Genomic DNA, 57,671 nt, shown 5'->3' with positions numbered 1-57,671 from the left:
GAACCACCGCAAGATGCTCATGGCCATGTCAGAGGATATCCGCGTTATCTTGGTAAAACTCTCTGACCGCCTGCACAATATGCGCACTCTCAAGCATCTTCGTAAGGACAAGCAAGAGCGTATTTCTAGAGAAACAATGGAAATCTATGCACCACTTGCTCATCGTTTGGGGATTTCAAGTGTGAAGTGGGAACTGGAAGATCTCTCCTTCCGCTATCTCAATCCAACTGAATTTTACAAGATTAGTCACATGATGAAGGAAAAACGTCAAGAACGTGAAGCCTTGGTCGATGAAGTTGTGACAAAACTTGAGGAATATTCGTCTGAGCGCCACCTTACAGGAAAAATCTATGGCCGTCCAAAGCATATCTACTCTATCTATCGCAAGATGCAGGACAAGAAAAAACGATTTGAAGAAATCTATGACCTGATTGCCATTCGTTGTATCTTAGATACTCAGAGTGATGTTTACGCCATGTTGGGTTACGTTCATGAACTATGGAAACCAATGCCAGGCCGTTTCAAGGATTATATTGCCAATCGTAAGGCCAATGGTTACCAGTCTATCCATACGACTGTTTATGGACCAAAAGGGCCGATTGAGTTCCAGATTCGTACCAAGGAAATGCACGAGGTTGCTGAGTACGGGGTTGCGGCTCACTGGGCCTACAAAAAAGGAATCAAGGGTCAAGTTAATAGCAAGGAATCTGCTATTGGAATGAACTGGATCAAGGAGATGATGGAACTCCAAGACCAGGCGGATGATGCCAAGGAATTTGTAGATACTGTCAAAGAAAACTATCTGGCTGAGGAGATTTACGTCTTTACTCCAGATGGAGCGGTTCGTTCTCTGCCAAAGGATTCTGGACCGATTGACTTTGCCTATGAGATTCATACCAAGATCGGGGAAAAAGCAACTGGTGCCAAGGTTAATGGACGTATGGTTCCTTTGACTACCAAGCTGAAAACGGGTGACCAGGTTGAAATCATCACCAATCCAAATTCATTTGGACCAAGTCGTGACTGGCTCAATATGGTTAAGACCAGCAAGGCCCGTAACAAAATTCGTCAGTTCTTTAAAAACCAAGATAAAGAATTGTCCATCAATAAAGGCCGTGAAATGCTGATTAGTCAGCTTCAAGAAAACGGCTATGTGGCCAATAAATTTATGGACAAGCGTCACATGGATGAAGTCCTTCAAAAAACCAGCTACAAGACTGAGGAAGCTCTCTTTGCTGCGATTGGTTTTGGAGAAATCGGAGCCATTACCGTCTTTAACCGTTTGACGGAGAAGGAACGTCGTGAAGAAGAACGTGCCAAAGCCAAGGCAGAAGCAGAAGAACTGGTCAAGGGTGGCGAAGTCAAGGTTGAAAACAAGGAAACTCTAAAGGTTAAGCATGAAGGTGGCGTTGTCATCGAGGGTGCCTCTGGTCTCTTGGTACGGATTGCCAAATGTTGTAATCCTGTTCCAGGTGATGATATCGTTGGCTATATTACCAAAGGTCGTGGTGTTGCCATCCATCGTGTGGACTGTATGAACCTTCGTTCACAGGAAAACTACGAGCAACGTCTACTCGATGTTGAGTGGGAAGACCAATTCTCAACCAAGGAATATATGGCTCATATCGACATCTATGGACTCAACCGTTCTGGTCTTTTGAATGATATCTTGCAAGTCCTATCCAATACAACTAAGAATATCTCAACAGTTAACGCCCAGCCAACCAAGGATATGAAATTTGCTAATATCCATGTATCCTTTGGAATTTCAAATCTTTCAACGTTAACTACTGTAGTTGATAAGATCAAGAGTGTACCAGAAGTCTATTCAGTCAAACGGACCAATGGTTAAGTTGGCTCGATAGATCTAGAAAGGATTTCTATGAGAATCATCGTTCAGCGAGTCAAGCAAGCTCAGGTTTCTATTGAAGGGCAGATTTATGGTCAAATCAAACAAGGACTCTTGCTCTTAGTGGGTGTTGGACCTGAGGATCAGAAAGAGGATTTGGAGTATGCAGTCAGAAAACTGGTCAATATGCGGATCTTTTCAGATGACGAAGGCAAGATGAACCTATCTGTTAAGGATATCCAAGGAGAAATCCTCTCCATCTCTCAATTCACTCTGTTTGCCGATACCAAAAAAGGCAATCGTCCAGCCTTTACAGGCGCCGCTAAACCAGATATGGCTGAGGCATTCTATCAAGATTTTAACCAGGAACTGGCCAAAGAGGTTCCCGTTGAAACAGGTGTCTTCGGAGCAGATATGCAGGTAGAACTGGTCAATGATGGGCCGGTAACCATTATCCTTGATACAAAAAATAGATAAGAAAAACCAAGCTTGTTAGCTTGGTTTTTTTGTGACGGATTTAGTTCATCTTTTCAACATAGAGCTGTTTGGCGATTTCTAGACTTACTAAGAGTTCTTCATTGTTGTGAATTAAAGTAAAGGTATTAGAGAAATCATCAAACTGTTGAACTTGGAGTTTGTCTCCGATATTGATAGCATGTTTTTCCAGATATTTTAGGAGATCAAAACTATCGTGAACACGAGTCAGGAGATAGGTTCCAGCTTCTTTGGTTTCTGATAATGGTAGGTTGTTGATTTCAACCAAAAGCTCTCCTTTAGCAGGAATGGTACCACCGTGAGGGCAAGTTTTTGGGAAACCTAGCATACTTTCTAATCTCTCTACAAAAAAGTCTGAAACGGTATGCTCTAATACTTCAGCTTCCTCATGAATTTGGTCACTGGTATAGTCTAGATGGTGAACCAGAAAGACCTCAATCAGACGATGTTTACGATAAAGTTCTGATACAAGTGTTAGACCAATATTGGTTAGCAAGTATCCTTTTTTCTTATCTTTTAAGATGAGATTTTCAGACTGCATGCGCTTAATCATTTCAGTTACAGCTGGAGGAGATACCTGCATCCGAGCAGCAATTTCCTTATTTGTAATCTTAGGAACATCCATGCCAATCTCATAAATACATTTTAAGTAGTCTTCTTTATTTGGTGTCATTCGCATTTCCTTGTTTATTATCTCCATCTAGTATACCAAAAAAGAGGCTGGGACAAAAGTCCTAGCCTCTCAATTGTCTTTGGATTGTCGAGCAAGACGCAGTGGTTGAGTGGACTCTACTACGCTGATTTCATCAGCTTTTATAGCCCTACTCAACTGTGCGGAGGTGGGACGACGAAATCGAATTCTAACGAATTACCGATTTCTGTCCCACTCTCTATTGCTACAAGAGCTGGACTTAGTTGAGTTCTTTTGCAGCAGCAATAGCAGCTTCAAAGTCTGGCTCGCTGTTGATATTGTCTACGTATTCGACGTAGCGGATGGTATTATCAGCATCGAGAACAAAAACGGCTCGAGCAAGCAGATGCCATTCATTGATTAAGAGGGCATAATCGCGTCCAAAGGAGTGGTCGAAGTAGTCTGAAAGCATGATGGCATTCTCAATTCCCTCTGCGCCACACCAGCGTTTTTGTGCAAATGGAAGGTCCATAGATACCGTTAGGACAACAGTGTTGTCTAAGCTAGCCAATTCTTGGTTAAAGCGACGAGTCTGAAGCGAGCAGATGCCTGTATCGATAGAAGGGATGACACTCAAGATCTTTTTCTTGCCTTCAAAGTCAGCCAGTTTTTTTTTAGAGAGGTCAGTCGTTGTGAGAGAGAAATCAAGTGCTTCGTCTCCGACTTGTAGTTGTTTTCCTGTAAACGTAACAGGGTTTCCAAGGAATGTAGTCATAAGCTACTCCAATCTTTTTTCTTTCATTTTACATTAAATGTTCAGACTCTTCCAATAATTTGACCGAAATTTAAATAGACAAAAAACGCCAATTCATGGTGACTGACGTTTTTTAAAATGATTATTTAGACAAACCTTCAGAAATCTTGTCAAGGTTGTATTTCATCATGTTGTAGTAGCTGTCACCTTCTTTACCTTCTTCAGCAATTGAGTCAGTAAAGATTTGTGCGTAAATTGGAATATTTGTGTCTTGTGAAACAGTCTTCATTGGACGATCATCGACACTGGATTCAACAAATAGTGATGGAACTTTCATTTGGCGAAGTTTTTCAACCAAAGTCTTGATTTGGTCAGGTGTTCCTTCTTCTTCAGTATTGATTTCCCAGATGTAAGCACTTGGGACACCGTAAGCTTTAGAGAAGTATTTGAAGCATCCTTCGCTGGTTACGATGAGTTTCTTGTCCGCATCAATAGCGTTAAATTTCTCTTTGGCTTCCTTGTCAAGCTTGTCTAGTTTTTCAGTGTATTCTTTGAGATTCTTTTCGTAGAATTCCTTGTTGCTAGGGTCTTTGGCGATGAGTTGCTTAGCAATATTTTGAGCATAGATGATCCCATTTTCAAGATTGAGCCAAGCGTGTGGGTCTTCTTTCCCTTTTTCATTTTCCCCTTCTAGGTAGATGACATCAACGCCTTCACTAACTGCAAAGTAGTCTTTGTTTTCAGTTTTCTTAGCATTCTCAACTAATTTTGTAAACCAGGCATTTCCACCTGTTTCAAGGTTGATACCATTGTAGAAAATTAAGTCGGCTTGCGAAGTTTTCTTGACGTCTTCTGGTAGTGGCTCGTACTCGTGTGGATCTTGTCCTACAGGCACGATACTATGAAGATCAATCTTGTCTCCTGCGATATTTTTAGTAATATCAGCGATGATAGAGTTAGTTGCTACAACCTTTAGTTTTTGGTTTGTAGATGCTGTGTCTTTTTTTCCGCTAGCACAGGCAGCTAATCCAATGATAGCAAGAAAAAGAACAAGCAATGTACCTAATTTTTTCATTATATTCCTCCAGAGGGGCTCCCTCATTATTGTTTGATTTTTTTATTTTTCAGCTTCAGATAACGTTGTTTTGGTGCGATAAAGAAACTGATGAGAAAGAAACTTGCAGATGTCAGCACGATACTTGAACCTGCAGCCAGGTTAAAGCTATAACCGATAAAAAGTCCCAAGACAGAAGCTAGAGCTCCCAAGCCTGATGAAAGAAAAATCATGGTCTTTAGACTATTGGCGTAAAGATAAGCTGTCGCGGCTGGAGTAATCAGCATGGCTACGATAAGGATGGTTCCGACACTTTGCATAGCAGTCACTGACACCAAAGTCAAGAGTATCATGAGTAGATAGTGGTAGAAATTAACTGGCATGCCCATAGCTTTGGCTAGGAGTTCATCAAAGGATGTAATCAAGAGTTGCTTGAAGAAAATCCCGATAATCAATAGAATGAGAGCTCCCATACCGATGGTAATATACATGTCTATGTCTTGCACAGCTAAGATATTCCCAAAGAGAATATGGAAGAGGTCAGTCGAGCTTTTAGCCACACTAATCAAGATAATGCCCAGAGCCAATAAAGATGAAAAGGTAATCCCAATGGCAGTGTCACTCTTGATAATAGAGTTCCCCTTGATGTAGGTGATGATGACAGAGGCAAGCAGTCCAAAGATGATAGCACCAATAAAGAAGTCAATTCCTAAAATAAAAGAAAGAGCTACACCAGGTAAGACAGCGTGCGAGATAGCATCTCCCATAAGGGACATACCACGGAGAATGATAAAGCATCCGACCGCTCCAGCAACAATACCAATCACAACAGCTGTAATCAAGGCATTTTGGAGAAAGTGGAAGTTCTGCAATCCATCTATAAATTCTGCAATCATAGGTCACCTCCATTGAAAAAGAGTCGGTCACCATAAGCTTGTTTGAGATTGGCTTGGGTGAAGGTCTCCTTTGTTGGACCAAAGGCAATTAGCTCCTTGTTGAGAAGGAGTACCTGGTCAAAATAATGGGCAACCTTGCCGAGGTCATGGTGAACGATAAGGACAGTCTTGCCAGCTTTTTTAAGTTCTCTCAGCGTGTTCATGATGATCTCTTCACTGACAGAGTCAATCCCCACAAAGGGCTCGTCTAAGAGAATATAATCAGCATCTTGAACTAGACAACGGGCAATCAAGACACGCTGGAATTGGCCACCAGAGAGTTGACTAATCTGACGATCTGCGTAGTCAGAAAGTCCAACAATTTCTAGTGCTTCAGCCACCTTTTGCCAGTGGTTTGCTTTTAAAGTGTGAAAGAGTGGAATGGATGGATAGAGTCCCAGAGAGACACATTCTTTTACCTTGATAGGGAAGTTGTAGTCGATATGAATTTTTTGCTCGACATAGGCAACTTTCTTAAGAGATTTTTTCATTTCTTTATCTTCGATAAAAGCATGTCCTTCATGTGGGATAATGCCCAGCATACCTTTTAATAATGTTGATTTCCCGGCGCCGTTTGGACCAATAATTCCGGTAATCGTTGGTCCTTGGAGCACTAGTGAAATATCCTTAAGTGCCAACGTTTCTTTGTAGGAGACACTGAGGTTTTCGATACGTATCATACAGTTGTATTCCTCCTGGATTTTAATATACCTTAATTTTATTTTTAAGTCAAGTTAATTTTGGTAAAAATTTAAAATATTAATGATGAAATCGATCAGTAAGAGACGGCATTTTTAATTGCATTCCCCAGGGATTTTTGCTAAGCTAAGAATAAGTGAAAAATGAAAGCGAGAACAAGATGACACGATATCAAGATGATTTTTATGATGCTATAAATGGTGAGTGGGAAAAGACTGCGGTCATTCCAGCTGACAAATCGCGAACAGGTGGTTTTATCGACCTTGATGAAGAAATCGAAGACTTGATGCTAACAACAACTGACAAGTGGTTGGCTGGAGAAGATGTTCCTGAAGATCCCATCCTAGCAAACTTTGTCAAATACCATCGTATGGTCAGAGATTTCGACAAGCGAGAAGCTGATGGCATCAAGCCAGTCCTTCCTATGCTTAAGGAATACCAAGATTTGGAGAGCTTCGCGGACTTTACAAGAAAGCTAGCAGAGTTTGAATTAGCTGGTAAACCAAACTTCCTTCCATTTGGTGTATCACCAGACTTTATGGATGCTAGAACCAATGTTCTTTGGGCTAGTGCTCCAGGAACAATCTTGCCAGATACGACCTACTATGCGGAAGACCATCCACAGCGTGAGGAATTATTGAATCTTTGGAAAGAAAGTACTGCTAATCTCCTCAAAGCCTATAACTTCTCAGATGAAGAAATCGAAGATTTGCTAGAGAAACGATTGGAATTGGACAGTCGCATCGCAGCTGTGGTGCTTTCTAACGAAGAAAGTTCAGAATATGCCAAACTCTATCATCCATATGCTTATGAAGATTTCAAAAAGTTTGCGCCTGCCTTACCTCTAGATGACTTCTTCCAAGCAGTGATTGGTCAAACTCCAGATAAGGTTATCGTAGATGAGGAACGTTTCTGGCAAGCGGCAGAGCAATTCTATAGTGAGGAAGCTTGGCCTTTGCTCAAGGCAAGCTTGATCTTAGGTGTAGTCAATCTTTCAACTAGTTATCTGACAGATGAGATTCGTATCTTGTCAGGTGCTTATGGCCGTGCTCTTTCAGGAGTCCCTGAGGCTCAAGACAAGCGCAAGGCAGCTTACCACTTAGCTCAAGGACCTTTTAAACAAGCGCTCGGTCTTTGGTATGCCCACGAAAAATTCTCTCCAGAAGCTAAGGCGGACGTAGAGAAAAAAGTGGCGACCATGATTGACGTTTATAAGGAACGTTTGGCTAAAAATGACTGGCTGACTCCTGAAACTCGAGAAAAAGCCATCGTCAAACTCAATGTCATCAAGCCTTATATCGGTTATCCAGAAGAACTGCCGGCCCGCTATAAGGACAAGATTGTGGATGAATCTGCTAGCCTCTTTGAGAATGCCCTAGCATTTGCGCGTGTGGAAATCAAGCACAGTTGGAGCAAGTGGAATCAGCCGGTTGACTACAAGGAGTGGGGAATGCCAGCTCACATGGTTAATGCCTACTACAATCCACAAAAGAACTTGATTGTCTTCCCAGCTGCTATCTTACAGGCACCATTCTATGACTTGCATCAGTCATCTTCTGCCAACTATGGTGGTATTGGTGCAGTTATCGCCCATGAAATTTCTCACGCCTTTGATACTAATGGAGCTTCCTTTGATGAAAATGGAAGTCTCAAGGATTGGTGGACTGAGAGCGACTACGCAGCCTTTAAAGAAAAAACACAGAAGGTTATCGACCAGTTTGATGGTCAAGAATCTTACGGTGCAAAAATCAATGGGAAACTAACCGTGTCCGAAAACGTTGCCGACCTTGGAGGAATCGCTGCAGCGCTAGAAGCTGCTAAGAGAGAGCCAGATTTCTCAGCTGAAGAGTTCTTCCATAACTTTGCACGTATCTGGCGTATGAAAGGTCGCCCAGAGTTGATGAAACTCATGGCTAGCGTCGACGTACACGCTCCAGCTAAACTCCGTGTTAACGTCCAAGTGCCAAACTTTGATGACTTCTTTACGACCTATGATGTCAAAGAAGGCGACGGAATGTGGCGTTCACCAGAAGACCGTGTGATTATTTGGTAATCAAAAAGGCGGTGGGACAGAAATCGATAGACAAAGTCTCGATTTCGTAGTCCCAGCCCCGCGAGGATGATTAGGAGATTTTTGGAGTCTAAAAGACGAACAAAAAGTTCAATCAGCTACCGCGTCAAAGTTTGATTACTAATAAAAAGTGAGGTCGGGATCTTTTGTCCCAACCTCTTTTTATGTTTTAGAAAAATGGATTGAAAGTTTTTTCGTGAGCGATGGTCGTAGCCGGACCATGTCCTGGATAGACATCGTAGTTTGGAAGGGTGAAGAGCTGGGTTTGGACACTATGAAGGAGTTGTTCCATACTACCAGTTGGCAAATCTGTCCGACCAATGGTTTCTCGGAAAAGGGCATCTCCCGTTAAGACCAAGTGAGCATCTGGGAAAACCAATGAAACTCCACCGATAGAGTGGCCTGGGGTTGGTAAGACTGTGAAGCGGAATTCTTCAATCTGGTATTCTTCATGAAAGACAAATGTGTGTTCAGCTGGTTTGCAGATGACATCCGCCATATCATCGTGTCGAGGGAGTCCTGAAAGGTTGTCAACAGGAGTATAGAGCCAAGAAGCTTCACTTTCTGCCACATAGACTGGAGGATTTCCATAAGTATCTCTGACCAAGTCAAGACTCATAATATGGTCGTAGTGAGTGTGGGTCAGAAGAATGGCACAGACCGGTTTGTTGATGGTTTCGATAGTCTTGCGAATGGCTTCCCAATGGCTACCAGGGTCAACCATAATCAGGTGTTGCTCCCCTTCAAGATAATAAGTATTTTCATAGGCGACAGGATTCACAGTTTTATGGATTTTCATAGGATTTCCTCTTTCATAGATTTACAGTTTCTAGTATAACACAGAAGAATAAAATAAGGAATCAACAAGAAAGTCCCTCCATAAAAGAAGGGACTTTTAACTTTTTAAAAATGATTTTTCCAGGCTTGGAAGCGTGCATCCAGTAGGAGTTGTGTCAGGTTTTTTAAGATTTCGACTTGCTCGGGATCCAGTGTCTGGGCTTGAGAAACAAGTTGTCGAACATGGTCGATAGCATTTCTAGAAGATAAATCATTGATGGAAGTGATTCCAGATTCTAGGATGGTTCCAAAGAAGAGATCAAAGTAGAGCTCTAGTTCTTCATCAGGCACACTGTCCACCCATTCTTTAAGAGCGTCTTTAATTTGCAGACTTTCGCTACTAATTTCCTCTAGTTGGACAAAGTGCTGTCCTTCAGTTAGCCAGCTAAAGGTATTGTGTTGAGCGATTCCACCGAGAGCCGTAGATTTGACGACGGTAGGAGTATCAGGAACTTCTAGCATCATGCCGATGACAGAACCTTGTGGGACATAACGGTGAAATTTAGGGATAACATCTTGATAACCAGTCGTTTCTGTCAGATGAGCCTGTAAACCAGGAGCATCGTAGGTATAAACTGCTGAGATTTTTTCCTGCAATTCAGGCTGGATTTGACTTGCAGCAAAGACGGCTAGATTCCCACCTTTAGAATGCCCAGCAAGAAGTACTTTTTGTTTTGGATATTGTTTAAAGAAATCTTCCAAGTATTCAAGAGCATGCTTTTGGGCAGGGATTTTCTTCATATAGGTCATATGGAAATCTTCCTTCCAGCCAATAATACTGTCGTCTGTGCCACGAAAGACAATCAGATAAGTATCTAGGTTCAGACGATAGGTCATAGCAGCGAACTGTTTCTGTTGCTCAGTGTCAATCTCGTTAATAAAGTTTGATAGCTTGCAATTTTTAAAACGTTTGTGTTGGGCAAGCTGGTCTAAAAGTTGCAGACGTTCTTTATTGGTCAACATGGTACTTTCTCGCGGAACACGTGTTGCAACATCGCTTAAACGATTGACAGACTGGTCCAATAAGTCATCAAAAGGAAGATAAGTCAGCTCTGTCAAAGCAAGTATATCCAGTTCATTTAAGGGAAGATCATAAAAAGAATCGTATTGAACATCAGTTAGATAGTCAAAAATATTGGCCATGAGAATTCCTTTCTTAACTTTTATCATATCAGATTTGCATCAATTTCGCTAGTAGTCAGAAGAATTTTGCTATAATATAAAAAAAGGAGGAGCAGATGCACAAGATTTTACTAGTAGAAGATGATCCAGTAATCCGTCAGCAAGTTGGGAAAATGCTCTCTGAATGGGGTTTTGAAGTAGTCATGGTAGAAGACTTTATGGAAGTTCTGACGTTATTTGTTCAGTCTGAGCCTCATCTGGTCCTGATGGATATTGGATTGCCTCTCTTTAATGGTTATCATTGGTGTCAGGAAATTCGCAAGATTTCCAAGGTTCCTATTATGTTTCTGTCTTCAAGAGACCAGGCTATGGACATCGTGATGGCTATTAATATGGGAGCAGACGATTTTGTGACCAAGCCTTTTGACCAGCAGGTCCTTTTAGCTAAGGTACAGGGTTTGTTGCGTCGTTCCTATGAGTTTGGAAGGGATGAGAGTCTCCTAGAGTATGCTGGAGTTATTCTCAATACCAAGTCTATGGATGTGCATGTCAATGGCAAAGCTATCAGCCTAACCAAGAATGAATTTCAGATTTTACGAGTTTTATTTGAGCATGCAGGAAATATCGTAGCGCGTGATGATTTGATGCGGGAACTCTGGAACAGTGACTTTTTTATCGACGACAATACATTGTCTGTTAATGTCGCTCGCTTGCGCAAGAAACTGGAGGAAGAAGGTTTGATTGGTTTTATCGAAACCAAGAAAGGGATAGGGTATGGATTGAAACATGCTTGATATTAAAAGTTTTTTTCTAGCTTATATCCGTTCGCGTAGCCGTTTTTTTGCTTTTATTCTATCGCTTACAGGTTTGCTTTTTCTCTTTGAAATCTTGTTTGATAAGCAAGTGCCCTACTTTAACTATTTCTTCTTTTTATCTACATTTTTGACATTTTTGTTTTTGGTATTTGATTTCTTGATAGAATTGCAACGTTATCGTAAGGAATTACTCTATGGCGAAAGAAAAGCTAAGTCACCAATGGAAGTCCTTTTAACTGAAAAATTAGAGAAAAGCGAATCTGAACTCTATCAAAAGAAATCAGATGCTGAAAACCGCTATAATGATTTGGTGGACTACTATACACTCTGGGTTCATCAGATAAAAACACCCATTGCAGCCAGTAAACTCCTAGTGAGTGAGGTGGCAGATCGCCAACTGAAGCAACAGTTGGAGCAGGAAATTTTTAAGATTGATTCCTATACCAATTTCGTACTCCAATATCTACGCTTAGAAAGCTTCCATGATGATTTGGTGTTGAAGAAAGAGAATTTAGAAGATCTGGTCAAGGAAGTCATTCGCAAATATGCCATTTTCTTTATCCAGAAAGATTTAAGTATTAATCTGCATGACTTAGACAGAAGGATTGTGACGGATAAAAAATGGCTGTTGGTAGTCATTGAACAAGTCCTTTCAAATAGCCTCAAGTACACAAATGAAGGCGGGGTTGAAATCTACATGGAAGGTTCAGACCTTTGCATCAAAGATACTGGTATTGGTATCAAAAACAGTGATCGGTTGCGAGTCTTTGAACGTGGATTTTCAGGTTACAATGGTCGTATGACCCAGCAGTCATCTGGACTTGGTCTCTATTTAACCCAGAAAATTAGCCAAGAATTAGGTCATCAAATCCGTATCGAATCTGAACTTGGTCGAGGAACAACCGTGCGAATTAAGTTTGCGGAAGTGAACCTACTTATTGAGTAAAAAGAAATGCTAAGAGCTTGGAAGAAATCTTTCAAGCTCTTCTTTAGATTTCTATATAGTGAGAAAATAGGATAGAACAAAGAAAAAGGTAACTGGAGTTTTTTCCGTTCGCTATCTTTTAAATTGAATGAGTTCTTCAGAGAAAGGTTGTAAAATTTTTGATATAATATCAAGGATGGACTGATGGATATCTAAAGGATTATTTTCAAAAGAATAACAGGTGAGAATTGAAAATATGTAAGATTGGACAGAAGTCTCTCTACCATCGTCTATGCAGAAACAAGATTATATGAAATAAAAGGAGTAACCAATGACCGGAAACTATTCAACACGTGAATACCGTGAAAAATTATATGATGATCTTCATGTTCGAATAAGAGATACAGCAATTTTAATGTGTGCGATTTTTATTGCCTCTATAGGTCTAAATATGAATTCAACAGCTGTCATTATTGGAGCCATGCTGATTTCCCCTCTTATGACACCGATTGTTGGACTGGGATTCGGTTTAGCTATTTTTGATACGCGTTTAATCAAGCAATCTCTAGAGGTTTTATTTACTCAAGTATTGGTCAGTTTGCTTGTCTCGACTCTGTATTTCTGGATTACTCCCTTATCTTATGCAAGTAGCGAGTTGATTGCACGAACTTCTCCAACTATTTGGGATGTTCTCATTGCTATTGCTGGTGGGATAGCAGGTGTCATTGGTTCAAGGAAAAAAGAAGCAAACAATATCGTGCCTGGCGTAGCCATTGCAACAGCTCTGATGCCACCTATCTGTACTGCAGGCTATGGTTTAGCTAATGGAAATGTACGATTTTTTTGGGGGGCTCTCTATCTTTTCTTGATCAACTGTGTCTTTATCATGCTAACCAATATTGTTGGAACTAGAATTTTAATGAGAAAATCTCCTTTAAGTTCATTTAAAGAGCTAAATATTAAAATGAGAATTGGGTTGATATCCTTGATTGTATTATTGGTTCTTCCAGCCAGCTATTCAGCAGTCACTCTGACGATGGATCAAGCGCGAAAAGAAGGGATCAAACAGTTTGTAGGAAAAGAGTTTTCTAATCATACGATCATTAATCAAGTCTACAAGTCAAGTAACAATGAATTAGTCTTGACAGTTGTTGGAGATCCGATTTCAGAAGAAGAATTAGAAACAATCCGCCAAAAACAAGCCTCTTACGGTATTCAAACTGTTCAATTGAAAGTCAATCAAGTCCATAATTCGACAAAATTAGATAGTGAGATGACCAAGGAATTTTATGAAACCATTAACAAGTATATCGATCAAAAACTCTCTGAAAAAGATTCACAAAAAGATCTCGTAAAAGAAAATGAAGCAGACAAGGATTGAGGATATTGAACTTATCTAACTCGAGGAAGTAAATCTTGGGAGGATATCTTATATCCAAAAGTTAGTGGATAGAAAGGATCGTTGATGAGGCTACCATTTGTGGTGGTTTGACCAATCACTACTAGCTCAGCTTAATCAAAATATAAAAAAGCAACAACTGAAATAGTTGTTGCTTTTTAGGTGGCTGAGATTTTGTTCCAGGTTAAATGGTTTATTTTTCAACACGAGATTTATTTGCAATGTCTGCAAGAATCAATTCTACAAATGCATCTACTGGCATGGTTTCTGTTTCTTTTTGACCATAACGGCGAACGTTGACAGTTCCGTCTTCCATTTCCTTGTCACCAACGATCAATTGGTAAGGAATTTTTTGAGTTTGAGAAGCACGGATCTTGAACTGCATTTTTTCATTGCGTTCATCCACATCAGCACGGACACCACGGTCACGGAGCTTCTTAGCTACTTCCCAAGCGTAGTCTACGTGTTTTTCGTTAGAAACTGGGATAAGAGTCACTTGGTGAGGTGCAAGCCAAGTTGGGAAAGCACCTTTGTAGTTTTCAATCAAGATAGCTGTAAAGCGTTCCATGGTTGAGATAACACCACGGTGAATCATAACTGGGCGATGTTCTTCACCATCAGCTCCGATGTATTTAAGGTCGAAGCGTTCTGGAAGCAAGAAGTCAAGCTGGATGGTAGAAAGGGTTTCTTCTTTTCCAAGAGCTGTCTTGACCTGGATGTCCAATTTTGGTCCGTAGAAGGCTGCTTCACCTTCAGCTTCAAAGTAGTCAAGTCCCATGTCATCCATAGCTGATTTCAACATACGTTGAGCATTTTCCCACATTTCATCATTGTCAAAATATTTGTGAGTATCTTGAGGGTCACGATATGATAAACGGAAACGATAGTCAGTCAAGTTGAAATCTTCGTAAACATCGATAATCAATTGAAGCGTACGTTGGAACTCATCTTTGATTTGTTCAGGTGTTACGAAAGTGTGACCGTCATTAAGTGACATTTCACGTACACGTTGGAGACCTGTGAGAGCACCAGATTTTTCATAGCGGTGCATCATACCGATTTCAGCGATACGGATTGGCAATTCACGGTAAGAGTGAACGTGGTGTTTAAAGACTTCGATATGGTGAGGACAGTTCATTGGACGAAGAACGAATTCTTCACCATCACCCATATCCATAGTTGGGAACATATCTTCACGGTAGTGATCCCAGTGACCAGAAGTCTTGTAAAGTTCTACTGAGGCAATTGGTGGAGTGTAGACGTGTTGGTAACCAGCAGAGATTTCTTTGTCCACGATGTAGCGTTCCAATTCACGACGGATAGTCGCTCCATTTGGCAACCAGAATGGAAGACCTTGACCAACCTCTTGAGAAATCATGAAGAGGTCAAGCTCTTTCCCAAGTTTACGGTGGTCACGTTCTTTGGCTTCTTCACGCATTTGAAGGTAGTTCTTCAAATCTTTCTTGTCAAACCAAGCAGTACCGTAGATACGTTGCATCATAGCATTATCGCTATTTCCACGCCAGTAAGCACCTGCTACATTGAGAAGGTGGAAGATTTGGATACGACCAGTTGATGGGACGTGTGGGCCACGGCAAAGGTCTACATATTCACCTTGACGGTAGATGGTCAAGCCACCCTCGTCTTCTGAGTGCTCTTCGATCAATTCCAATTTGTATGGATCGTTTTTGAAGATTTTACGCGCTTCATCTTTAGTCACTTCTTCACGGATAGACGGGAAGTTTTCCTTAACGATTTTCTTCATTTCTTCTTCGATACGAGGAAGATCTTCGTTAGAGATTTGACCCGCTTGGTTGTCTGTATCGTAGTAGAAACCATCTTCGATTGCTGGACCGACACCCAAGTGGATATCTGGGAAAAGGCGACGAGCTGCTTGGGCAAACAAGTGAGCTGCTGAGTGACGCAAGATTGGAAGGGCATCTTCGTGATCAGGTGTCACGATTTCGATGCTTCCGTCTTCTGTGATAGCACGAGTAGTGTCAATCAATTTGCCGTTAAATTTACCAGCAAGAGCCTTTTTAGCTAGGGAATTGCTGATAGATTGGGCAATTTCAAAAGTTGTAACGCCAGATTCGAATTCACGAACAGCGCCATCTGGGAAAGTAATTTTAATCATGGTTTTCTCCTTATATTAGTTATCCATTATTTTTAGAACAGAAGTGTTTTTCGATTTTGCAATCTTAAATCAAGAAAAACAAAAAGCGACCTCCTCGAAAGGACGTCGCAACGTGGTTCCACCTTCATTTATGTTCCTCAAAAAAGAGGGACACCTCTGATTAGCTCTAACGTGGCCACCGTTTTATGTTTGCATAAAAGTCAGTAGAGTAGTATCAGTATAGTCTTCCTATGCGTTCTCAGCAACCACGCACTCTCTAAAAGAAAGATTCTAAGTGACTTGTCTCTATGCATTATTATAGCATGATTGCGAGATTTTTCAAGGATTTTGTGAAAGTTTTTTGTTTTTCAGTTTTTGAACCAGATACTTGATAGTGGTACCAATAACTGTACCTAGTAGAATAAGAATTTCATAGGCTAGGAAATAAACAATGATAAATTCTCTGAAAGGAATGATAGTAAATCCATAGAGCAAGCAACTACCTAAAAGCCAATGTAGTGAAAAACCAAATCGGTAGCTATAAAGAAGCGAAACTATAAAAACTACAACAGGCGAAATGATGAATATATTTAAAAGATAGAGCTCCGTTAGTTTTGGATTCTGTAATAGTAGTATAAATAATCCATAAAGTGGCCAATAAAAGAAAAATATGACCAGATAGTAGGGGAGATATTGCGAGAATTTACGCATGGTAATCACCTCACTTTTCAAGCTGTCACCTTAGATATCCTTCCTATAACTATTATAGCACTTTTGCGGTAAGAATAGTAAATCAGTTGACAAAGAAGTTAGTTATTGGTAGAATAAGAACTGTCGTAAAGACAAATAACTTCTTCTTGGTTACAGGCATGCCAACCTGTCACTCGGATGAAGCCAAATAAAAAGGAGAAACATCATGGCAATCTCAAAAGAGAAAAAAAATGAAATTATTGCACAATATGCACGTCACGAAGGTGATACAGGTTCAGTAGAGGTTCAAGTTGCTGTTCTTACTTGGGAAATCAACCACCTTAACGAACACATCAAACAACACAAAAAAGACCACGCTACATACCGTGGATTGATGAAAAAAATCGGTCGCCGTCGTAACTTGCTTGCATACTTGCGTAAAAACGACGTTAACCGTTACCGTGAGTTAATCAACTCTCTTGGACTTCGTCGCTAATCTTGCGTCTAAAACGTTTCTATACTTCGTTGGCTTCGCCTCGATGTACCATCAGTACAATCTTCGGCTTTCCGCCTAGTCTATAAACGTTTTATCCAGCAAGAATCAAGCTCTCTGACTTCAGAGGGCTTTTTTTATTTTTGTCACCTTACCTCGATATACTCAAGTATAATCTTCGGTTACGGTTCCTAGCACTGTAAGGTAAAATAAACCAGATTTTCTCCCTTCGGGGAGATTTTTTTGTTTCACTAAAAAATTTTGTACAATCTTCGGCTTGCCGCCTAGTCTATAAATGTTTTATCCAGCAAGAATCATGATGCTAAGGGCGCCAAAAATCCGTATGAAAATAGGGAAAGGACACAGTGTTCGATAAACACAAGGAGTTTCATCTTTTTCCCTAGGATTTTAGCCCAAGCTCAAATTAGCTCTCTGACTTCAGAGGCCTTCTTTCTATATTTTTCTAGTCTTGTCCCTGCTTTAGAAATGTGGTATACTAATTTATGAAAATTGTCTAAATTTTTAATCTTTGATAAAGGGAGGGTTTCATGCTTTCCAAATTTTCTGGAAGCCATCAAAACCTACGATATTTTTTTCTCCTTGCTTTTTTGCTAGGAGCATTGGGAATCTCACTGTTTCTAGCTGTTTCTATGGGTTCAGTTCAAATTAGTTTGAGTGATACTTATCGGATAATTTTGAGTAAGATGGGAGCTCCGCTGGAGATAGAAGACTTTTCGAAGTCGACACTTGCGATTGTCTGGAATATGAGATTGCCACGGGTTTTTCTTGCTTTAATAGTTGGTGCAGGCCTATCTATGTGTGGTAGTGTCATGCAGTCAACAGTCAATAATCCAATCGCAGAGCCCTATGTGTTAGGAATTTCTGCTGGGGCAACCTTTGGTGCGACTTTGAGTATCATTCTTGGCTTTAAGGTCATGATTGGTCTTGGTTCATTCCTTGGAGCGCTTGTGGCAACAGTTGCAGTCTTACTCATTGCTTCCATGCAAGGCAGGATGACAACTTCTAGCCTCATTTTATCAGGGACTGTGGTCAATGCACTCTTTTTGGCTTTTTCAAACTTTATTATCTCAATTGGCGCTAATGCAGATAGTGTCATGACCATCAAGTTTTGGACCATGGGTTCTCTAGCAGGGATCTCCTGGGCTCACTTAACCCTGCCAGCAGTAGTCGTGGGAATAGCTTTTTTGTTTTTCTCTACTCAATATCGTGTTTTTAATGCCATGATGATGGGAGATGAGGCAGCCTTGACCTTGGGGATTCCCCTACGTTTTTATTGGTATCTCTATGTGACGATTGTGGCTGTGCTGACAGCTATCTTGGTATCAACCTGTGGGATTATCGGTTTTGTCGGTCTTATTACCCCACATTTGGCGAGAAGTTTGGTGGGTACAAACTACAGAAGGCTTTTTCCGATAGCAACCTTGCTCGGAGCCCTCTTTGTTATCTGGGCAGATGTTCTTGCTCGTGTTTTAATCCAAAATGCTGAGCTGCCGATTGGGATATTCACAGCCCTAGTAGGTGCACCTTTCTTTATCTACATGGTTGCAAGTAGACGAAGGGAGGTGAGAGTCTGATATGGACTTAATGTGTCAGGATATTCATTTTGGAATCGGAGAAAAAAAGATTCTCAAAGGAGTCTCACTCAAACTGGAGGGCAACCAATTTCATACTATTTTAGGACCCAATGGCAGTGGGAAGACTAGCTTGTTGAAACTTCTCTATCGACAGGAAAAGTCTGATCAGGGCTTGATTTCTCTAGATGGGAAACCACTGGAACAAATGAGCCTGAAGGAAACGGCAAAACAGATGGCCGTCATCACGCAGTTTAATCAACTCCAGTTTGATTGTACGGTTGAAGAAATTGTTATGCTGGGTAGAACGCCTCATCTCTCTTTCTTACAAAAGGAAAAAGAAAAAGACTTTGCCTTGGTTGAGGATGCTCTAGTCAAGGTAGATATGCTCGAAAAGAGAAGTCGTCTCTACTCTTCTCTATCAGGAGGAGAGAAACAACGGGTTTTATTGGCACGCGCCTTGGCCCAAGAGCCAACACTCTTGCTCTTAGATGAACCGACCAATCATTTGGATATCAAGTACCAGCTAGACTTGTTAACCATTGTCAAACATCTCCATATCAATGTGTTAGCCGTCTTGCATGATATTCAGCTAGCTTGTCGCTATTCAGACTATCTCTATCTGATGAAAGAAGGGGAGATTGTTTACCAAGGTACTCCAAAAGAGACCATCACACCCGAGTCTTTGCAGGCTGTCTATGGTGTTCAAAGTAAGATTACTTGGACAGAGGATCAGCAAGCCATGATTCACTATTTATAAACATTAAAAAGGAAAAGAAAAACATGAAAAAATCACTCAGTATTTTGCTCCTAACAGTAGCTACCTTATCTTTGGCGGCTTGTAGCAACACATCTAAAGAAACAGCAACTGCACCAGCTACAACAGAAGCTAGTCAAAAAACTACTACAGAAACAAGCTATCCTGTAACCATCAAAACATACGATGCCAAAGGAAACGAAGTCGAGCAAGTCTTTGAAAAGGCTCCTGAAAAGGTCATCACCAACAACCTTTCAACAACTGAAATTCTACTTGAACTTGGTTTGAAAGATAAAATTGCCGGCATGCTCAATCCTGATAATGCCGTAACTGGTAAATACAAGGATGCCATTGAAGCTATCCCTCATATTGGGGATAAGAAATCAGTCTCACAAGAAACGGTTCTTTCTTATGAACCTGATGCCTTGATGGGGCGCAACATGATGTTCTCTGAAAAGTCAATGGGAACCATTAGTGCTTGGAATGAAAACAAAATCCCTGTTTATACGCAAAAAGCTTCACTTTCAACTATCCAACAAGATTTGGGAAATATCGTAGAAGATGTGAAGAATCTAGGTACCATTTTCAATGTTCAAGACAAGGCCAACCAATACGCAGAGCAATTGCAAGCTAAAATCGATGCGGTTAAAAAAGCCAACCCAGAAACACAGGGTGAAAAGAAAAAAGCTTTAATTATGGTTGCCTACAATGACGAAACCTTTGGTGCCTACAAGTCAGCCCTTCAAGAAAGTTTGCTTAACCAACTTGGTTATACCAATGTCGCAACAGGAACATCTGGCTTGACCTTGGAAAATCTAGTATCAATGGATCCGGAGTTGATTATTTATGTAACTAGCGATCGCAATCAAAAGTTGGATGAAAAAGCAGTGGATTTGATGAAGGCAAATACTGTTTTGGAAAATGTCCCAGCAATCAAGAATCAAAAAATCATGACCATCTCTTACGATGAGTTGATGGACTACGGTCCTGCAGTGATTGATTCCCTTGAAAAAATCAATGACTTTATCAAGAAATAAGGAGTTTAACTGGGAAGGGATTCGAGTTAAGGTCAGTCTTCCTTCAAACTATGACTCTAAACAATCCTACCCAGTTGTGCTCTTAAACGATGGAGAACTGGACTACTTATCAGACCTATCTCAATCTGTGATTTTGGTGGGTTTAATTCCAGAAAATCGTTTGAATGACTTCACACCCTGGCAGGCTAGAGCTTTAAAAGAAGGGGCTCCGGATTTTGGTGGGAAGGTAGAAGCCTATCATGAGAAGATCTTTCAAGGAATTTTAAAAATTCTAAAGAAAGACTACTTGATTGATGAAAGTCGAATTGCTTATGGTGGCTATTCACTGGGTGGTCTTGCTGCTGTCTATAGTCTCTATAGTAGTTATCTTCCTACGACCTGTATCTTTTCTATCTGTGCTTCCTTCTGGTATCCAGACTTTATAGACTTTTGTAGGGAACATGACTTGATACAGAACCAAAGCCTGATTTATCTGCAAAATGGTCAGACAGAAGGTGCCAATCATTCCAATCGTCTGTCTAAGGCTCCTATTTATGCCAGAGATATACATGATCTGATTTCAGAGAAAGTCCCTTCGACTTATTGCACATTTGATGCTTATGGGCATCATGAAGCTCTTAAGGAACGTTATCACTATTTTTGTGATTGGCTGAGAGACGAATGGAAGCTCAATTAATCCTATAACACTCCTTGTTCATCGTAACTAGGAGTGTTTCTTATGTATGCTTGGTTGTTAAAATGTTCATGGTATTATTCTTGACGGAAATCCATCCCCTGTAATAGACTAAATTATGGTATAATGAGTAGATAGATAGAATCGAGGAAATTATGTCATTTACACAATTTAAATTTAAAAAATATATAGAAAAAGCCTTGGAAGAGTTGAAGTTTACGGCGCCTACCGAGGTTCAGGAAAAGTTGATTCCTATTGTCCTGGCAGGTCGTGACTTGGTTGGTGAATCAAAAACAGGTTCAGGAAAGACCCATACCTTCTTGTTACCGATTTTCCAACAGTTGGATGAAGAGAGCGATAGTGTGCAAGCAGTTATCACAGCACCAAGTCGTGAATTAGCGACTCAGATTTACCAAGCAGCTCGCCAGATCGCATCACATTCAGATGTTGAGATTCGTGTTGCCAACTATGTTGGTGGTACAGACAAGGCCCGTCAGATTGAGAAATTGGCAAGCAATCAACCACATATCGTTATTGGAACTCCTGGGCGTATTTATGACTTGGTAAAATCTGGTGATTTGGCTATTCATAAGGCTAAGACCTTTGTAGTCGATGAAGCAGATATGACCTTGGATATGGGATTCTTGGAAACAGTTGATAAGATTGCAGGAAGTCTTCCCAAGGACTTGCAGTTCATGGTCTTTTCAGCGACTATCCCACAAAAACTCCAACCATTCTTGAAAAAATACTTGTCAAATCCTGTCATGGAAAAAATCAAGACAAAAACAGTCATCTCTGATACCATTGATAACTGGTTGATTTCTACTAAGGGACGTGACAAGAATGCCCAGATTTATGAATTGACTCAAGTCATGCAGCCTTATCTAGCCATGATTTTTGTCAATACCAAGACTCGGGCGGATGAATTACATGCATACCTAACAGCTCAAGGCTTGAAGGTAGCGAAGATTCATGGAGATATTGCTCCTCGTGAGCGCAAACGGATCATGAATCAGGTGAAAAATCTTGATTTTGAGTACATCGTTGCGACTGACTTGGCTGCACGTGGGATTGACATTGAAGGTGTCAGCCACGTTATCAATGATGCTATTCCACAGGACTTGTCCTTCTTTGTCCACCGTGTTGGACGAACTGGACGTAATGGTCTACCAGGTACAGCCATTACCCTTTACCAGCCTAGTGATGACTCTGATATTCGTGAGTTGGAGAAATTAGGAATTAAGTTTGTACCTAAGGTGGTTAAAGACGGAGAATTCCAAGATACCTATGACCGTGATCGTCGTGCCAATCGTGAGAAAAAACAAGAAAAACTGGATATCGAAATGATTGGCTTGGTCAAAAAGAAAAAGAAAAAAGTTAAACCAGGCTATAAGAAGAAAATTCAGTGGGCAGTCGATGAAAAACGCCGTAAAACCAAGCGTGCTGAAAGTCGTGCCCGTGGACGTGCAGAACGTAAAGCCAAGCGTCAAACATTTTAGAATTGAGACAGTAGAACCAAGTGGTTTTACTGTTTTTTTGACTCTTAAAGCCTAAGATAGTATAAGTAAGAATCGCTAATTAATTTGAATAGCAAAAAAATGTCATAGAGACTGATGCTATAGGATTTTTAATCAAAATTTTGATTCCAGAAAATATTTGAAAACATTCTTAATTTATGTTATTCTAAAAAAAAACAGATTTTTAAAAAATATTAAATCTGTTAAAGAAAAGAGGTCATTATGGCAAAAGGAATGTTTAAGCAAGAACGTTTTTCGTTTCGTAAAATGAAAGTTGGATTGGCATCTGTGGCTATCCTCTTTGCTTTTGCACAACTTGGACAAGTTTCTGCTGATGAAACTAGTAAAGTTTCGTCAAGTGAAATTACTAAGGTAACTGAGGCACCAAAAGTAGTTGAAGAAGTCAAATCGCCTATTGAGGAGGCTAAAGCAGAAATTGCAACTGAAAAATCAAGACCTATTGTCAAAGAAACTGAAGCAAAAGCTGGGGATTTGATTGATGTCTCAAAGAAAGAATCTGCTGTCGAAGTAAAAGAAAGTCAAGAAGGCAATCAGAAAGTCCATATTGAAACCTCTGTAGCTGAGGTAACCAAAACTGAAATTGCTCCAGAAAAAGTGGAAAAACTTCCAGATCCTGTAACTACGACAAAAGAGAATACTGTAGCAGCTAAGGATAAAGATGGAAATTCTTATACTCAGTATGAACGAGTAGACAAGACAACAACTGTGGAAATAACTAAAACACCACCAACTGTTAAAAAAGCAGGAGAAGCAGATATTGTTTTTGTTGTTGACCGTTCAGGATCTATGTCTTCAACGATTAATACTGTTCGTAAAAATGTCAATGAGTTTGCAAGAAATCTTGCCAAAGATGGAGTAGCGGCACGTTTTGGATTAGCTACATATAGTGATGAAGTATACGGACGTCGATTAGGAAAAACTGACGAAGATACAATTCTAACGAAATTTGGTGAGAATTATTTTACAACAGATCCAGTTGAACTTGAAAAAGCTTTAGAAAAAATTAAGATTGCACATGGGGGAGATTCTCCTGAAACAGCAACTCCTGCTCTTACAAAGATTGTTTCTACTTACGACTGGTCTAAGTCACCAAAAAATAAAAAGTTTGTGGTGTTGTTAACAGATGCTAGGATGAAAGAAGATCCGTCAATTCCATCTATCGCTGAGACATTAACAACTCTGAAAAAAGCTGGTATTGATAGAATCGTAGCGACAACCTTGTATAATCAACGAAACTATAAAGATTTTGTGTCTGAGGGACGTTTAATGGATATTGATCGTAACTTGGCTGACTCTTTAACTAAGGATGCAGCTTCATGGATTGTGGAAACAGTCAGTGAGGGACGTCAGTACAAGGTAACAAAAGACAGCTACCAATTCTACTTGGAACGTCGTACAACTGTGCCAGTTTTGGAGCAGAAAGTAACTCCTAAACCAGAACCTACTGCTTACAAACCAGCACCAGCTAAACTTCCTGAAACAGGAAGCAATGATTCTAGTAACCAAACTCTTTTGGGTCTAGGTATTATGCTCGCAGGTTTTGGATTGGCTACAAGCACTAGAAAATCTAAAGAACAATAAGATACTTTAATACACACAAAACACCTGAAGTAGAGCTATATAGGCTATTATCAGGTGTTTTTTTGTGCTAATTTTGTCTTTAAAATAGTTAAGTAGATTATTTGATAAAGGCATTTTTTTAGATGATTGGTTTGCCATCAATGTAACAGATGGAATATTTCATTCGGCTAAAACGAAAGAGCAAACGCACCATTTTTGGTGCGTTTTTATTTTTTGTGCTATAATAGAAATAAATAAAAGGAGGAGTTACATGATTGGAGAAAATATAAAAACGTTACGTAAAACACATAAATTAACCCAGCCTGAGTTTGCAAAGATTGTTGGTATCTCTAGAAATAGTCTGAGTCGTTATGAAAATGGGACAAGTCGAGTTTCGACAGAATTAATAGATTGTATCTGCAAAAAATTTAATGTTTCCTATATCGATATTATAGGAGAGGAAAAAATGCTCACACCAGTAGAAGATTATCAGTTAACTCTGAAAATTGAAGTGATTAAAGAACGAGGGGCGAATATCTTAGCGCAACTTTATCGTTTACAAGATAAATTAGAAATTGCATTTGATGATGCTAATAATCCTTGGGTTCTAATGAGTGATGATTTGTCTGATTTGATTAACACGAAAATTTATCTTGTTGCAACTTTTGAGGATGTGGAGCGATATAATGGCTATTTGGATGGCATTGAACGTATGCTAGAACAAGCTCGTCATCTGGTGGTGGCTTAATGAAACTAGAAGAATTTAGTCAAGATGATTTTGAACGAGCATCCAAACGACTCCTTCGTTCTTTAACTCGTGGTAAAACAACTTCGTCTCAGCCCAAGGCTATCTTGCTCGGTGGACAGAGTGGTGCTGGTAAGACAACGATTCATCGTGTGAAACAAAGGGAATTTCAAGGCAATATCATTATCATTGATGGAGATAGTTATCGCTCTTTTCATCCGAACTACCTTGGCCTACAGGAAAAGTATGGCAAAGATAGTGTGGATTATACCAAAGTATTTGCGGGCCAAATGGTTGAATATCTCGTAGATGAATTGAGTAAACAAGGTTATCATTTGTTAATCGAGGGCACCTTGAGAACAACACAAGTTCCTAGAAAAACGGCACAATTATTGATAACCAGAGGATATCAAGTCTCACTTGCACTGATTGCGACCAAGCCAGAATTGTCCTATCTCAGTACTTTGATACGTTATGAGGAGCTCTACGCCATAGATCCTAGTCAAGCTAGAGCGACTCCCAAAGCACACCATGATGGAATTGTAGAACATTTAGTTGATAACTTACGAGAGTTAGAAAATGACAATATTTTTAATCAAATTCAAATTTATCAAAGAGACCAATCGTGTGTTTATGATTCGGAAGTAGATCAAATCTCAGCAGCAGAAGTTCTACACGAATGCCTCTTCGGAAAATGGAGTAAGGTGGAGGAAGAGATGTTGAAGTTTGGACAGGAACGGTTGAGAGAACTGGGGAAAATTGATAAGTGACGAATTAAAAGGTATATAAAAACAGGCCTAAGCCTGCTCTGTTTTTTGACCTGTTTTCTACCAAAGTTCATTTTATAAAAAAGTAGAGAAAACATAAAGGGTAACTAAAAGGTTAATTAAAGTGATGTGTTTAATAAACAAGTAAATAGCATCTGTTATAGGTTCTTTTTATTTTAATAATACTGTACTTCAATTCCATCCATAATATTTATTAAAGAATTATCGCCAATTTTTAAAGAAATCAGTTCATTTAATGATGATACCTGGTATTCTTTATCTCCAATAACCACTACAATATCATGAACAGAATTTGGTAAGATAGCACAATCTTGACCTTTGTAAACAAAAGAGGCGTCCCAACCATTGTCATATAACGCTTGTAAATCATCTAATATTGCCATATAAATCTAAATCCTTTTCCGTAGTGTTTTCTTTCAAGCAAGGCAAGCAAAAGCGCCTAGTTCAAACTAAGCACTGATAATTTTGATTTCCTTGATAATGTTCTCAGGGTATGAGTGGTCACCTATAACGATTTCGTCAGCACCATCTAAATCATAGCCGTCATACCAATCTATAACCTTGCCAGTGATGGAGGTACCATCTTCTAAAACAAGGCGCACTTTTTTGTCTACATATTCCCATAGTCTCAATGTGTTCCTCCCGCCCTTGATTCAAGCGCTTTGTTTTATAGTTACTGTTCTCCTTAATTATACCATAACTTGCATTTACTTTACTCCACAATATTCTTGTACTTAAATGTTTTTTAGGTTATAATTAATTTAACAAATAGAGGTTTTCCATCTCCCCTTGAAACAGATTATTCTGCGGTAGGAGGTGGGACACCTCTATTTGTTTTTTAAGTCAAAATGAGTTATAATTGAATTAAGAAAGGAACTGGTTTGGCACCCAATGACCTATTTTAGGTCGGCGCCTAAGTCAGTTCCTTTTACTGTTTTGACTACCCAAAAGGGTATACCCTTAATTCTTGCATCGATTAATTATTTAGACTATAATTAAGTTAAGGTAAAGGTGGTCTAACGCCCATGAAGCAGCTTGCTGTGGAGGCGGTGGGTCACCTTTATTTGATTTTAAAATCAAGAAGATGTATAATTAAGTCACGAAAGAAGTGTGGTTTTCCCGCCCAAAAAGCTTTATAGCTGTGGGAGAGTCATGCTTCTTTTTTGCCTCACAAAAGCCCCTAGGTTTGTTTCTAAGGGCTTTTAGTTTTTCCATTGCCTTTGTAGAACTTTAGTATTTTTAAATACAAAACCTTATACTAATCGTATACTTTTTACATAACTATAAACCAATCTGCATTTACATCTGCTAAGTGTTCTATAACCTTTTGCATAATTAGGTATACAATTGTTCTTGATTTTCGTATCTCATCAACTACCACATACTAGATTAAAACTTATTACAAAAAAATGACTCACTGAGACGAAAACGATAGAATGAAATAAATACCCTGAGACAAGTATTTCAGTGTGTTTTTGTGGTAAAATATAGTAGATTAATAAATGAAAAGTACGTATTTTTAGAAGTTCTAATTAACAAGAAGAAAGGTTGCTTTATGGCAATAGATATTAGTGAAGAACAGTTGGCTATGGAGTCGGCTGATTTATTAAAAATTCTTTTAAAAGATCGAACGACCAAGAAAAATATTGTTTGGGCGACTCATTCTTATGAATTGTTAGGAAAGGGATTTGCTCCAAGTGACCGCATCACTCCAAGTAGGGTGACAGGAGCTTATGCAAACTTGATTCAACCCCGATCAGAAAAGTCTAAGTATGAGCAAAAAGACCGCACCAAGATTAGAGCCGAAGTTTTTACGCCAACTTGGTTAGTTGAAAAGCAAAATGGCTACGTGGAAGCTGAACTTGAAGCTCTAGATCTTGAAGATTATATCCAAGTGCGCTGGCTAGAGATTACCTGTGGTGAAGCACCTTATATGGTTACTCGCTATGATACAGTAACTGGCGAAGAAATTCCATTATCTGAGCGAGTTGGTTTTGTTGATAGAAAATTGCAGCGCCTTAGCCGTGAGGTCTCAGATGAAGTCACCTTCTATGAACTTGTAAAAAAAGCTTATCGAGCTTCTTATGGATATGAGTACCAAGGGGATTCTCTGCTTTTGGCGCGTGAAAATCTTTTAGCGACCTTTGAGGACTACTATCAAGCCAAGACTGGAAATCAACCAACATTGGAACAGAAGAAAGAAATTGCGACTATTATATCCTATAATGTCTTTCAGATGGATGGATTGGAAAAAATCAGTCCTTACTCGGCTAAACAAAGTCCATCTCAACAGTTAAGCTTGTTTTCAGATGAGCTAGAAGTCCAAGAAGTAGAAGAATCTAAAACCCAAATCAAAGACTGGAAAAAGAACAAGATGATAGGTTTTGAGCGCCTATCTAGTGAGGAAAGTGAAATGAAATTTGATGTCGTGATAGGAAATCCGCCGTATCAGATAGATAGTGGAACATCTGCTCGTGATGATGCTATTTATAATTTATTTTATGACTCAGCTGAAGAGATTTCAAAAAAATATCTACTTATTACCCCTGCTCGTTTTCTATTTAATGCAGGATCTACTCCAAAAAAATGGAATAAGAAAATGCTTGAAGACGAAAAATTAAAGGTTGTTTTCTATGAGCAAGACTCATCAAAAGTATTTCCGGGTGTTGGTATTTCTGGAGGTGTTGTAATTCTATATAGGAATGAAGATAAAATTACTGGGCCTATAGGCTCCTTTACTAGCCATCCAGAGCTAAATAGTATTTCAAAGAAAGTAGAAAGTAACACTCCATCAACTTTGAATAATATTATTTCAGGTAGGGGTATCTATAGATTAACAGAAAAAGCACATTTGGATTTTCCGCAGATTGAAAGTTTACAATCAAAGGGACATAAAAATGATATTGGTACAGGTGCATTTGATAAGTTTACTGACATAATTTTCTTTGATTCAATTAATGAAAAGAAAGAAAGTTATACTAAGGTATATGGTAGATATCAAAACAATCGAGTGTATAGATATATACAAAGTGATTATATAAATAAACCTTTAGGTCATGAGAGTTGGAGAGTTATACTACCAAAAGCGTATGGAACAGGCATTGCGAATAATAACACTTCTGTAATTTTGATAGGAGAACCATTTGTTATAGAACCTCTTTCAGCTTTTACTGAAACATACATTTCGATTGGTCAGTTTAGTAGTCAAGAGGAAGCATTAAACTGTTTAAAATATATAAAGAGTAAATTCGCTAGAGTATTACTCGCGGTCTTAAAAGTTACACAGGATAATACACGTGATAAGTGGGCTAAAGTCCCTCTCCAAGACTTTACGGTTAATTCGGACATTGATTGGACACAATCAGTGGCTGATATTGACCGTCAGCTCTATCAAAAATATAATCTTTCTCCTGAAGAGATTGCCTTTATTGAGACTCATGTAAGGGAGATGGATTGATGGTAGAAATTAAAACCTCGAAAGAGATTCATCCTAAAATCTATGCTTACACCACCCCTACGGTAACTAGCAATGAGGGCTGGATTAAGATTGGTTATACGGAGCGTGATGTTACACAACGGATTAAAGAACAAACGCATACTGCTCATATAGATACAGATGTCTTATGGACTGGGGATGCAGCCTATACGGAAGAACCTGATAAGGGAAAGACTTTTAAGGACCATGATTTCCACCATTTCCTTTCTTTCCATGATGTGGAACGTCGTCCTAAGACGGAATGGTTCTATTTTAATGGAACTCCTGAAAAATCTAAAAATCTCTTCGATAAGTTTGTTCAGCATGATTTGTCAGGTTATCAGCCTGGCCAAGGACAGGACTATACTCTGCGACAAGAGCAAGAAGAAGCAGTTTCTAAAACCTTAGCTTATTTCAAGAATCATCCAGGAGGCAAGTTCCTCTGGAATGCCAAGCCACGTTTTGGTAAAACCTTATCTACCTATGATCTAGCTCGTCGAATGGATGCTGTCAATGTTCTGATTGTAACAAACAGACCTGCCATTGCCAACTCATGGTACGATGATTTTGAAAAATTCATAGCAGGTCAAACGACCTACAAGTTTGTTTCAGAGTCAGACAGCCTTAAAAATCGCCCAACCTTGTCACGTAAAGAATTTGTTAGTATTTTAGATGACGATGTAAGACAACTTGCTTTTATCAGTCTCCAAGACTTGAAAGGCTCTGCTTATCTTGGTGGAGAGCACAATAAACTCAAATGGGTGACAGACCTACATTGGGATTTATTGGTCATCGATGAGGCTCATGAAGGAGTTGATACCTTTAAGACAGACCAAGCCTTTAATAAGATTCGTCGAAACTTTACCTTGCATCTATCTGGAACTCCATTTAAGGCATTGGCCAAGGGAGAGTTTACAGAGGAGCAGATCTACAACTGGTCTTATGCGGATGAACAGGCTGCCAAATCCACTTGGTCACCTGAACAAGAAGAGGAAAATCCTTATGAAAGCTTGCCTCAGTTAAATCTCTTTACCTATCAAATGTCTCAGATGATTGGTGAAGAGTTAGAAAAAGGTGCTCAACTCGATGGTGAAAATATCGACTATGCTTTTGACTTGAGTGAATTTTTCGCAACAGATGATAAAGGGAAATTCATCCATGAGCAAGATGTCAGAAGTTGGTTAGATACTTTATCAAGCAATGAAAAGTATCCATTTTCAACCAAAGAACTTCGTAATGAACTCAAACATACTTTTTGGTTGTTAGAACGTGTAGCCTCAGCTAAAGCTTTAAAAGCACTGCTAGAAGAACATCCCATCTATGAGAACTACAAGATTGTTCTAGCTGCTGGTGACGGGCGTATGTCAGAGGAAGACGATAAGGTCACACTGAAATCCTTAGACTTGGTTAGAAAAGCGATAGCAGAGAATGACAAGACCATTACCCTATCCGTCGGTCAGTTGACGACAGGTGTGACGATCCCTGAATGGACAGGCGTATTGATGTTATCAAACTTGAAATCACCAGCCCTTTATATGCAGGCAGCCTTCCGCGCTCAAAACCCATACTCATGGAGCGATAGCAAAGGGAATCACTTCCGTAAAGAAAGAGCTTATGTATTTGATTTTGCGCCAGAAAGAACCTTGATTCTCTTTGATGAGTTTGCAAACAACTTATCACTTGCAACTGCTGGAGGTGGAGGAACTTCCGCAACTCGTGAAGAAAATATTAGAGAATTACTAAATTTTTTCCCTGTGATAGCAGAAGACCGTGCAGGTAAGATGGTTGAAATTGATGCCAAGGCGGTCCTCACTATACCTCGTCAGATAAAAGCTAGAGAAGTCCTCAAACGAGGCTTTATGTCCAATCTCTTATTTGATAACATAAGTGGAATCTTCCAAGCCAGTCAAACAGTTCTAGACATCTTAAATGAACTACCAGTTGAAAAGGAAGGGAAGTTACAAACACCTTCTGATTTACTAGATTTTTCAGATGTTACAGTGGATGATGAGGGCAATGCAGTTGTTGACCATGAAATCGTGGTCAATCAACAAGCTCGAATGTTCGGCGAAAAAATTTATGGACTTGGACAGTCTGTTGTTGAATTAGTCACAAAAGATGAGGACAAAACTCAAAAACAACTAATTAATGACTTGAGCCAGACAGTATCTACGGTAATTGTAGAAGAATTGAAAGCTGGATATGATCTGAAAACTCGGGAAACAGACCACATCAAGAAGCAAATTGCAGTAACATTTGAGAATGAAGTTCGAAAAAATGAGATAGAACGTAAAATTACTGAAGCTCATATCAAGGAAGAGGTGCAGCAACAGCTCAAGGAAGTAAATGATAAGGAGCAGAAAGATAAGATTCAAGAAGTTCTTGAAAAACGAATAGAAGAAAATAATCTCATTCATAAAGAAAAACTAGAACAAACACTCAAAAAAGAAGTGGAAAAGATGCCTGAGAAGTTTATCGAGCAGGTTGAGGTCAAACGTGTTGAACAGTTGAAACAAACTGCTCAAGATGAAATCCGGGATCACCTTCGTGGCTTTGCGAGAACAATCCCTAGCTTTATCATGGCTTATGGTGATCATTCCCTAACGCTTGATAATTTTGACACCTTTGTTCCCGAGCATGTTTTTTATGAAGTAACGGGAATTACGATTGACCAATTTCGTTATTTGAGAGATGGTGGACAGGATTTTGCAGGACATCTCTTTGATCGAGCAACATTTGATGAAGCCATCCAAGAATTTCTTCGCAAGAAAGAGGAGTTGGCAGATTATTTTAAAGATCAGAAAGAAGATATTTTTGATTATATTCCACCACAGAAAACTAATCAGATTTTCACTCCCAAACGTGTGGTGAAGAGAATGGTAGATGAGCTTGAAAAAGAGAACCCAGGAATCTTTGATGACCCATTTAAGACATTTATTGATTTGTACATGAAGTCAGGTCTCTATATTGCTGAACTTGTTAAGCGACTATACAATAGTAATGGCTTAAAAGATGTATTTCCAAATCCTGAAGAACGCTTAAAACATATCCTAGAAAATCAAGTTTATGGATTTGCGCCTTCAGAGATTATCTATAACATTTCGACGAATTTTATCTTTGGAAATCTCTCTCAAGATATCAGTAGAAAAAACTTTGTTTTAGAAGATACCATTCCAGCTGCTAAAGAAGGTAGGATTCAGGAATTGGTGGATAAATATTTTGGGTAGGATTCTAGTTGATTGTAATTAAAACTACGAAATTGAGCTAAGGTTTTTCGTATTTAAAACATGAAGTGAATAGAAAAAGAGGTCAAGTTTTAACTTGACCTCTTTTGAAATATTGTTTAGGTAGAATAAAACAGAAGCAGAAAATATAAATATTTATTTTCATTTTATCGAAGTCTATTATCTTAGTTACACAATATTTAAGTAATTTTACATTTACTAAATTAAAATATTATTTTAGTGTCAAATAGTCATTGTTGATGGTATAATTTAAGAGAAGTTTATATAAGGGAGTTTTTATTATGGTTATTAATAATATTAATTTAGTTATACCCAAAGATATTCAAAAGGGCTTAGAATCAGGTATATACAAACAATTTGGTTCTGTTATCAGAAATAATAAGGGACAGATTATTAAGCATCTCAAAGCTGTAGATTTTTCTAAAGATACTGCAAATAAATTAATCGGCAATAAGGCTATAAAAGTTGGACTAATAGGTGCAGGAGTTTTAGCTGTAGGAGGAGTTGGTTATTACGGCTATCGTAGTATTCAGATGAATAGTGTATCAAAATCTCTAATAAAGAGGTTAACTCAGTATTTAATTACGGCTCAAAAAGGAGAATTGACTGAGAAAGATATTGATAAGTTTTTAAATTTCTTAAATAAAAATGAATCTCAGCTAAAGAAATTAGAATTAGATACCTCTCTTGATGAATTATTTGAATTGGTTAAGGCTTATACAGAGCAGTTTGCTGAAGCAAACAACTATGTATATCATAAAGAAACTAAAAGAAAAACTAATCATAACGACAAAATTATTAATCTAAAAGAGTATCTTAAAGTACAAAAGAACATATATAGTTCAGAAGTAATTTAGTTATTTTAATTTTATAATTTGAGATGCTAAAAAAGTTTCTATTCTAATTTCTGAAAATAATTTTTAAACAAGTATTTTCATTCAAATCATATTTTTTCAATTATAAATGATTTATCAGAATACGAAGTGGTGGAAAAAATAGTAGAGTTAGTTTGAAGAAAACGAGGGATTATGCAATTATTAGTTCAAGTGAAACACATGCTTTTCAAAATAGGTTTTAAGAAAGATTGCATATTTTTATCTAGAGGTAAAGGAAAAATTTTTTAAAATAACTTTTAAATTTTTTTCAGTCTCAGCTTTGTCTGTATCCATTTTAAGAATCGTTGCAAAATTCTGCTGTATTAGAGTATCTATGTGTATAAGTTAAATTTTGTAAAAACTTTTTTAATGTAGGAGTAGACACAAATAGATAAACATATTAATAATTGTTGCTGAATATATATAAAAAGCACTTTAGTTGATAGTAACATAACATGTGTTACCGGATAAAGTGCTTTGTTGATTTTCTAGATACTCAAGAATTTTTCTCTTGATTCATTTGAATCTTCCATTTTGAAAAGCTTTATAAAATCAAGATAGTCAGAATATCGTTCTTCTGGGATAAATGTTAACAATTCTTCTGTATCAGATTCAGATTGGTTTAGGCCCCATTCGTTCAGTATTCTAACGAATTCATCAGAAATACGAATATCACGTTCTCTAATTTCATCAAGTCCCCAATTGTTATTACTTTGACTTAATTCAAGTAAGATGCCAACTTTGGACTTCTTGTAGCTTTCTTTTTTCTTAGCAAAGTATCCGTTACTTGCGATAATATTGAGCTTCTTTTCAATGGGAATCTTATTACCAATATGTTCAACTAATTCTTTGATTTCAGAATCTGAATTTGTTGGGAAATAACTTGATTGCCATTTTTGGGGAAGGATATGCTCAATTTCCCATTTTTCTGGTAATAATTCCGATTGATGTTGGTAAGCTATGATATTTAATATCATCTTCACTGTATTACGATTCGCATTTTTGATTTTATCTGACAATTCTTTCTCATCGATTTCGCTGAAATTGAATCTGGGTTGTGATGAGTTAACTATTTCTGCATTTAAATTCAAGATTCCAGTTTTTACGGCATTAATTGTTGGTGTTATGATATATTTTGCAGAAAGAACTGCTAATAATCTCTTCACAAAAATAAGAAAATCCTCTTCAAATGTGTCTTTATGATGATAGTGTAAATAGTAAATGACAACAGGATATTTCCAGAACTCATTAGGATAAGAGGCCAGAGCATCCAAAATTTGTTTTATTTCCATATTTTCGGACCATTTTTCATTTTCTAGTGAGACTCTATTATTTATCACTATCCACAAATTTAAAATGGCATTTAAGTTTTGCATTAAATCTTGTGAGTACAGTTTTTCGAAATTATTTTTTGCATAATATTTTCTAATACCAGGGGTGGTTGTCTTACGATCATTTTCTTTTGCTCTCAAGTAAAACATATAGTAGTAAAATAACTTTTGAATACTTTCACCAGCATTTGAAGCTTGTTCATCTAGTTCTTGCCAGAGTTCTATAAATTCCTTTTTTTCATTAGAATTCAAGTGATTATAAATTTTTGCTTTAAAAATATCGGCATCTGATAATGCTAATCCTCTATCGTTTAGAGTTGAAAAAATAGTTAGTGCTGTTTCTTGACTATCGGCTGTAATAGGGAGAAGAATAGCTTGATTTAAGATATTACTGATGAAGTTATAAAAGGACAATGGATTATCTGCAGCATATTCATTAACTAGTTGCTGGAGCAATCTATAATTTTTAGCATAGTTGCTATTTGATTTTTCATCTGCTTTTCCAGAGACTAGTATCTTAGCAAATTCTTGATTTCCCTCTTCTCCCATTACCCGGGAACTAATAAGGATTTCATCAAAATTAACTACTCCTGTAGTTGGATTTTGTTTCCAAATTGTTGGTTCAATTTGACTTTTCAAGAAATTAGTCTCAGGACCACCACTTTCTAATTTAGTGTAAATAGCTCTCAATAGCAACAAGAGGCTTGTAATACGCTGTTGACCATCGATGATTTCCTGTTCTTTATTGTCATTTTCATATGCAACTATTGTGCCAAGAAAGTAAGTATTACTTTCATCTTCGGTTGTATTGAGTGTGTATTCAGTTAAATCATCGAATAAAACTTGGATTTGTTCGTCTGACCAAGCATATGGTCTTTGATATTCGGGAATAATAAATCTTTTATTCTTTCCAGTCTCTAAGAGTTGTTTGACGCTTCTTTTGTCAACATTTATTGATGTAGTCATAGAAGAAATTCCTTTGATTTGTTTATAATATAGCTCATTATATCAATTTTTTACAAAAATTGATATTTTTAAGAAAACACAATGTTAATAAATGGTATAATAAAGCTAGTTCAAATTGCTGGAGATAATATAATGTTAGCTGATAAAGAAATTTTCTTCAAAGTGGGGAATATCCTCCGTGAGCAAGGGATACTTGAAAAGTTTGAAGAGGAAAATGGAGAAATAACTGGTCATATGATGATTACAATGACGGAAATACCTCCTGAATTAGGAATTGATAAAATTAGCGATAATATACGTGCTTTTTGTGCTTCCTTTGATTTCTATGATATGATGATTGGAATTGCATTTGATTTAGACACAATGGAACTTATTCCTCAAATGTGGTTCACTCCTCAGACTGATGATGCTGTGGAACCTTCTAGTGAATGGATTGAATTCTTTGTAAAAACTCTATGTGAGAATATATCGGAAGATGGTTTTGGAGTACCAATGTATAGTTTTTTAAATGATCACAGCGACCTCACGATTGTTCCGACTAAATCATAGAAAAGAGAAAGGAGAAAGATTTTGAATAAACAGGATTACCGCTTAGCTCACGCATATTCTAGTAATAATAAGCCTGAGTTGGAAAAGGATAAAATTTGTGGTTGTTTTTATTGTAAGCAAATTTTTTCTCCACTTGAAATTGATGATTGGATAGTGGAAGACACGAAAATAGACTACAGAGGAACTGCTTTATGCCCATATTGTGGTATTGATTCTGTAATTGGTGCAAGCTCTGGATTCCCAATAACTAAAGAATTTCTTGAAGCAATGCATCGGACTTGGTTTGGATAATTTCGTTAATATTATTGTATAATAAAGAATTTGTTAAATTTATATGGTATTTTAATCTCTACCTTTTTCAAGAATACTAATGATTCCTTTTATAATCGTATTGATAGATACAATAGTTGATTAAAACAGAACTAAACTATTCCTCTATTATAAAAATATTGATTCAATTTTATAAAATTAATAAGTAAAATTAGTCCTAAGAAAACATGGTTTTACACTGTTTTTAAAATAACTGTGAACTATTTTTTCAAAACTAGGTCTTAAGAAAGTCAGTAAAGCATCAAATAATAGAAGAATAAAATTTAATATAAAAAAATCCCATCAGAATAATTTCTGGTGGGGTTTTTGGTGGGGAACCAATCAATTTTGATTGATTTTTAACCTTTTATAATAACCTAAAGTGCTGTTAAAACAACCATTTCACTTCAAATCATGTTTATAAATCATTCCCACTCACTAAAAGTCAGATATTGACTGTTTAGGATAGTTGATTTAATAGTGATTGATAATACAATCAATTAGTACTATTTGACATTATTTGAGTCTTTTGTTGTTAAATTGTTGTTATCTTTTTGCCAAGGCCATTTGAATCTTCGATTAGACTTTTTGAACTTTTCAAATTCAATAATATCATCAGCAAATTCTTTGGCTTCAACTAGTATAGTATCTAAAATTAACTCTTCGTCTTTATCAAGTTTATTTTTCTCCAGCAGTATTTCTTTAAGTTTTGCTGGATTTAAAGATTCATCTAATAATTCAAATGCTAAAGTCATTTTTAAATCATAAAGGCTTTGTATATTGGACTCTTTTAGGACACTTAAATCATACTTATATTTTTGATTTAAAATTCTATCTCCAAAATTTACCTTGCGTCCTAATAATTCGTCAGTGGTTGTATCTAGTATGTTGGCTAATTTTATAATGTTATCTAAAGTAGGTTCTGCCTTACCACTTTCCCAATTACTATAAGATTTCTGACTTATATTTAATTTAGTTGCTAATTCAGTTTGAGTTAGTTTTTTTTCTTTACGCAACTCTTTTAATACAATATTGTTTAATGCCATATAATTTACCTCAAAAAAATTTAAGTTCACGGTTGACAAATATACCTGCTAGGTATATAATTAAAACATACCTTGTAGGTATATTCAAATTATACCAAACTATACAATGTTTGACAAGAAGAGAGGTACATAGCCTATGATTGTATAATAAAGTCTTTGAAGAAAGTTCCTCAAAGACTAGAATCTTAGTAAATTCAGTTTCTTGTTGCTAGTAGCTAGTAGCTGGTAGCAGGAGCGAAAGCAGAATGCCAGCGACTGCGGACGCCAGCGCTCACTAGCGCTCACTAGCAACTAAGGATAGGTTACTAGTAGCTGGTAGCTAGTAGTAGGAGCGAAAGCGTGAGCCAGCGACTGCGTGTACTAGCGTGTACCAGCGTGTACTAGTCACCTATCAGTAACATAGGATATTTCACAAACTTTTAGTAGAAAATAGACCTACAATCTCTAATAGGTAGGTCTAAAAGACATTGAAGAGCCTTCAAACCCTTGGGAGAGTAGGTACGGAGTGCATTTTATTGAACGAAATCGTATTGGTGCTTAGAGCCACAAGGGAATAGAGCCTATTTGATGTCTTTTGCCGAAAGACAAGGATATTTAAGCAAGTGAAAAAAGATTGTGAAATTTTATCAAACATATAGATAAGGAAATATAAAAATGGAAAAATTTAAAATAACTTCAACACAATTTATTAAAGGTGAATTTGAATTCGACAAAGAGCAATTTGAGATACCGGAAGTACTAAGAGTAGATTTCTCAAAAGCTAGAGAAAAATATGAATATGTTGAAATTAACGGAGAAAGTACAAAAACTGATAAAATTGAACGTTACACAGCTTATTCTAAAGATGGAGAATTGGCTCAATTCTTAGAAGAAAAAGGTATGGTTTCCGAGATTGAAGAATTGAAGGACTTTGTATTTGAGATTTCAGGCGATCTTGAAAAAGTCAAAATGTTCAAAGAAAAAGGTGTAACTCGTTTTATCACTCTGACAGATTATGCTATTAAACCAAAATGGAACGGTTCAAGACAATGCTTTGATGGTATTAAATTAGAGGTGAGAGAATTTGAAGAGGTGTAATACGGTCACTATTGACTGGTTTGCTAATACAGTTAAACCGGTTGATGATGTGGACTATATGAAATCTTGTAAGTATGTAATTGAAGAACTATTAAAATTAAATTTTAATGATTTTGTCCTTGAGTTGTACGGTACAAACCGGTATAATCACCATTTTGCTTATGCAGATATTAAGGTTTATTTCTCTCTTAATGATGATAATTCAATGAATTATGGAATGGGAATTTTTACCGAAATGAGAGGGCAAGGATGTAGGCAATATGAACAATTTATGGACGGTTCAGGTAATAACTGGAGCGCTTTAATAAGTAGGTATCTAAATGATTGTGCTCATTTTACAAGGCTAGATGTAGCAAATGATATTTATGATGGAAGTTTATCAGTTCAGAAAATTTACGAATATTGCAAACAAGGTTTATGTATTAGCTATTCAAAAAAATATGAGTATCATGAAACTGGCAGACTTGAAGATGGTGAAATCGTTGGAGAAACAATAAATATTGGGAGAAAAGGGAGTAACTCGCAACAGTGGGGAGTGTATAATAAGCTGATGGAACAAGGAGAGAAAGCAAGCGACATAGGAATTGATTCATGGATTCGTTCGGAGCTTAGATTATTTGGAGATAAGGCTGTGTTATTTGCTCAAAATATGGCTATGAAGAAACCATTGAAAGATTTGTTTTTCTCTGTATTAGCCAGCCATTATCGATTTGTTTTATCGGATAAATACTCGATAGATACAAAAAAATCAAGAAGGGATACTGTTTCATGGTGGAATGAATATATTCAAACAAAGGAGCGTACAAAATTGAAAACAGTAAGAGAAGAGACCACTTTGCTTAAGTCAAAAGAATTTCTAGAAACTCAAGTTGCTCGAACACTTTCAAAGGTTTATAAGGCTTATGAGAGTTCTCAAGGGGTAGAATCTGCAAATGCATATATAAATTATCTGTTAGCTCTTGGTCTTGAAAAAATGAATGATAAAGATTATACAGAAGTCAAAGAATTTTCCGTTGAGCAAAATAACAGTTTTTCATGGGGGAAATAAAATGGCTAAAAAATTGTTATTTTCTTTGACAAAAGATTAGAGTTAGATTTTTGTATAATACGAATCGGAAAAAGTTTGTTGGTAAGTCAGGAACTGGATAATATATATATGTTCATGAATGATAAAGATTTATGGACTAAATGCAAAAAAAAGATGCGTGAAAATTCATCACACATCAAAATAAAAAACCAAAATAATTATATCATAAAGAAAGGGGAAAAAGTATGTTTGTTGTAAAAAAAGATTTAATGAAATTAGGTTTTTCAAGTTGGCAAGCTATGATGTTAGTAAAACAGGCTAAAGCAAAATTAGCTAGTCAAGGTCTAACATGGTATGAAAGTAAAGGCTTAGGACGTGTGCCACTTGAGACGGTAGAAGAAATTTTAGGTGTAAAAATAGATGAAGCAAGTCTAGTAGATATGGAAGTAAAAGAAAATGCCTAAAATACCTAGTATTTACCCTATGAGTAATGGCACGTATAGAGCGACTGTTTCTCTAGGTTTTGATGTTCAGACTGGCAAAAGGATACAAAAGTTTAAGAATGGCTTTAAAACGCAAAAGGAAGCTCAAGAGTGGCGCTTACGTATGCTTGCTGATTTTGGTAAAGGTTCTATAACCGTTAATAGTACAATGACTTTTAAAAAGTTTCTTGATGATTATTTTATACCAGACTATAAAAGCCAAGTAAGAAAACGTACTTTTGATATGACACAATCAAAATTTAAAAGACTGTCATATTTTGAGAATATGAAGTTATCGGATATTCAAGCACCTCATGTTAAGCAATGGCAAAATTCAATGTTTATAGAGGAATTGTCTAATAATTATATTCGTTCTGTTCATCAAATCTTACAACAAATCTTTGATTTAGCAGTTAAACTAGGTATGTTATCAAGTAATGTTGCTAAAACGGTAGGAAACGTAAAAAAAGACCGTCCTAAAGTTGATTTTTGGACGGTGGAAGAATTTCAGCTATTCATTAGTACATTTGATAAATCTAATATCTATGAATTATTGTACTTTACTACATTTTGGTTTTTCTTTATGACTGGAGTTAGAACAAGTGAATTACAAGCTATTGAATGGTCGAAAATAGATTTTGAAAAAGGTACTGTTTTAATAGACTGTTCAATGTATTATAAAAGCCAAAAAGAGTGGTATCTTACCGATACAAAATCTATATCAGGTGTAAGGCTTTTATATCTTGATGATGATACATTGGAACATTTGAAATATTGGAAGAAAGCACAATCTCAGATAGGAGAATGTAAATTTGTATTTTCGATAGCAGATAGTCCGTTGGTAAAATCAACTCTTAAACGTGTTCTAAAATCTCATAGTGATTACGCAAAAATAAAATCAATCAGGATCCACGATTTAAGGCACTCTCATGCCAGCTTTATGCTCTCTCTAGGAATGAATGATTTAGAAATGCAAAATCGTCTAGGACATGCTGATATTAAGACCACACTTGGAACGTACTCTCATTTAAGACCAAATGCAATGAAAGAAGTGGCAACTAGAATGACTGGAAAAGTAGTGGTGAGTGATAATAATATCAGAAAAAGTAAATTTAATGGCAATCAGCATACTAAAAATTTTCAATCTAAAGTTTTATCTGACTAGCAAAGTCTGTCTGATTAAACTTTTGATTCCTACGGTAAACTATTGAAGTTTACCGTATTATTAGTTATAATTCATATACAAGGGGGTTCTATGATGAAAGATGTTCAATTAAAACAAAATCACGTTCGATATTTAAAGTCTATCAGCGATTTAGAAAAAATGTTTGATGATGGAGAGTATGTAAGTGAAGAAGAATTCCTTAAAAGTTATGAATATGTAGAAACAAATGATGACGGTCATGAAATATGGCATTTAAAACCACATATTCAAAAACAGATTAAAGATAAGTATGATTTATAGGAAAAATTATAGCTTTGTTGTTAAATTGTTGTTAAAGTAAAATAAAAAGCCTTAGAAAGATTGATTTCTAGGCTTTTTTTAACTAATTAACTCTATTCCCACTCTACAGTTGCAGGTGGTTTACTTGTAATATCGTAGACGATGCGGTTAACGTGGTCAACTTCGTTTACGATACGAACTGAGATTTTTTGGAGGACTTCCCATGGAATCTTCGCAAAGTCAGCTGTCATTCCATCGATAGAAGTGATAGCACGGATGGCGATTGTGTAGTCATAGGTACGGCCGTCACCCATAACACCCACGGAACGAACGCCTGTGTTGACAGTGAAGTATTGCCAGATATCCCGGTCAAGACCAGCTTTGGCGATTTCTTCACGGAGGATAGCGTCTGATTCACGAACGGTTTCGAGTTTTTCTTCAGTGATTTCTCCCATAACACGGATGGCAAGACCTGGTCCTGGGAATGGTTGGCGCCATACGATGTGGTCTGGCATACCAAGCTCAGTACCAAGTGCACGAACTTCATCTTTATAAAGAGTGTTCAGTGGCTCGATCAGTTCAAACTGCATGTCTTCTGGAAGTCCACCCACATTGTGGTGAGACTTGATAGTTTGAGCAGTATCGGTACCAGACTCGATCACGTCAGTATAGAGAGTTCCTTGCGCCAAGAATTTCACGTCTTTTAGTTTGCTTGCTTCATCATCAAAGACATAAACAAACTCGTTACCGATGATTTTACGTTTTTGCTCTGGATCAGACACACCAGCAAGTTTATCCAAGAAACGTTTGGCAGCGTCTGCTTTAACGATGTTCAAACCAAACTTACCACCAAGCATATCCATGACTTGGTCAGCTTCACCTTTACGGAGAAGACCGTGGTCTACAAAGATACAGATCAATTGATCGCCGATGGCTTTTTGGAGGAGAACCCCAACAACAGAAGAGTCAACACCACCTGAAAGACCAAGGAGAACACGTTTGTCTCCCACCTTTTCACGGATTTGTTTGATTTGCATCTCGATAAAGTTATCCATAGTCCAGTCACCTTTGGCACCACAGATGTTCAAGGCAAAGTTACGAAGGATATCATAGCCGTGAACTGAATGACGAACCTCTGGGTGGAATTGGATACCATAGATTTTCTTGTCTGGATTTTCGATTGAAGCATAAGGACAGTCAGCTGATGTACCAGTACGAATGAAATCAGCAGGAATTTCTGTAACAGCATCTCCGTGGCTCATCAAGACAAGTTGTTCTTCTGGAGTTCCAGCAAAAAGAGCAGATTCTGTGTGAGTCAATTTTGATTGACCGTATTCACGGTTACCAGCGTCACCTGCAGGAACAACTTTTCCTCCAAGCTTGTGAGTCAATAGCTGCATACCATAACAGATTCCCAAAATCGGAATTCCAAGTTCAAAAATTTCTGGATCAATATCAAACGATCCTTCTTCGTAAACAGAGTTTGGACCACCTGAAAGTACAATCCCGATAGGATTGATAGCACGGACTTCGTCAGCCGAAATCTTGTGACTTTTTAGTTCTGAAAAGACACCAATCTCACGGATACGACGTGAGATGAGTTGGTTGTACTGGCTACCATAGTCCAGTACGATGATCTTTTCGACATCTTGCAAATCAGTTGAAATGTTGCTCATCTTTTCCCTTTCTTAAAAGAAATATCTTCTTGAATATTCTATCATAAAAGGGTTAGAATTACCAACTAAACAAGTGCGGTTTGACTTTTCCCTATGAGTTACGGTACAATGGAAAAAATAAAGAAAAGAAGTGATCAAGCATGTTACCAGCTTATATGAAAATCCACGACCAAATCAAGAAAGACATTGACGAGGGAAGTTGGAAAATTGGAGAAAGACTTCCTAGTGAACGAGATTTAGCAGAAGAATTTGCCGTTAGCCGCATGACCCTGCGTCAAGCAATCTCTCTTTTGGTTGAAGAAGGGGTTTTGGAACGACGTGTAGGTAGTGGGACCTTTGTTTCAAGCACACGTGTTCAGGAAAGAATGCGTGGAACAACCAGTTTCACCGAGATTGTGAAAGCTCAAGGGAAAACTCCGTCTAGTCACTTGATTTCTTATCGTCGAACCATTCCAAATGAGCAAGAAGTGGCTAAACTTGGTTTACTGCCAACTGATAACATCATTCGTATGGAGCGTGTTCGCTATGCCGACAAAGTCCCTGTTGTCTATGAAGTGGCGTCGATTCCTGAGAAATTTATCAAAAATTTCAAAAAAGAAGAAGTAACCAAGCACTTCTTTCAAACCTTGCAAGAACATGGTTATCGAATCGGTAAGTCTCATCAGACCATCTATGCTCGACTAGCCAAAGAAAAGATAGCTCATTACTTAGAAGTTGAAAAAGGGCATGCTATTTTAGGATTGACTCAGGTTTCTTACTTTGATGACGGAACGGCTTTTGAGTATGTAAAGAGTCAATACGTCGGAGAACGGTTTGAATTTTATCTAGAAAATAATTAGTTTATAACATCCCTCTTGAAGTAGGAAATCCCTCTTACTTTAAGAGTTTTTAATTTGCTTCAGATTAGAAAATATTTTCCTATGAAGAAAAATAGTAATCATACGAGTATTTTTCAAAGTTTCGTGTTATAATAGTTAGGTTATATGGTCCCGATAAGGTGGTGGGATTGATTGTAAATACTCTTCCTACCAGTTCTTTGTAACTCTATAACGAATATTTTTTAAGGGGGGACATTTTTATGTCAGAACGTAAATTATTCACGTCTGAATCTGTATCTGAGGGGCATCCAGATAAGATTGCAGACCAAATTTCAGATGCTATCTTGGATGCTATTTTAGAGCAAGATCCAGAAGCACACGTGGCTGCTGAAACAGCTGTTTATACTGGTTCCGTACATGTTTTCGGTGAAATTTCAACAAATGCTTATGTCGATATTAACCGAGTAGTTCGTGATACCATTGCAGAGATTGGTTATACCAATACTGAGTACGGTTTTTCTGCGGAGACGGTTGGAGTTCACCCATCTTTGGTAGAACAATCTCCTGATATTGCCCAAGGGGTTAATGAAGCCTTGGAAGTTCGTGGAAACGCAGATCAAGATCCACTTGACTTGATTGGAGCTGGAGACCAAGGTCTCATGTTTGGTTTTGCGGTGGATGAAACAGAAGAACTCATGCCATTGCCAATTTCACTCAGTCACAAATTGGTTCGTCGTTTAGCAGAGCTTCGTAAGTCTGGTGAGATTAGCTATCTTCGTCCAGATGCCAAATCACAGGTCACTGTTGAGTATGATGAAAATGACCGTCCAGTGCGCGTGGATACAGTTGTTATTTCAACCCAACATGATCCAGAAGTGAAAAATGAGCAAATCCATGAAGATGTGATTAACAAGGTTATCAAAGAAGTCATTCCAGCTTCTTACCTAGATGATGAGACTAAATACTTTATCAATCCAACAGGTCGTTTCGTTATCGGAGGACCTCAAGGAGATTCAGGTTTGACTGGTCGTAAAATCATCGTGGATACCTATGGTGGTTATTCACGTCACGGTGGTGGTGCCTTCTCTGGTAAGGATGCGACTAAGGTGGACCGTTCTGCTTCTTATGCAGCTCGCTACATTGCTAAAAACATTGTTGCTGCAGGTCTTGCTAAGAAAGCTGAAGTGCAATTGGCTTACGCAATTGGGGTGGCTCATCCAGTATCTGTTCGTATCGATACCTTCGGTACGGGAACAGTCGCTGAAAGCAAATTAGAAGCAGCAGCGCGTCAAATCTTTGACCTTCGCCCAGCAGGAATCATCCAAATGCTGGATCTCAAACGTCCCATCTACCGTCAAACAGCGGCCTATGGACATATGGGGCGTACAGATATTGATCTTCCATGGGAACGCTTGGACAAGGTAGAAGCCTTGAAAGAAGCTGTTAAGTAACATAAAAAAAGATTGGTCTAAGGACCAATCTTTTTTAGTTTATAATTACTTATCTAGTATTTTTACAAAAGCCCAGTTTCCAATTGACTTTGTTCCGTAGTCTAATATCATGGAATCCAGTAATTCATACTTGTTTTTTTCATAGAAACACACATTTTTCTCAGTGCTGGTGATTAAGCCTAGACGTTTGCAACCTTTGGCTTTAAGATAGGGTTCAACACCTTCTTGTAGGAATTCACTCCCGATTCCTTGGTTTTGGATTGAAGCGTTGACTCCTAACATCATCAAATACCAATCAAAGTTCCCAGATTTTTTCAAATGTTGTTCAGAGCGATCGACTAAATCAAGATATTTCAAGAGATTGCGGGGGGTAATAAAGCGGAAAAGCTTGATAATCCCATTCAACAAATAAGATAAGATGGAAAAATCCTTTTGTTGTAGAAGTGCGATAGCCAGGATTTCCCCATCTCGTTCAGCGACTAGACAGGTCTCTCCTTTGATGTAGAGTCTGGTCAAAAGGCTATATAACAATTCTAAGAATGCTGGGTAATATTCTGGTTTCTTTAAATCATCTTTGATAAGAGTCATGAAAGGGTAGTCCATAAAGGCTCCAGCCAATACTTTCCCGATTTTTTGGTGTTCATCTAGCCTGGCTTCTCTATATACTATTTCTTTCATATCATACTCCTTCATTTTCTCTCTCTAACTATTATAACGAAATTTCTCTCATTTTTCGATTAAAATGTGAAAAATTCACAAAAAAGCTTTAACTACAATAATTTTTTGAAGACATAAACAAGAAAAGGTATTAAAAAACCCCGCAGTTTTATCTGTAGGGTAGATTAATTCTATTTTGTAGGAATTGAAATTTCAATCAATTTATCAGAATAGAGGGTTTTGATATTTGCTTCATCAACAGCTTGTTTATCAATTTTACGATTTAAAAAGAATTCTTGGATTTTCTCAATTTCTTTTTCACGGATTGCACGATGTTTATTGGAAATGAGGATTTCGTAATGAAGCGGAGCCTGAGTAAAAATAACATCTGTATTTCCCGCAGAATAAACCTCTACAAGCGTTGCGTCAGTGCTTTCTAGCTGACTTTTAACAAGTTGCGAGTGTGAATTTGTAGTATTGATAAGCTTCATAGGGTTTCCTCCTGTATTTCTATGTCTATTATAGCACTTTTTGAGAAATTTGGTAAAGATAGTTTAAATTTGATGTTGTTTTTTCCAAGCTTTGATTGCCCATTTGTGACTTCCACGTTTTAAGTTAGTAATAGCTTCATCGACTGGGAACCAAGCTAGATGATTGAAGTCTTCGAGAGGTTTTTGAATTTCTTGGTAAGAAGTGGCTTCGTAGAGATAGGCTGGATTGTAGTAGTAGGTATCACGATGGCTGGAATAGAAATATTCATCCGCTTGTCCGTAGTAGGTGCCAATTTCAGCTGTAAATCCTAATTCTTCAATCAATTCTCGCTTGAGAGCTTCAAGGTGGTTTTCACCTTCTTCAATTTCTCCCCCTGGTAAGAACCATGCACCATTTGGAGCTTGTACGAGGATAATCTTTTCATGGTTTGCATCTGGTATGACTGCATAAACGCCATATCTATTTTTGTAGGTTACTCCCTCTTTTTTGTCTCCAAATGTTGGATTTGCCATAAATTTCTCCTTCGTGAGTGCGCTTTCTTTCTATAATAGTAAAGAATGCTCTCACTGTCAAGCAAGAACATTCTTTTGTATGTGAGGAACTAGTAGTTTGACTCGACCGTTTCCGTTTTATTTTTGGACTTAATCACGATTTTACCTTTACTTGTCATGACTGCCTTGAGGTCTTTTTCACTTGGATTTTCAAGGTAGTAGTCTGTAATGGCATCTTCGATATAGTCTTGGATGGTACGACGGAGTGGACGAGCTCCCATTTTTGGATCGTAACCAAGGTCTACAAGTTTTTCTTTAACCTTATTTGTTACATCTAAATGGATGTTATTACTTGAGAGACGTTTATTCACATCGTCCAACATAAGGTCAACGATTTGAAGGAGATTTTCCTTGCTGAGGGCTTTAAATTCGATAATACCATCAAAGCGGTTCATGAATTCTGGGCTAAAGAAGTTGCCTAATTCTCCAAGGACAGAGTTGGTACGGCCTTCTCGAGTAGCACCAAATCCGACGCTTGCTTCAGCTTTTCCTGTACCTGCATTTGAGGTCATGATTATGATGGCGTCTTTAAAGCTAACGGTACGACCTTGCCCATCCGTTAAACGACCATCATCCAATACTTGAAGGAACATATGCATAACATCTGGATGGGCTTTTTCAACTTCATCTAGGAGGATCAGTGAGTATGGATTACGACGGACCTTTTCAGTCAATTGACCAGCTTCATCATAGCCAACATAACCTGGAGGAGCACCGACCAGTTTAGCAACACTGTGTTTTTCCATGTATTCACTCATATCAAAGCGAATCATGCTGTCAGCAGAGCCAAAGAGTTCGATAGCTAGTTGTTTAGAAAGTTCTGTTTTACCGACTCCAGTAGGACCAACAAAGAGGAAGCTACCAATTGGACGGTTTGGAGTGCCTAGACCAACACGATTACGACGAATTGCCTTGGCAATCTTATCAACTGCATCATCTTGACCAATGACATGAGCCTTGAGGTCGTCTGCTAGATTGATAAGTTGAGACTGTTCTTTTTCTTTCAAATCACCAACCGGAATATTGGTCTTTTGTTCAATGATGTGTTCAATCGTCTTTTCACTGATGATTGGAGTATCCTGATCCGTTACCTTGGTCTTTTGCATTTCCTTATATTTAGCAATCTGGTCACGGAAGTAGGCTGCTTTTTCAAAGTCTTCATCGCGGGTTGCTTGTGCCTTGAGATTTTCCGCTTCGATTAAACGTTGGTCGATGACCTTTGGATCCACAAAATTTAAGGTTAAGTTCATTTTAGAACCAGCTTCATCTAGGAGGTCAATGGCCTTATCCGGCAAGAAACGATCTTGGATGTAGCGATTAGATAGAGTAGCAGCTGCTTCGATAGCTCCCTCAGTATAATGAACATGATGGTAATCTTCGTATTTCTTTTGAATACCTTTCAGGATAATAATGGTTTCTTCAACAGTTGGTTCATCAACCTTGACTGGCTGCATACGACGTTCAAGGGCTGCATCCTTTTCGATGATGCGGTATTCATTGAGGGTAGTAGCACCCACTAACTGAAGTTCGCCACGAGATAGGGCTGGTTTGAGGATGTTTCCTGCATCCATATTTCCATCTCCAGCAGAACCAGCACCGACAATTTCGTGAATTTCGTCGATAAAGAGGATGACATCTTTGCGCTCACGGATTTCTTCCATGAGTTTTTGCATGCGCTCTTCGAACTGGCCTCGGATACCTGTACCTTGAACAAGACTCACGACATCTAGGCGGATGACTTCTTTCCCTTGAAGTTTGTGGGGAACATCACCGTCTACAATTTTCTGTGCTAAGCCTTCGACAACTGCTGTCTTACCAACACCAGGCTCCCCAATCAGTACTGGGTTGTTTTTAGTTCTGCGGTTGAGGATTTCAATGACACGGATGATTTCTTCGTCACGGCCGATAACTGGGTCGACATTTCCACGACGGGCAATCTCAGTTATATTGATACCATACTCATCCAAGAGGCCCTTTTCTTGGCTAGGAGGAGGTGTTTGAGCTGGTCCACGATTTTGAGAACCATAACCCCCATTACCACCGTATCCGCCACCTGACTGGGTTGGAGGAACATTATTATTAGAAGAAGGTCTAAAGTTGTTCAGGTCGTTAAAGAAGTCTCCAAATGGATCAAAATCACGATTGTTTAAATCTGTAATGCCTTTGAACAAGCTATTGTTAGGATCTGTTTTGATAATTTTGTAGCAATTTTGGCAAAGATCGATTTGCTTTTGTTGCCCATTAAGATTAGTGTAAAGATGGATCGTTGAGTCATTGATTTTACAATTTTGACAGAGCATACCTCTACCTCGTTTCTTTCTTGGCTTTGACTAAAATAGAAAGGTCAAAAATAGTCAAAGTTCTTTAGTCTCATTATATCATGATTAAAGGGGAAAGCAAGCAAAAAGATTGCTTGTTACAATTAAACATTCCAGGCAATTCTTACTAGACTTTAGTGATAAAAATAAAAATCCCATTTGTCATGCAAAAAGGATTTTCATTGGTCAAAGCAGGAGTATTCTCCAGCCCATATTCAACTATTAGTATAAAAGTTCGTAGATTTCCATCGCAATGAGGTCGATGCTATCAAATGTATATGTTTCACGAGCTTCAACGTCACGAAGTGTGAAAAGTGGTCCATTTTCTTCGTCGTGGTTAAAAGCAACCTCTGCGACAACAACTCCTTCGCGCTCAAAGTTACGTTTTAAATTACCACCATCTTTAGTCATTGCTTCTAAGCGATTGATGATTCTAACCAAATGTGATTCCATTTTGATTCTCCTCCATTTCTTATCTTTACTATTTTACCATAAACAGACTCCACTTGACTAGAAAAAAACTAAGATTTCTCGCTATTTCTATCGTCTTTGAAAATTTATTGAAAATATTAGGAGAAAATGTTGAATTTTTATGCAAAATATGTTATACTTATACAAGTTTTGAGTTTAAATATTAAAAATAGAAAGTAGAGTATCCATGAATTTTTCTTTTTTACCGAAATATCTACCGTATTTTAACTATGGTGCCGTTGTAACAATTATCATATCTATCTTGGTGGTCTTCTTGGGGACCATTCTAGGAGTGCTGTTGGCCTTTGCACAACGTTCAAAGATTAAACCACTTACCTGGTTGGCTAATCTATATATCTGGGTCTTCCGTGGGACACCGATGATGGTGCAGATTATGATTGCTTTTGCCCTGATGCATATTAGTGCTCCAACGATTCAAATTGGGATTTTAGATGTTGATCTTACTCGTTTGATCCCAGGGATTATCATTATCTCTATGAATAGTGGTGCCTATGTATCAGAAACTGTTCGTGCTGGGATTAATGCAGTGCCAAAAGGACAACTAGAAGCAGCCTATTCACTAGGTATTCGCCCTAAAAATGCTATGCGCTATGTCATTTTACCACAGGCTATCAAGAATATTTTACCAGCCTTGGGGAATGAGTTTATTACCATTATCAAGGATAGCTCGCTCTTGTCAGCTATCGGGGTTATGGAGTTATGGAATGGAGCTACTACAGTGTCAACAACCACATATCTACCATTGACTCCACTTCTATTTGCAGCTTTTTACTACTTAATTATGACATCTATCTTGACAGTAGCCTTGAAAGCTTTTGAAAATCGTATGGGACAAGGAGATAAAAAATAATGACTGAAACACTTATAAAAATCGAAAACCTTCATAAAAGCTTTGGAAAAAATGAAGTTTTAAAAGGGATTGATCTTGAAATCAAAAAAGGGGAAGTAGTGGTCATTATTGGACCATCTGGTAGCGGTAAGTCAACCCTCCTTCGCTCGATGAATCTCCTTGAAGAAGCTACAAAAGGAAAGGTTATCTTTGAGGGTGTTGACATTACGGATAAGAAAAATGACCTTTTTGCCATGCGCGAAAAGATGGGAATGGTTTTCCAACAGTTCAATCTCTTCCCGAATATGACAGTCATGGATAACATTACACTTTCTCCGATTAAGACTAAGGGAGAAAGTAAGGAAGTGGCTGAGAAGAGAGCGCTTGAGCTCTTGGAAAAGGTTGGGTTGCCAGATAAGGCAAATGCCTATCCACAAAGCTTGTCGGGCGGGCAACAACAGCGTATCGCTATTGCGCGTGGTCTTGCTATGGAGCCAGATGTTTTGCTATTTGATGAACCAACTTCTGCTTTAGACCCAGAAATGGTAGGAGAAGTACTAGCAGTTATGCAAGAACTTGCCAAGTCAGGTATGACCATGGTCATCGTAACACATGAGATGGGCTTTGCACGTGAAGTAGCAGACCGTGTCATCTTTATGGCTGACGGTGTAGTTGTCGAGGATGGAAGTCCAGAGCAAATTTTTGACCAAACACAAGAACAAAGAACCAAGGATTTCTTGAGTAAGGTTTTGTAAAATATCGTTTATTAGAAAAGCTCCAAGGGAGCTTTTTTACTTGGTCTTGAAACATTAATTTCGAAGTTCCATCTCTGTAAGTAGAATAGGAAAATATGTATACTTCTATAGTCACAAAGATATTATTTAAAAACTATTGATAGATTAAAGTGAACAAAATATTGTGAATCAGGATTTTGAATATCTATCGGATGCAGTTTGTTCTTAGTTGTATTGAAGCATAGAATGATTTATAATTAAATCAAGGTTAAGGGAGGGCAGGAAGTCACATGACTGAGACAACTTTAAACGCAATTAAGAACAAATCATTAATGGAGCTTGATGGGCTGGTTGGTTTACCAAATGGAGTCAAGCCAGAACCTATAACGTATAACCTTGGAAAAATAAATGAATATCTTAAAAAAACAGGTAAAGAATTTAAAGAGCTTAGTGACTCTGAACTTAAACTATTTGAAATTTAATCCCTTAGAATAATCTAAGGGCTTTTTCTTATAGTCTCAGACTATAGGGTATCTTAGGTAAGAAGTGTTAGAATGCAGAACGATTTTTTGTTATAATAGAGGATATTTGTTAGAAAAGAGAAAATACATGACACAGATTATTGATGGGAAGGCTTTAGCAGCCAAGCTACAGGGACAGTTGGCTGAAAAAACAGCCAAATTAAAGGAAGAGACAGGTTTGGTTCCTGGTTTGGTGGTTATTTTAGTGGGAGAAAATCCAGCCAGTCAGGTTTACGTTCGTAACAAGGAACGTTCAGCAATAGCTGCAGGCTTCCAAAGTGAAGTTGTACGTGTTCCGGAAACCATTACTCAAGAAGAATTATTGGAGTTGATTGCCAAATACAACCAAGATCCAGCATGGCATGGAATCTTAGTCCAGTTGCCATTGCCAAAACACATCGATGAAGAGGCAGTTTTATTGGCTATTGACCCTGAAAAGGATGTAGATGGTTTTCATCCGCTCAACATGGGGCGTCTTTGGTCTGGTCACCCAGTGATGATTCCTTCAACTCCAGCAGGGATTATGGAGATGTTTCATGAGTATGGGATTGACTTAGAAGGTAAAAATGCAGTAGTTATTGGTCGTTCAAATATCGTTGGAAAACCAATGGCCCAGTTGCTGTTGGCTAAAAATGCAACTGTAACCTTGACCCACTCTCGCACTCACAATCTAGCCCAAATAGCTTCTAGAGCTGATATTCTTGTAGTAGCAATCGGTCGTGCTAAGTTCGTGACTACTGATTTTGTCAAATCTGGGGCAGTTGTCATTGATGTGGGGATGAACAGAGATGAAAATGGCAAACTCTGTGGAGATGTTGACTACGATTCTGTAGCCCCAGTCGCTAGCCATATTACACCTGTACCTGGTGGAGTAGGACCTATGACCATTACCATGCTGATGGAGCAGACTTATCAGGCTGCTTTAAGAACGCTGGATAAAGATTAATCTCGAGTACAATCATTAATAGGTATTTAAAGAGCAAGTTCTAAAAAGGGCTTGCTTTTTTTTGCTCGATTTCTACTAAAATTCCAGTAAAACTTCTACAAATTATTGAAAAAGTTCTACTATTTTGATATATTAAAAACATCAATATGTATATGCAAAAATAAGTAAGCGTCTAGAGGGAGGTTTATTTTTTGAAGAAAAATGTAATCGCTTACTATAACTTAGAAAGGAACCATAATGGATAAGAGATTTTTTGAAAAACGGTGTCATTTTAGTATTCGTAAGTTTGCAATTGGTGCGGTTTCAGTTATGATTGGAGCTAGTATTTTTGGTCTTCAGGTAGCGCAAGCAGCTGAAACTGAAACGTCAAGTACCAGTGAAGAAACAATTCATCAAGTTCAACCTTTAGATAAACTTCCAGATGATCTAGCTGCAGCCATTGCAAAAGCTGAGCAAAATGGCCCACAAGATAAGGCTACTGAAAAAGAAGAAAATGATGCGGTTGAACCCGCAAAACCAGCAACGGAAGAAAAAGAGCCTGAGGTAACAAGTCCTAAGGAAGAAAAGAAAGCGGAAGTAGTTAGTCCTAAGGAAGATAAAGCTGAAAAACCAGCAACTGCAGTGGATGAAAAAGCGCCTACAGTTTCAGAAGCTAGTTCTGAAAAGCCAGCAGTTTTGGAAGAACATGCTACTGAAGCTAATCAGAATAAACCAGTAACTAGTGATAAAGTTAAGGAAGAAAATACTTCTGCAACAGCATTACCTCAAGTCACTAAGGAGAAAGAAAAAGAAGACCAACTTTTACAGGAAAGAAAACAAAATTTCAACAAAGACTGGTACTTTAAATTAAATTCTCAGGGTGATTTTTCTAAGAAAGATGTAGATGTTCATGATTGGTCTAAGTTGAACCTTCCTCATGACTGGAGTATTTATTTTGATTTTGATCATAAGTCTCCTGCCCGAAATGAAGGTGGCCAATTAAACGGGGGTACTGCTTGGTATCGTAAGACTTTCACTGTAGATGAAGCTGCAAAGGGCAAAGATGTTCGTATCAATTTTGATGGAGTTTACATGGACTCTAAGGTCTATGTCAATGGTAAATTTGTAGGCCATTATCCTAGTGGTTACAATCATTTTTCATACGACATCACTGAATTTTTAACTAAAGATGGTAGTGAAAATACCATTGCTGTCCAAGTTACCAATAAACAGCCAAGTAGTCGTTGGTATTCAGGAAGTGGTATCTATCGTGATGTGACGCTGAGCTATCGTGAAAAGGTACAAGTGGCTGAAAATGGAAATCATATTACAACTCCAAAATTAGCTGAACAAAAAGATGGCAATGTTGAAACACAAATCCAAAGCAAGATTAAAAACACTGCCAAAACTCTAGCCAAGGTATTTGTAGAGCAACAGATTTTCACCAAGGAAGGTAAGGCTGTTTCAGATTTAGTTCGTTCTGTAACTAAGAATTTGTCAGGAAATGAGACAGCAGACTTTAAGCAAACAATTTTGGTTAACAAGCCAACCCTCTGGACAACAAAAAGTTACCATCCTCAGCTCTATGTTCTAAAAACAAAGGTTTACAATGAAGGTCAGCTAGTTGATGTAACAGAAGATACTTTTGGTTATCGTTATTTCAACTGGACAGCCAAGGATGGCTTCTCTCTTAACGGTGAGAGAATGAAATTCCATGGGGTTAGTATTCACCATGACAATGGAGCCTTGGGAGCAGAAGAAAACTACAAGGCAACCTATCGTAAATTAAAACTCCTGAAAGATATGGGAGTTAACTCTATCCGTACAACCCATAACCCAGCAAGTCCACAGTTGCTCGACGCTGCAGCAAATCTAGGACTTTTGGTCCAAGAAGAAGCCTTTGATACTTGGTATCGTGGCAAGAAAACGTATGACTATGGACGTTTCTTTGACCAAGATGCAACTCACCCAGAAGCTAAGAAGGGTGAAAAATGGTCTGATTTTGACCTCAGAACCATGGTCGAACGAGATAAAAATAATCCATCCATCGTCATGTGGTCACTCGGTAACGAAGTGGATGAAGCAGATGGTGGTGAGCGCTCTTTAGAAACAGCTAAGCGCTTGAAAGCTGTCATCAAAGCTATCGATACAGAACGCTATGTAACCATGGGTGAAAATAAATTCAGTAGTCGGTCTACAGGAGAGTTCTTAAAATTGGCAGCAATCATGGATGCTGTCGGTATGAACTATGGGGAACGGAACTATGATGCTGTTCGTAAAGCTCATCCAGATTGGTTAATCTACGGTTCAGAAACTTCTTCAGCAACTCGAACTCGTGATTCCTACTTTGACCCTGCTCATTTACTCAGTCATGACAATCGTCGTAATCGTCATTATGAACAATCTGACTATGGAAATGACCGTGTTGGATGGGGTAGAACAGCTACTGAGTCTTGGACTTTCGACCGTGATCGTGCCGGATATGCAGGTCAGTTCATCTGGACTGGTTTTGACTATATCGGTGAACCAACACCTTGGCATAACCAGGACAATACACCAGTGAAAAGCTCATTCTTCGGTATTATCGATACGGCTGGTTTGCCTAAGAATGATTTCTATCTCTACCGTAGTGAATGGTATAGTGCCAAAGAAAAACCAACCGTTCGTATCATGCCTCACTGGAATTGGACAGATGAGACACTTAGAGAACGCAATATGCTGGTCAATGGCAAGGTTCCTGTACGGACCTTCTCAAACGCTGCTAGTGTAGAATTATTGTTGAACAACCAGACTCTCGGCAAGAAAGAATTCACCAAGAAAACCACTGCGGATGGTCGACCTTATCATGAAGGTGCTAACCCTGGTGAATTGTATCTTGAGTGGTTGGTGGAATATAAACCAGGCACCTTGACTGCTATTGCTCGTGATGAAAATGGTAAAGAAATTGCGCGTGATAGTGTAACAACAGCAGGAGAACCTGCTAGAGTTCGCCTCACTAAGGAAGAACATGTTATTACTGCAGACGGTAAAGATTTGTCTTACATCCATTATGAAATTGTTGATGAAGATGGCAATGTTGTGCCAACTGCAAATAATCTTGTTCATTTCAATCTTCATGGGCAAGGGCAAATCGTTGGTGTGGACAATGGAGAACAAGCTAGTCGTGAACGCTACAAAGCTCAGAAAGATGGTACATGGCAAAGAAAAGCCTTCAATGGTAAAGGTGTTGTCATTGTAAAATCTACTGAAAAAGAAGGGAAATTCACCTTATATGCGGATTCTGCAGGTTTAGCTTCTGATCAAGCAACAGTGACAACCGTTTCAGGCAAGAAAGAAAATCGCCACTTTGTCTCTTTTGCCCCTGTAAAGGCAACTACTGATGTCAGTGAAAATCCTAAATTGCCAGAAACTGTGACAGCTATTTATAGCGATGGTAGTGTCGAAGAAAAAACAGTGACTTGGGATATTCCAGACAATCTCCGTGCAAGTGCTGGTGCGAAAAAAGTCCTAGGTAGTGTGGAAGGTATCGAATCCAAGGCTGAAGCCCTTGTTAAAGTTATTGCCCTTGATAAGTGGTTACCTAAAGTTGCAACCGTTCCTGTTGGTACAAGCGTAGAAGATTTGGATAAGACTGTGACAGCTGTTTTATCAGACGGGAACTTAGTTGATGCGGATGTTGTTTCTTGGACCTTGAAAGATCCATCTGCCTTGACCAAAGAAGGTGGACGTACTGAAGCAACTGGTAAATTAGTAGGTAATGACTATGAGGTGAAAGCGACCTTTATCGCAAGTAATCAGGAAACCGAAAGCACTGTTACAGGTCTCACTGTTGGTGACAAGGCTCTTGCTGACTTTGAATCTGGAAAGACCTATTACCGAGTAACCCTTCCTTACAGTGCTGAGATTCCAAGTGTGGGTGCACAAACTACTGGCTACCAAGTAACAGTTCAACAGGCTTCGGCTGCTAATGATTATCAGGCTTCTGTGTTCTTGAGTAACCAAAAGGGTGATTTGGTTCAAACTTATTTGATTCAATTCGTGAAGGAAGCCCCTGACTTGACACGCTTGGAAGTAAGTGTAGAAGGTAAAGAAAATGCAACAGAAGATCAAGTCCTCCCTTATCATGTCATTGGACATTACGAAGATGGTTCGCAGAGTGAATTTTCAGCATCAGATATTCACTTGGATGCTAGCTCTACTGATGGTGGACATCTTGAAGTAAACGGACAGAACTTGCTTCTTTATAAGAAAGGTAGTGTAACCCTCACTCCTCGTATTGACAATCAATCTGATAAGACACAATCTGTAGCCACTGTAGTGGTCATCAAAGAAAATAAAGCAGAAAAGAAAATTGTTAAGCTTCATCCTGTTTCAATCTCTACAGATATCAATCAGCAACCAAATTTGCCTGATCAAATCGGAGCAGAATTTGACCAAGGTTTGCCTCGTAAGGTAGCTGTAACTTGGGACAAGGTAGATGCAAAAGAACTCTCTAGCTATCATAGCTTTACCCTTAAAGGTCATGTAGAAGGTACAGACATTGAAGCTACTGCAAATGTGACTGTTGAAGGTTTGCAGGTCGCAGAAGAAATCAGTCTCACTCTTCCTAAAGGTGAAACTGTTCAATTGCCAGCTAATGTACGCGCCTACCATTCTAATGGAACAACTGTTTATAAAGATGTCGTTTGGGACAAGGTTCCAGCCAACTTTAGCCAAACTGAAGGAATCTTTGAAATCAAAGGTCAATTGGTTGGAAGTCATTTGACTACCAAGGCTCATGTGCGTGTTTCCAGTCAAGTTGTTGCA

Annotated in this window: 51 protein-coding genes and 1 pseudogene (2 of these 52 only partly in view); 32 read left to right on the top strand and 20 right to left on the bottom strand. The window is 38.2% G+C overall.

What is annotated here, in order from left to right; all coding sequences use genetic code 11:
- Together QM810_RS03635 and dtd are read left to right on the top strand one after the other, a co-directional pair.
- Positions 1–1,852, top strand: the 3' portion of a protein-coding gene (locus QM810_RS03635) for a RelA/SpoT family protein (RefSeq protein WP_178894723.1). It extends 365 nt beyond the left edge of the window; 1,852 of the gene's 2,217 nt are visible here — the last part of the coding sequence; its start codon lies beyond the left edge, outside the window; it ends in the stop codon at positions 1,850–1,852.
- A gap of 30 nt (positions 1,853–1,882) precedes the next feature.
- Positions 1,883–2,326 (top strand): D-aminoacyl-tRNA deacylase, encoded by a 444-nt coding sequence (gene dtd / locus QM810_RS03630; protein ID WP_414253889.1) that lies wholly within the window; start codon positions 1,883–1,885, stop codon positions 2,324–2,326.
- Between the two features lie 40 nt (positions 2,327–2,366).
- On the opposite strand, the gene QM810_RS03625 is transcribed toward dtd, so the two are convergent.
- The 5 genes from QM810_RS03625 to QM810_RS03605 all read right to left on the bottom strand — a co-directional run bounded on the left by QM810_RS03625 (position 2,367) and on the right by QM810_RS03605 (position 6,398).
- Positions 2,367–3,017 (bottom strand): metal-dependent transcriptional regulator, encoded by a 651-nt coding sequence (locus tag QM810_RS03625; protein ID WP_070677619.1) that lies wholly within the window; start codon positions 3,015–3,017, stop codon positions 2,367–2,369.
- Between the two features lie 238 nt (positions 3,018–3,255).
- The gene (gene tpx, locus QM810_RS03620) at positions 3,256–3,750 is read right to left on the bottom strand and encodes a thiol peroxidase (protein ID WP_414253888.1); all 495 of its coding nucleotides are present in this window, start codon (positions 3,748–3,750) and stop codon (positions 3,256–3,258) included.
- Between the two features lie 121 nt (positions 3,751–3,871).
- Positions 3,872–4,804 (bottom strand): metal ABC transporter substrate-binding protein, encoded by a 933-nt coding sequence (locus tag QM810_RS03615; protein ID WP_075567913.1) that lies wholly within the window; start codon positions 4,802–4,804, stop codon positions 3,872–3,874.
- Between the two features lie 26 nt (positions 4,805–4,830).
- Positions 4,831–5,679: a metal ABC transporter permease gene (locus QM810_RS03610; protein ID WP_004251242.1), complete on the bottom strand. Its 849-nt coding sequence runs from the start codon at positions 5,677–5,679 to the stop codon at positions 4,831–4,833.
- Positions 5,676–6,398 (bottom strand): metal ABC transporter ATP-binding protein, encoded by a 723-nt coding sequence (locus QM810_RS03605; RefSeq protein WP_006152594.1) that lies wholly within the window; start codon positions 6,396–6,398, stop codon positions 5,676–5,678. The genes QM810_RS03610 and QM810_RS03605 overlap by 4 nt, the downstream gene beginning before the upstream one ends.
- A 179-nt stretch (positions 6,399–6,577) precedes the next feature.
- Here QM810_RS03605 and QM810_RS03600 point away from each other — a divergent pair, with 179 nt between their 5' ends.
- Positions 6,578–8,470: a M13 family metallopeptidase gene (locus QM810_RS03600; protein WP_414253887.1), complete on the top strand. Its 1,893-nt coding sequence runs from the start codon at positions 6,578–6,580 to the stop codon at positions 8,468–8,470.
- 187 nt (positions 8,471–8,657) lie between these two features.
- On the opposite strand, the gene QM810_RS03595 is transcribed toward QM810_RS03600, so the two are convergent.
- Positions 8,658–9,287: an MBL fold metallo-hydrolase gene (locus tag QM810_RS03595; RefSeq protein ID WP_414253886.1), complete on the bottom strand. Its 630-nt coding sequence runs from the start codon at positions 9,285–9,287 to the stop codon at positions 8,658–8,660.
- Positions 9,288–9,391: 104 nt separating this feature from the next.
- Positions 9,392–10,468, bottom strand: a complete 1,077-nt coding sequence (locus tag QM810_RS03590) for a DUF2974 domain-containing protein (RefSeq protein WP_414253981.1) — start codon at positions 10,466–10,468, stop codon at positions 9,392–9,394.
- 95 nt (positions 10,469–10,563) lie between these two features.
- Between QM810_RS03590 and QM810_RS03585 the strand changes: the two genes are divergently transcribed.
- The 3 genes from QM810_RS03585 (at position 10,564) to QM810_RS03575 (ending at position 13,568) form a co-directional block, all read left to right on the top strand.
- Positions 10,564–11,241 (top strand): response regulator transcription factor, encoded by a 678-nt coding sequence (locus QM810_RS03585; protein ID WP_000548968.1) that lies wholly within the window; start codon positions 10,564–10,566, stop codon positions 11,239–11,241.
- On the top strand, positions 11,234–12,208 hold the full coding sequence (locus tag QM810_RS03580; protein WP_414253885.1) for a sensor histidine kinase: 975 nt from the start codon (positions 11,234–11,236) through the stop codon (positions 12,206–12,208). Before QM810_RS03585 ends, QM810_RS03580 begins: the two co-directional genes overlap by 8 nt.
- 310 nt (positions 12,209–12,518) lie before the next feature.
- Positions 12,519–13,568, top strand: coding sequence for a DUF389 domain-containing protein (locus tag QM810_RS03575; RefSeq protein WP_414253884.1), 1,050 nt, complete (start codon positions 12,519–12,521; stop codon positions 13,566–13,568).
- Positions 13,569–13,779: 211 nt separating this feature from the next.
- Here the strand turns inward: QM810_RS03575 and thrS are convergent, their stop codons facing one another.
- The 3 genes and pseudogenes from thrS to QM810_RS03560 all read right to left on the bottom strand — a co-directional run bounded on the left by thrS (position 13,780) and on the right by QM810_RS03560 (position 16,413).
- On the bottom strand, positions 13,780–15,723 hold the full coding sequence (gene thrS / locus QM810_RS03570) for a threonine--tRNA ligase (protein WP_414253883.1): 1,944 nt from the start codon (positions 15,721–15,723) through the stop codon (positions 13,780–13,782).
- A 69-nt stretch (positions 15,724–15,792) separates the two neighbouring features.
- A pseudogene (locus QM810_RS03565) lies at positions 15,793–15,920 on the bottom strand (AAA family ATPase); the annotation flags it as partial.
- Positions 15,921–16,041: 121 nt separating this feature from the next.
- Positions 16,042–16,413, bottom strand: a complete 372-nt coding sequence (locus tag QM810_RS03560; RefSeq protein ID WP_414253882.1) for a hypothetical protein — start codon at positions 16,411–16,413, stop codon at positions 16,042–16,044.
- Between the two features lie 205 nt (positions 16,414–16,618).
- On the opposite strand from QM810_RS03560, the gene rpsO reads away from it, so the two are divergent.
- The 9 genes from rpsO to pezT all read left to right on the top strand — a co-directional run bounded on the left by rpsO (position 16,619) and on the right by pezT (position 25,557).
- A complete protein-coding gene (rpsO, locus tag QM810_RS03555; RefSeq protein ID WP_001018251.1) occupies positions 16,619–16,888 on the top strand; it encodes a 30S ribosomal protein S15 in 270 nt (89 codons plus the stop codon).
- A gap of 545 nt (positions 16,889–17,433) precedes the next feature.
- The gene (locus tag QM810_RS03550; protein WP_414253881.1) at positions 17,434–18,480 is read left to right on the top strand and encodes a FecCD family ABC transporter permease; all 1,047 of its coding nucleotides are present in this window, start codon (positions 17,434–17,436) and stop codon (positions 18,478–18,480) included.
- A 1-nt stretch (position 18,481) separates the two neighbouring features.
- Positions 18,482–19,237, top strand: a complete 756-nt coding sequence (locus tag QM810_RS03545; protein ID WP_414253880.1) for an ABC transporter ATP-binding protein — start codon at positions 18,482–18,484, stop codon at positions 19,235–19,237.
- 23 nt (positions 19,238–19,260) lie between these two features.
- Complete coding sequence (locus QM810_RS03540) at positions 19,261–20,271, top strand: ABC transporter substrate-binding protein (RefSeq protein WP_414253879.1); 1,011 nt, start codon at positions 19,261–19,263, stop codon at positions 20,269–20,271.
- Positions 20,252–20,947 (top strand): alpha/beta hydrolase-fold protein, encoded by a 696-nt coding sequence (locus QM810_RS03535; protein ID WP_414253878.1) that lies wholly within the window; start codon positions 20,252–20,254, stop codon positions 20,945–20,947. Before QM810_RS03540 ends, QM810_RS03535 begins: the two co-directional genes overlap by 20 nt.
- Before the next feature lie 152 nt (positions 20,948–21,099).
- Positions 21,100–22,443 carry a DEAD/DEAH box helicase gene (locus QM810_RS03530; protein WP_414253877.1) on the top strand — a complete coding sequence of 448 codons (1,344 nt, stop codon included), beginning with the start codon at positions 21,100–21,102 and terminating at the stop codon, positions 22,441–22,443.
- Between the two features lie 240 nt (positions 22,444–22,683).
- A complete protein-coding gene (locus QM810_RS03525; RefSeq protein ID WP_414253876.1) occupies positions 22,684–24,063 on the top strand; it encodes a VWA domain-containing protein in 1,380 nt (459 codons plus the stop codon).
- Positions 24,064–24,313: 250 nt separating this feature from the next.
- Complete coding sequence (gene pezA / locus QM810_RS03520; protein WP_414253875.1) at positions 24,314–24,790, top strand: type II toxin-antitoxin system antitoxin PezA; 477 nt, start codon at positions 24,314–24,316, stop codon at positions 24,788–24,790.
- Entirely contained in the window at positions 24,790–25,557 is a 768-nt protein-coding gene (pezT, locus tag QM810_RS03515) for a type II toxin-antitoxin system toxin PezT (RefSeq protein WP_414253874.1), read from the top strand. The genes pezA and pezT overlap by 1 nt, the downstream gene beginning before the upstream one ends.
- Positions 25,558–25,730: 173 nt before the next feature.
- Here pezT and QM810_RS03510 read toward each other — a convergent pair whose 3' ends face one another.
- Together QM810_RS03510 and QM810_RS03505 are read right to left on the bottom strand one after the other, a co-directional pair.
- Positions 25,731–25,958, bottom strand: a complete 228-nt coding sequence (locus QM810_RS03510) for a 16S rRNA processing protein RimM (protein WP_414253873.1) — start codon at positions 25,956–25,958, stop codon at positions 25,731–25,733.
- Between the two features lie 66 nt (positions 25,959–26,024).
- The gene (locus tag QM810_RS03505; protein WP_214261639.1) at positions 26,025–26,207 is read right to left on the bottom strand and encodes a 4-hydroxy-3-methylbut-2-enyl diphosphate reductase; all 183 of its coding nucleotides are present in this window, start codon (positions 26,205–26,207) and stop codon (positions 26,025–26,027) included.
- 923 nt (positions 26,208–27,130) lie between these two features.
- Here QM810_RS03505 and QM810_RS03500 point away from each other — a divergent pair.
- The 3 genes from QM810_RS03500 (at position 27,131) to QM810_RS03490 (ending at position 33,152) form a co-directional block, all read left to right on the top strand.
- Positions 27,131–29,032 carry an Eco57I restriction-modification methylase domain-containing protein gene (locus QM810_RS03500; protein ID WP_414253872.1) on the top strand — a complete coding sequence of 634 codons (1,902 nt, stop codon included), beginning with the start codon at positions 27,131–27,133 and terminating at the stop codon, positions 29,030–29,032.
- A complete protein-coding gene (locus QM810_RS03495) occupies positions 29,029–32,277 on the top strand; it encodes a DEAD/DEAH box helicase family protein (RefSeq protein ID WP_414253871.1) in 3,249 nt (1,082 codons plus the stop codon). Before QM810_RS03500 ends, QM810_RS03495 begins: the two co-directional genes overlap by 4 nt.
- A 299-nt stretch (positions 32,278–32,576) precedes the next feature.
- Positions 32,577–33,152 carry a hypothetical protein gene (locus QM810_RS03490; protein ID WP_414253870.1) on the top strand — a complete coding sequence of 192 codons (576 nt, stop codon included), beginning with the start codon at positions 32,577–32,579 and terminating at the stop codon, positions 33,150–33,152.
- A gap of 506 nt (positions 33,153–33,658) precedes the next feature.
- Here the strand turns inward: QM810_RS03490 and QM810_RS03485 are convergent.
- Entirely contained in the window at positions 33,659–35,467 is a 1,809-nt protein-coding gene (locus tag QM810_RS03485) for a DUF262 domain-containing protein (RefSeq protein WP_414253869.1), read from the bottom strand.
- A 132-nt stretch (positions 35,468–35,599) separates the two neighbouring features.
- Between QM810_RS03485 and QM810_RS03480 the strand changes: the two genes are divergently transcribed.
- Together QM810_RS03480 and QM810_RS03475 are read left to right on the top strand one after the other, a co-directional pair.
- Positions 35,600–36,016, top strand: a complete 417-nt coding sequence (locus tag QM810_RS03480) for a hypothetical protein (RefSeq protein WP_414253868.1) — start codon at positions 35,600–35,602, stop codon at positions 36,014–36,016.
- A 21-nt stretch (positions 36,017–36,037) separates the two neighbouring features.
- Positions 36,038–36,307, top strand: coding sequence for a hypothetical protein (locus QM810_RS03475; protein ID WP_025170358.1), 270 nt, complete (start codon positions 36,038–36,040; stop codon positions 36,305–36,307).
- A gap of 524 nt (positions 36,308–36,831) precedes the next feature.
- On the opposite strand, the gene QM810_RS03470 is transcribed toward QM810_RS03475, so the two are convergent.
- Entirely contained in the window at positions 36,832–37,371 is a 540-nt protein-coding gene (locus tag QM810_RS03470) for a helix-turn-helix domain-containing protein (RefSeq protein WP_414253867.1), read from the bottom strand.
- 654 nt (positions 37,372–38,025) lie between these two features.
- Between QM810_RS03470 and QM810_RS03465 the strand changes: the two genes are divergently transcribed.
- The 5 genes from QM810_RS03465 to QM810_RS03445 all read left to right on the top strand — a co-directional run bounded on the left by QM810_RS03465 (position 38,026) and on the right by QM810_RS03445 (position 41,422).
- Positions 38,026–38,448 carry a hypothetical protein gene (locus QM810_RS03465; protein WP_414253866.1) on the top strand — a complete coding sequence of 141 codons (423 nt, stop codon included), beginning with the start codon at positions 38,026–38,028 and terminating at the stop codon, positions 38,446–38,448.
- Positions 38,435–39,496, top strand: coding sequence for a replication initiation factor domain-containing protein (locus QM810_RS03460; RefSeq protein WP_414253865.1), 1,062 nt, complete (start codon positions 38,435–38,437; stop codon positions 39,494–39,496). Before QM810_RS03465 ends, QM810_RS03460 begins: the two co-directional genes overlap by 14 nt.
- Positions 39,497–39,720: 224 nt before the next feature.
- Positions 39,721–39,939, top strand: coding sequence for a DUF3173 family protein (locus QM810_RS03455; protein ID WP_049519936.1), 219 nt, complete (start codon positions 39,721–39,723; stop codon positions 39,937–39,939).
- Positions 39,932–41,122, top strand: coding sequence for a tyrosine-type recombinase/integrase (locus QM810_RS03450; protein ID WP_414253864.1), 1,191 nt, complete (start codon positions 39,932–39,934; stop codon positions 41,120–41,122). Before QM810_RS03455 ends, QM810_RS03450 begins: the two co-directional genes overlap by 8 nt.
- Positions 41,123–41,212: 90 nt before the next feature.
- Positions 41,213–41,422: a hypothetical protein gene (locus QM810_RS03445; RefSeq protein WP_414253863.1), complete on the top strand. Its 210-nt coding sequence runs from the start codon at positions 41,213–41,215 to the stop codon at positions 41,420–41,422.
- 92 nt (positions 41,423–41,514) lie between these two features.
- Here the strand turns inward: QM810_RS03445 and guaA are convergent, their stop codons facing one another.
- A complete protein-coding gene (guaA, locus tag QM810_RS03440; protein WP_414253862.1) occupies positions 41,515–43,077 on the bottom strand; it encodes a glutamine-hydrolyzing GMP synthase in 1,563 nt (520 codons plus the stop codon).
- Positions 43,078–43,217: 140 nt separating this feature from the next.
- On the opposite strand from guaA, the gene QM810_RS03435 reads away from it, so the two are divergent.
- Positions 43,218–43,916: a GntR family transcriptional regulator gene (locus QM810_RS03435; RefSeq protein ID WP_024054207.1), complete on the top strand. Its 699-nt coding sequence runs from the start codon at positions 43,218–43,220 to the stop codon at positions 43,914–43,916.
- Between the two features lie 239 nt (positions 43,917–44,155).
- On the top strand, positions 44,156–45,346 hold the full coding sequence (metK, locus tag QM810_RS03430; RefSeq protein WP_414253861.1) for a methionine adenosyltransferase: 1,191 nt from the start codon (positions 44,156–44,158) through the stop codon (positions 45,344–45,346).
- Positions 45,347–45,391: 45 nt separating this feature from the next.
- On the opposite strand, the gene QM810_RS03425 is transcribed toward metK, so the two are convergent.
- The 5 genes from QM810_RS03425 to QM810_RS03405 form a co-directional block, all read right to left on the bottom strand.
- On the bottom strand, positions 45,392–46,024 hold the full coding sequence (locus tag QM810_RS03425) for a GNAT family N-acetyltransferase (protein ID WP_414253860.1): 633 nt from the start codon (positions 46,022–46,024) through the stop codon (positions 45,392–45,394).
- A gap of 170 nt (positions 46,025–46,194) precedes the next feature.
- Positions 46,195–46,494: a DUF1827 family protein gene (locus tag QM810_RS03420; protein ID WP_178894750.1), complete on the bottom strand. Its 300-nt coding sequence runs from the start codon at positions 46,492–46,494 to the stop codon at positions 46,195–46,197.
- 63 nt (positions 46,495–46,557) lie between these two features.
- Complete coding sequence (locus QM810_RS03415; protein WP_414253859.1) at positions 46,558–47,007, bottom strand: NUDIX hydrolase; 450 nt, start codon at positions 47,005–47,007, stop codon at positions 46,558–46,560.
- A gap of 89 nt (positions 47,008–47,096) precedes the next feature.
- Positions 47,097–49,346 carry an AAA family ATPase gene (locus QM810_RS03410; RefSeq protein WP_414253858.1) on the bottom strand — a complete coding sequence of 750 codons (2,250 nt, stop codon included), beginning with the start codon at positions 49,344–49,346 and terminating at the stop codon, positions 47,097–47,099.
- A gap of 240 nt (positions 49,347–49,586) precedes the next feature.
- Positions 49,587–49,817, bottom strand: coding sequence for a DUF1797 family protein (locus tag QM810_RS03405; RefSeq protein ID WP_004253825.1), 231 nt, complete (start codon positions 49,815–49,817; stop codon positions 49,587–49,589).
- A 205-nt stretch (positions 49,818–50,022) separates the two neighbouring features.
- On the opposite strand from QM810_RS03405, the gene QM810_RS03400 reads away from it, so the two are divergent.
- The 5 genes from QM810_RS03400 to QM810_RS03380 form a co-directional block, all read left to right on the top strand.
- Positions 50,023–50,706, top strand: a complete 684-nt coding sequence (locus tag QM810_RS03400; RefSeq protein WP_414253857.1) for an amino acid ABC transporter permease — start codon at positions 50,023–50,025, stop codon at positions 50,704–50,706.
- Positions 50,706–51,440, top strand: a complete 735-nt coding sequence (locus tag QM810_RS03395) for an amino acid ABC transporter ATP-binding protein (protein ID WP_414253856.1) — start codon at positions 50,706–50,708, stop codon at positions 51,438–51,440. Before QM810_RS03400 ends, QM810_RS03395 begins: the two co-directional genes overlap by 1 nt.
- Before the next feature lie 269 nt (positions 51,441–51,709).
- Positions 51,710–51,901 carry a hypothetical protein gene (locus tag QM810_RS03390; RefSeq protein WP_414253855.1) on the top strand — a complete coding sequence of 64 codons (192 nt, stop codon included), beginning with the start codon at positions 51,710–51,712 and terminating at the stop codon, positions 51,899–51,901.
- Between the two features lie 127 nt (positions 51,902–52,028).
- The gene (locus QM810_RS03385; RefSeq protein ID WP_302851386.1) at positions 52,029–52,886 is read left to right on the top strand and encodes a bifunctional methylenetetrahydrofolate dehydrogenase/methenyltetrahydrofolate cyclohydrolase; all 858 of its coding nucleotides are present in this window, start codon (positions 52,029–52,031) and stop codon (positions 52,884–52,886) included.
- 237 nt (positions 52,887–53,123) lie between these two features.
- Positions 53,124–57,671, top strand: partial view of an SIALI-17 repeat-containing surface protein gene (locus QM810_RS03380; protein ID WP_414253854.1) — the 5' portion only. The gene runs 2,691 nt beyond the window's last position; 4,548 of the gene's 7,239 nt are visible here — the first part of the coding sequence; it begins with the start codon at positions 53,124–53,126; its stop codon lies off the right edge, out of view.

This window comes from Streptococcus infantis (genome assembly GCF_047464155.1).
Lineage (GTDB): Bacteria > Bacillota > Bacilli > Lactobacillales > Streptococcaceae > Streptococcus > Streptococcus infantis_U.
Note: the sequence above shows the minus strand (reverse complement) of the source record. Positions and strands in the feature narration are given on the sequence as shown.

What these genes read in the sequence shown, in the direction of transcription:
- QM810_RS03550 (WP_414253881.1), top strand. Translation starts at nt 17,434, where the DNA reads ATGCTTTCCAAATTTTCTGGAAGCCATCAAAACCTACGATATTTTTTT.
- rpsO (WP_001018251.1), top strand. Translation starts at nt 16,619, where the DNA reads ATGGCAATCTCAAAAGAGAAAAAAAATGAAATTATTGCACAATATGCA.
- QM810_RS03485 (WP_414253869.1), bottom strand. Translation starts at nt 35,467, where the DNA reads ATGACTACATCAATAAATGTTGACAAAAGAAGCGTCAAACAACTCTTA.
- QM810_RS03590 (WP_414253981.1), bottom strand. Translation starts at nt 10,468, where the DNA reads ATGGCCAATATTTTTGACTATCTAACTGATGTTCAATACGATTCTTTT.
- QM810_RS03615 (WP_075567913.1), bottom strand. Translation starts at nt 4,804, where the DNA reads ATGAAAAAATTAGGTACATTGCTTGTTCTTTTTCTTGCTATCATTGGA.
- QM810_RS03605 (WP_006152594.1), bottom strand. Translation starts at nt 6,398, where the DNA reads ATGATACGTATCGAAAACCTCAGTGTCTCCTACAAAGAAACGTTGGCA.
- QM810_RS03390 (WP_414253855.1), top strand. Translation starts at nt 51,710, where the DNA reads ATGACTGAGACAACTTTAAACGCAATTAAGAACAAATCATTAATGGAG.
- QM810_RS03480 (WP_414253868.1), top strand. Translation starts at nt 35,600, where the DNA reads ATGTTAGCTGATAAAGAAATTTTCTTCAAAGTGGGGAATATCCTCCGT.
- QM810_RS03445 (WP_414253863.1), top strand. Translation starts at nt 41,213, where the DNA reads ATGATGAAAGATGTTCAATTAAAACAAAATCACGTTCGATATTTAAAG.
- QM810_RS03595 (WP_414253886.1), bottom strand. Translation starts at nt 9,287, where the DNA reads ATGAAAATCCATAAAACTGTGAATCCTGTCGCCTATGAAAATACTTAT.
- pezA (WP_414253875.1), top strand. Translation starts at nt 24,314, where the DNA reads ATGATTGGAGAAAATATAAAAACGTTACGTAAAACACATAAATTAACC.
- QM810_RS03600 (WP_414253887.1), top strand. Translation starts at nt 6,578, where the DNA reads ATGACACGATATCAAGATGATTTTTATGATGCTATAAATGGTGAGTGG.
- QM810_RS03490 (WP_414253870.1), top strand. Translation starts at nt 32,577, where the DNA reads ATGGTTATTAATAATATTAATTTAGTTATACCCAAAGATATTCAAAAG.
- QM810_RS03525 (WP_414253876.1), top strand. Translation starts at nt 22,684, where the DNA reads ATGGCAAAAGGAATGTTTAAGCAAGAACGTTTTTCGTTTCGTAAAATG.
- QM810_RS03610 (WP_004251242.1), bottom strand. Translation starts at nt 5,679, where the DNA reads ATGATTGCAGAATTTATAGATGGATTGCAGAACTTCCACTTTCTCCAA.
- QM810_RS03400 (WP_414253857.1), top strand. Translation starts at nt 50,023, where the DNA reads ATGAATTTTTCTTTTTTACCGAAATATCTACCGTATTTTAACTATGGT.
- pezT (WP_414253874.1), top strand. Translation starts at nt 24,790, where the DNA reads ATGAAACTAGAAGAATTTAGTCAAGATGATTTTGAACGAGCATCCAAA.
- QM810_RS03580 (WP_414253885.1), top strand. Translation starts at nt 11,234, where the DNA reads ATGCTTGATATTAAAAGTTTTTTTCTAGCTTATATCCGTTCGCGTAGC.
- QM810_RS03545 (WP_414253880.1), top strand. Translation starts at nt 18,482, where the DNA reads ATGGACTTAATGTGTCAGGATATTCATTTTGGAATCGGAGAAAAAAAG.
- QM810_RS03385 (WP_302851386.1), top strand. Translation starts at nt 52,029, where the DNA reads ATGACACAGATTATTGATGGGAAGGCTTTAGCAGCCAAGCTACAGGGA.
- QM810_RS03465 (WP_414253866.1), top strand. Translation starts at nt 38,026, where the DNA reads ATGGAAAAATTTAAAATAACTTCAACACAATTTATTAAAGGTGAATTT.
- QM810_RS03410 (WP_414253858.1), bottom strand. Translation starts at nt 49,346, where the DNA reads ATGCTCTGTCAAAATTGTAAAATCAATGACTCAACGATCCATCTTTAC.
- QM810_RS03420 (WP_178894750.1), bottom strand. Translation starts at nt 46,494, where the DNA reads ATGAAGCTTATCAATACTACAAATTCACACTCGCAACTTGTTAAAAGT.
- QM810_RS03500 (WP_414253872.1), top strand. Translation starts at nt 27,131, where the DNA reads ATGGCAATAGATATTAGTGAAGAACAGTTGGCTATGGAGTCGGCTGAT.
- dtd (WP_414253889.1), top strand. Translation starts at nt 1,883, where the DNA reads ATGAGAATCATCGTTCAGCGAGTCAAGCAAGCTCAGGTTTCTATTGAA.
- QM810_RS03405 (WP_004253825.1), bottom strand. Translation starts at nt 49,817, where the DNA reads ATGGAATCACATTTGGTTAGAATCATCAATCGCTTAGAAGCAATGACT.
- thrS (WP_414253883.1), bottom strand. Translation starts at nt 15,723, where the DNA reads ATGATTAAAATTACTTTCCCAGATGGCGCTGTTCGTGAATTCGAATCT.
- QM810_RS03435 (WP_024054207.1), top strand. Translation starts at nt 43,218, where the DNA reads ATGTTACCAGCTTATATGAAAATCCACGACCAAATCAAGAAAGACATT.
- QM810_RS03470 (WP_414253867.1), bottom strand. Translation starts at nt 37,371, where the DNA reads ATGGCATTAAACAATATTGTATTAAAAGAGTTGCGTAAAGAAAAAAAA.
- QM810_RS03575 (WP_414253884.1), top strand. Translation starts at nt 12,519, where the DNA reads ATGACCGGAAACTATTCAACACGTGAATACCGTGAAAAATTATATGAT.
- QM810_RS03415 (WP_414253859.1), bottom strand. Translation starts at nt 47,007, where the DNA reads ATGGCAAATCCAACATTTGGAGACAAAAAAGAGGGAGTAACCTACAAA.
- QM810_RS03510 (WP_414253873.1), bottom strand. Translation starts at nt 25,958, where the DNA reads ATGGCAATATTAGATGATTTACAAGCGTTATATGACAATGGTTGGGAC.
- QM810_RS03450 (WP_414253864.1), top strand. Translation starts at nt 39,932, where the DNA reads ATGCCTAAAATACCTAGTATTTACCCTATGAGTAATGGCACGTATAGA.
- metK (WP_414253861.1), top strand. Translation starts at nt 44,156, where the DNA reads ATGTCAGAACGTAAATTATTCACGTCTGAATCTGTATCTGAGGGGCAT.
- guaA (WP_414253862.1), bottom strand. Translation starts at nt 43,077, where the DNA reads ATGAGCAACATTTCAACTGATTTGCAAGATGTCGAAAAGATCATCGTA.
- QM810_RS03540 (WP_414253879.1), top strand. Translation starts at nt 19,261, where the DNA reads ATGAAAAAATCACTCAGTATTTTGCTCCTAACAGTAGCTACCTTATCT.
- QM810_RS03530 (WP_414253877.1), top strand. Translation starts at nt 21,100, where the DNA reads ATGTCATTTACACAATTTAAATTTAAAAAATATATAGAAAAAGCCTTG.
- QM810_RS03455 (WP_049519936.1), top strand. Translation starts at nt 39,721, where the DNA reads ATGTTTGTTGTAAAAAAAGATTTAATGAAATTAGGTTTTTCAAGTTGG.
- tpx (WP_414253888.1), bottom strand. Translation starts at nt 3,750, where the DNA reads ATGACTACATTCCTTGGAAACCCTGTTACGTTTACAGGAAAACAACTA.
- QM810_RS03535 (WP_414253878.1), top strand. Translation starts at nt 20,252, where the DNA reads ATGACTTTATCAAGAAATAAGGAGTTTAACTGGGAAGGGATTCGAGTT.
- QM810_RS03395 (WP_414253856.1), top strand. Translation starts at nt 50,706, where the DNA reads ATGACTGAAACACTTATAAAAATCGAAAACCTTCATAAAAGCTTTGGA.
- QM810_RS03625 (WP_070677619.1), bottom strand. Translation starts at nt 3,017, where the DNA reads ATGACACCAAATAAAGAAGACTACTTAAAATGTATTTATGAGATTGGC.
- QM810_RS03425 (WP_414253860.1), bottom strand. Translation starts at nt 46,024, where the DNA reads ATGAAAGAAATAGTATATAGAGAAGCCAGGCTAGATGAACACCAAAAA.
- QM810_RS03560 (WP_414253882.1), bottom strand. Translation starts at nt 16,413, where the DNA reads ATGCGTAAATTCTCGCAATATCTCCCCTACTATCTGGTCATATTTTTC.
- QM810_RS03585 (WP_000548968.1), top strand. Translation starts at nt 10,564, where the DNA reads ATGCACAAGATTTTACTAGTAGAAGATGATCCAGTAATCCGTCAGCAA.